We start from the raw sequence: 57,671 nt of genomic DNA on the forward strand, positions 1-57,671 counted from the left end.
AGCTAGGCGGCCTGGTGCGCCAAAAGGGCGTGTATGTGGACGAAATTACCTGCATTGGCTGCAAAAACTGCGCCCACGTAGCCCGCAACACCTTTTACATTGAGCTGGAATATGGCCGGGCCCGAGCCATTCGCCAAGACGGTGACCCTGAGGAATTGATCCAAGAGGCGATCGACACCTGCCCGGTGAACTGCATCCATTGGGTTCCCTTTGCGGAGCTGAAGCGACTCGAAGAAGAACGGCGCTATCAAGAAATTCCCACGGCGGGCTTCCCGATCGATAAATCCGTGATTGCGGCTAATTTGCGTCGTCGCAAGGAAGCGGCCAGAAAACGGCGATCGGAACAGGGTTAAACAACGATTGCAACTCACCATTACAACCAACGATTACAACCCACCATCACAAGCCTGAGTCCACGATTTAATGGTCGATCGCCCCTGACCCACGGGCTGACCCCGTTTCCCGAAGCTCTTGTTTCCCAAAGCTATGGTTCCTGAACCGCGAGTGAATGAACCCAGGGCCGATCGATCGCAGGTGGATCCTCCCAGGGCGAATGACGATCGCCCTGAGTCGATCGTCATTCGCCCTGGCTTGCCCAGCGACGCAGCGGCAATTGCCCGACTTTTTCACGATACTGTGCGAGAAATTAACAGCCGCGACTACAGCCTCTCGCAGGTGAAAGCTTGGGCCCCGGATGATTTGTCGTTTCGTAACTGGGCTGAACGCAGCCAAACCCGCTGGACAATCGTGGCTGAAGATCGGTCAGTACCCGATCGCTACCTGATCGCGGGTTTCTGTGAATTGGAACCCGATGGGCATATTGATTGCTTCTACTGCCACAAAAACTATCAACGCTGTGGTTTGGGTCGGCAGCTTTACCAGACCCTAGAAACCGAAGCACTCGATCGTTCCCTTCAACAATTGCAAGTTGAATCCAGCATCACAGCGCGCCCTTTTTTTGAAGCGATGGGCTTTCTTATGCTCTCTCCCCAGACCGTAAGTGTTCGAGGCGAAAGTTTTGTGAATTACAAGATGGTTAAAGCGCTCAGCCCAACTCCCAAAGGCAGCATAACCTAAGATTTAAACAAGCGAAATCTGCATCTCTGCCATGCGATCTTTTGATGAAAATTCGAGAATTAATCACTAATGACTTTGTGATTGAAAAATGAAAAAATTAGTTGATTTAATTGAAATTAATCAACTAATTTTTGATCTGAGAATCATAGAGCAAATACTGATTGTTGATTCCTGAATTGGGAACTTAATTATAAATTTTGTCAACTGCTGGGATCGGATTCTAGCAATGGAGAAACGGGCGTGCTACCTTGAAAGTCCGGAAAAACTCGTAAATTAGTTCGAGCATTTCGAAGCATTACCCCTGCCCATTACCTGTCTCTGTCACGATCTTGCCCCCTTGATCCCGATACGTTGGTATCAATTTAAACCAGAAAATCTGTATTGATCAATCCTGGTTGTTCCGGCATTGCTTGTAAAGCGGCCTGTGAAAGCTAAATCCTGAGACTATGAATCAGAGAAAAAATAAAATAATCCTAAAAAAGTTGAATTGCCATCTGTTGTTGTGGTTCGGTCTGAATGACCGATCGGCCCTCGGCTCAGAGTGAGCCTGCCACTCACTGCTCCTATCCTCTTCATTGCTAAAACTGATGGCTCCAAAATGATGGTTCCCCAAAAATTTCGACCCAAACGGTTCCCACAATTTCTGTTGGTTTGTGCATTCGTTCTGAGCCTGGTGATTCATGGCTGCTTGGCCGGTGGAAATCGCGAGCTGCCAACCTTGCGAGTAGGGATGAATAATTGGCCCGGCTACATGATTGCCCTCTACGCCAAAGAAGCGGGCCTCTTCCAAAAGCGCGGTCTCCAGGTGGAGTTAGTGCGCTTCACCAATCAGCAAGATAATATTCGGGCTACCATTCGCGGCTCGTTGGATGCCAGTTTTGTGCCCCTGTGGGAGGCAATGCAGGTAGACCCGGGGAACGATCGCCCGGCTTATGTGATGGTGGCGGACATTTCCCATGGTTCCGATGGGATTGTGGCGCGATCGTCCGTGCCCTCGGTGAAAGATTTGCGGGGCAAAACCGTGGCCGCCAAGTTGGGAACCGTCAGCCATCTGATCTTGCTAGAGGCTTTGCAGTCTCAGCAACTGAAGCCAACGGACGTGAAAATTAAAGACGTTTCCAACGATATTGCCGTGCAGTTGTTGTCCAAAGGCGAAGTGGATGCGGCGGTGGTTTGGGAACCATTGCTGAGTGAAACGGCGGCCAAAATTAAAGGCAAAGTGATTTTTACCACCAAAGATGTGGATAGTTTGGTGATTGATGGATTGGCCACGCGGGCTAGCTTTGCGGCGAATCATCAAGCGGAATTAACCCAACTCATGTTGGCTTGGTTGGATGCGATTCATGCGGTGGATACCCAGCCCGATCGCGTGTTTGCCAGCATTGCGCGTCAGTTGGGCCAAACGCCAGAATCCGTTGCTAAGGACTACTCCGGCCTGTTGAAGGGTGGAGTTGAATTGAATCGCCGGATGTTTGAGGGTCGTCTTGAAGCCGCTAAAAATGAAATTGTGCAGTTGCTGAAGTTAGACCCGCGCCATCGCCAGGTTATTCGTGAAGATATTGAGTTTGATCGTGGGCCGATGATGACTGCAATTGAACAATGGAAACCCTAATTTCAAGCCAAAACCCAGACCAAAAGTCCGGGACAATCATCATTACCCCATCGCCCAAATCTCCCAAAGCGGTTGCCCCTGCCCGCAGCCTGGCTCGGCAGCTCCTCAGCAAGCTAGGAATTTCCCTGATGGCGATCGGGGTGTCCATTTTGGGCGTGAACTATCACCTGATTTCGGCCCAATTGCAAAACCAGATGGGCAAGCGGGCCTTTGCCATTACCCAAGGTTTGCAGTTTGCGACGGAAGGACTGCTGGAAATTAGCCAAGAGAGCATTTTGCGGCGAGTGGTGCAAAATTATGCCACCCTGCCAACGGTGTTGGAAATTGCCATTTTGCGACCCGATGGCACGGTTTTAACCCATAGTTCCGGCTTCCTAGAAAACCAATCCTATGCTGCAAAATATCCTGGACTGGCGGAACCGATTCAAGGGGCAGCCGCTTCGGGGGTCGAAGCCAGTTACCCCATGCAATTGCAGGGGCGATCGGTGTTGGTGAGCCTGATGCCCTTTAGCAGCACGCTTTTTCAGGTGCAAGGGAAACGAGGGTTGGCCGTGGTAATGCTGGATCAAGAGCAAACGGCCTTGGAAATTCGCCAGAGTTTTTTGACTTCCATGGTGACTTGGGGGGCTGGCATCATTGGCATTTTGGGTTTGGGAACTCTGCTGTTGCAGCGCCTGGTGTTGCGGCCTTTGAATCAGCTTCAGCAGGCGATCGGGGTTAGCCAAGCAGGCATGACTTTCACCTTGCCTCCGCAAATGCCTGACCATGAAATCGGCTTTTTGGCAAAAACATTTGAGCAGATTTTTACCCAAAATATTGCCTTGCTAAATCAAGCCCAACAGCAAACGGTGGCCCTGGCCAAAGCCAAAGAGGCGGCGGATGTGGCTAACACGGCCAAGAGTGAATTTTTGGCCAATATGAGCCATGAATTGCGAACACCGCTGAATGGCATTTTAGGCTATGCCCAAATCCTCCTGCGATCGCGCACCATGACCGAAAAGGAGAAGCATGGGTTAACGGTGATTTACCAATGTGGCTCCCATCTGTTGAATTTGATTAATGACATTTTAGATCTGTCTAAAATCGAAGCGCGAAAGCTAGAAATTTTGCCCGCTCCGGTGAATTTTCCAGCATTTTTGCAAAGTGTGATCGAAATTTGCAAAATCCGTGCCGAACAGAAAGAACTGAATTTTATCTATGAAGCCGATCGCCCTTTGCCGGAGGGGTTGTTGTTGGATGAAAAACGCCTGCGTCAGGTGCTAATTAATTTGTTGGGCAATGCCATTAAGTTCACCGATGTGGGATCGGTGACGTTGCAGGTGCAATGGGTTGATCGCCCCGTGGAAACCGCCGCAAAATCCCACCAACCAGCACAACCTTGCTTGCGGTTCGTGGTGAAAGACACGGGCATTGGCATGAGTGTCGATCAGTTGGGGCGTTTGTTCACGGCCTTTGAGCAGGTGGGCGATCGCCGCAGAAATGCCGAAGGAACTGGTTTGGGTTTGGCCATCAGCCAGCAAATGGTGCAGTTGATGGGCGGAACCATTCAAGTACAAAGTACCTTGGGCGTGGGGAGTGTTTTTTCGTTCCAGTTGTCATTCCCAGAAACTGATCGCTGGCAAGTGCCGTTGCTGGAGTCCCACAGTCAATTGGTGGTGGGCTATGAGGGGGCGAAGCGCAATTTGCTGATTGTGGACGATCGCCCCGAGAATCGATCGGTGCTGGTGGCATTTCTAGAGCCGCTGGGATTTGGTTTGGTCGAAGCGGAAAATGGGCAAGTGGCCTTGAACTATTTGCGATCGCAGATTCCCAATCAACTCCCAGATTTGGTGATTACGGATTTAGCCATGCCTGTGATGGATGGCTTTGAAATGCTGGAAAAAGTCCGCAATGATCCGCTGCTCTGTCACTTAAAAATCTTGGTTTCTTCTGCTTCTGTGACGCAACTTGATCGCCAAACTAGCATCGAAGCGGGTGGTGATGATTTTCTGGCCAAGCCAGTGTCAATGGCAAGTTTGCTGGACAGTTTGCAGCGCTATTTGGGCGTGGTTTGGCGCTATGAATCGGAGGATGTTGCTGCGGGTTCTCAATCCACAGCAGCCCATTTAACAGATGAATTCACTGAACAAAAAGCCATTCATTTACCCGATCGGGCAACCCTGGAAAATCTGCTAGATCTGGCCCAGCGGGGACGCTTAAAACAACTCTTGGCAGTCATTGACCCCCTGCAAACCCAAGATCCGCAACTGCAATCCTTCTGGAAGGAATTGCGATCTTTGGCGAAAACCTTCCAAGCGGAACGGATTGAAACCCTGCTGCAAACGGCCCTGGCCAGTCAAGATCAATCGCTGCCCAGCGAAGATCACACTGAGCCGGCCATTGTTGGGTCAGCCATTACCAGTCAGCCATCAACCTTTGGAGAGTTCTCATGACCAATATGCTATCGGGTTTGATTTTGATTGTGGATGATACGCCCACGAATTTGGATGTGGTTTGTGAAGCGTTGAGCGATGCGGGACTTGAGGTGGCCATTGCCACCAGTGGTGAACGGGCGCTGCAGCAGGTGCAGCGAGAACTGCCGGATTTGATTCTCTTGGATGTGATGATGCCGGGAATTGACGGGTTTGAAACTTGCCAGCGCTTGAAGGCCGACCCCTTGACTCGATCGGTGCCAATTATTTTTATGACCGCGCTGTCGGATACGGATAGCAAAATTAGGGCCTTAGACTTAGGAGCCGCTGATTACATCACGAAGCCCTTCCAAGAACAAGAAGTGCTCGCAAGGGTCAAAACCCATTTGCAAATTCGATCGCTGACCAAAGAATTAGAACAGGATTTGGATCAAAAAAATGCGGCTCTGCAAGCTTCCCAATTGCACCTAATTCAAAGTGAAAAAATGTCTGCCCTGGGAAACCTGGTGGCAGGGATTGCCCATGAAATTAATAACCCGATCGGGTTCTTACGGGGCAGCATTGAGCACATTCAAGACTATTTGGAAGATTTGATGGAGCATTTGGACTGTTATCAACAGACCTACTCGGAAGCGAGTGCCCAAATTTTGGATCATGCGGAAGATATTGAGCTGGACTTAATTCGCGAAGACTTGCCCAAAATTCTCGATTCCATGAAGGCCGCTAGCCATCGCATCGCAGAAATTAGCACCAGTTTGCGAACTTTTTCGCGATCGGATAGTGATAATGAAGATGCTCAGGTGTTGGCAGATATCCATGAGGGCTTGGATAGTACCTTGTTGATTTTGAAATATCGCCTGAAAGCGAGCGATCGCCGCCCAGAAATTTTGGTTCAAAAACTGTATGGGAACTTGCCGGAAGTGCCTTGCTTTCCGGGACAGCTCAACCAGGTTTTTATGAATTTGTTGGCTAACGCGATCGATGCCTTCGATGAAGCCACCCATCAACAATCCTTTATGGAATTGGCAACTCGGCAGCCAACCATCACGATCGAAACCCTCCTAGCACCCGATCAACAATCGGTGGAAATTTGGATTCGTGATAATGCCTTTGGAATGAGTGAAGCGGTGCAGCAGCGCATTTTTGATTGGGCTTTCACGACCAAAGGCGTGGGGCGTGGCACGGGGTTGGGTTTGGCGATCGCCCGCCAAATTGTGGTCGATCGACATCAGGGCGAGCTGACAGTGAACTCAACCTTGGGAGAAGGCAGCAGTTTCTGCTTGCGGTTACCGCTGCCCTCAATGTTTTCTGATCTGACTTGGGACAGTGGCGCGATGATGGGAGGGGTATCGCCCAGTTCCCTGGTGGAGTCCCATTGTTTTTGAGGGCCACCGCTCTTGCTCAATTAACCGGAAATCGTCCCTGTGGATCTGGCTCCGATCATTCAACGGGAATTGCCCAACCTTCCTAGGTCTTCAGGGATTCCAGCACCCAGGGAGATTGTTTCGGGGGTTCCATCTTCGGATAGAGCGTTAGCACCTGTTCCAAACCCAGGCGCGATTGGGCGGCGGTGCTGAGGGGCGATTGTCGCTCCCGATCGAAATGTTCACCGGCCGCACAGGCAATCATGGCCGCATTGTCGGTGCAGAACTTCATGGGCGGGAACAAAACCCGTAGCCCTAAGGGTTCCGCCGCCGCCGCCAGGGTTGCCCGCAAGCCACGATTGGCCGCCACCCCACCCCCGATCGCGATCGTCGAAAGGCCCAGATCCTGTGCCGCCGCGATCGTCCGCTTGGTGAGGGCATTCACCACCGCCGCTTGGAAGCTGGCGGCCAAATCCGCCAAAGGCAGCTCAGGGGATTCCGCTTGCAGTTTTTGCACCAATCGCAACATGGCCGTTTTCAGGCCGCTGAAGCTGCAATCGTAGGGATGAAAGCCCCCTTCCGGCAACGAAACGCGCCCTTCCGGCAACTTGAAAGCCTTGGGATTGCCCTCGGCCGCCAGGCGATCGATCACGGGCCCGCCCGGATAGCCCAAGCCCATCAACCGCGCCACCTTGTCAAAGGCCTCCCCCGCCGCGTCATCCCGGGTTTGACCCACCGTTTCATAAACACCCGAGTCGCGCACCGCAATCAAGCTGGTGTGGCCCCCAGAAACCAACAAACACAGGAACGGCGGCTGCAACGTTGGCTCCATTAAATAGGAGGCGCAGATATGGCCTTCCAGGTGATGCACCGCCAAAAAGGGTTTTTGGTGCAGCATGGCCAGGGTTTTGCCCGCCGTCAGCCCCACCAATAGGGCCCCAACCAAACCGGGCGCACTGGTGGCGGCCACCGCGTCGATCGCCCCCCAATCGAGACCCGATTCCTGGAGCGCTTGGGCGATCGTCCAATTAATCGTTTCCACGTGGCCCCGGGAAGCCACCTCCGGCACAATGCCGCCGTAGGGCTGGTGGAGGGCAATTTGCGACGAGACCACATTGGCCAGCACTTGACGATTCTTTACGATCGCCACCGCCGTCTCATCACAACTTGTTTCAATTGCTAAAGCAGTCGCCATCGTTGGGAATTTGGCTGATATGGTGAGGGGCAGTATTGGCCATTTGTTGAAGTCTAACTGGTTTCGGCCGAAGACTTCAAACGCGCCCTCTGCCTAGCCTTGCGCGGTCTGGTGTTCCTCCTTAAAGGGATCCAAACCCACGGGGCGATTGGGCAAAGTTCTCGCGACAAATTGCCGTGATTTGTAACAGAAACGTATTGTTTCATAAAGAAAGGAAACAATCTATGCGTCAGTTGTTTGCAATTGCGCTAGCGGTTTGCCTCTGGTTTGGGTTTGCTGCCCCGGCTAAGGCAGATTACTACGCTAACCTGACCCCCTGCGGCCAGAACGCTGCCTTCGTCCAACGCGCCAAAGCAGCCACCACGCCCCAGGCGAAAGCTCGTTTTGAAAAGTATTCCACGCTGCTGTGCGGTGAAGAGGGTCTGCCTCACTTGATCACCGATGGCAACCTGTCTCACCTGGCAGAATTCACGATCCCGAGCTTGGCTTTCCTGTACATCGCTGGCTGGATTGGCTGGGCTGGTCGTTCGTACCTGCAAGCCGTCAAGAAGGGTGACAGCCCCGAAGAAAGCGAAATCATCATCAACGTGCCTTTGGCTGTGAAGTGCTCCTTGGGTGGTGCGGCTTGGCCCGCAGCGGCCTTGGCTGAATTCAGCAGCGGTAAGTTGTTGGCCAAAGACAGCGAAATTACGGTTTCGCCTCGCTAAACCCGGTTGGTTTACCGGGGTGCGGTAAGGGCACAGGTTTATGGTGACAAATCGGATGACGACCTCGATCGGTCAGCCTCCGTTGCTGGCAAACAACTGATTCTGTGAGCGATCGCCTGGGGCTGGGAGGCACAACCAACCGACCCGGTGATCGCTTCCCTGTTATCAGCGATCGCCCCGTTTCCGTTCCCGCCTGGGCCATGGCCGATCGACCCCCACTCCCCTGTTTTTAGAGATCTGGATTCGGAGACCATCCATGAAAGACTTGCAGCGCTATTTGTCCTCGGCTCCCGTGTTGGCAGCCGCTTGGGTTACCTTCACCGCTGGCCTGTTGATTGAATTCAACCGGTTCCATCCGGATTACTTGGTGCCGCCCTTCTAAATAAAGGGCGATCGCAGTTTGGGCGTTGGGTTGGGTCTGCCAAAGGGCAGCCAGAACACCGGCCCACGATCCAAACAACCAGTTTTGAAAACGCTTTGTCCCGCTGATTGCACGCTTAACCTCTAGAGGGAAAACTATGGCTTTGGACGTGGTTTCTCATAACGGCGATCCCCAGGTCGGCGATCTGGTGACTCCGATCTCCGGTTCTGGTTTTACGAAGGCTTTGATTCAAAATCTGCCGGCCTACCGCAAGGGGCTGTCGCCGATTCGTCGTGGTTTGGAAGTGGGCATGGCCCATGGTTATTTGCTGTTTGGGCCCTTTGCCTTCACGAGCCAATTCCGCAACACCAGCTACGGCACTTTGGTGGGCTTGATTGAAGCAATTATTTTGGTGACGATTCTGTCGCTGTGCCTGTCGGTCTATGGCAACGTGACGACCAAGGCTCCTTTGGCCTCCGTGGCCGTGTCCGAAGTGCCCGCTGAGTTGGGCACGAAGGAAGGCTGGAGTGAGTTCGCTGGCGGCTTCACGATCGGTGGCATCGGCGGCGCGGCCTTCGCTTACGCGGTTTATTCCGTGGTGCAGTCGGGCGTGTTCCAAACCTTTGCGAACGGTCTGTAATTGACCCGGCCCTTGGTTTTCAACCTGAACTTTTAAGCCCAAAAAGGCGGTGGTCTCAATGGCCATCGCCTTTTGGTTTTGGGCGGCTCATGAATTTTGGGCCGCTGGTTTGGGCACTGATTTCTGGGTGCTGGTTTCTTGATTTTCTGGATCTTGATTTCCTGGATCTTTTAGGAGTCGATCGCGGCGGGTAAATCCGCCAGCCAACTGGCCGCCCGTTGCCCATTGCCGGGGCCGCTGGCCAAACCCCAAGACCCGGTTCCCGTAATCACGAACCCATTGGGGCCACAGGGAGCCACCGTTGATTGGCCATCCGCATGGACTGGCCGCGCCCCCACCCAGGGTTGCAGAGCCGCCAACACCGCCCCATCCGGGGATTCGGACTCCAAATTGGGGGAGCCATGGAGCGCCCACAGCTCCGGAAAGAACTGCGCCGCCGCCCTCAGTTGCGATTGCAGGGCCCACCGTGCGCCGGGGTGTTGTAAATCGAGGGGCCGATCGACCCCGGGATAGAACTTGCAGCCGCCGATCCGAATTTCCCAATTTCCGGCGTTGGCTCCCAGGGCTTCCGGCTGGAATCGATCGAGCCGACGCGGATCCAAAACATCCAGGGGAATGAGCCGATCGCCCCAGGCCGCGGCCCAGGTGCGATCGATCCAATCAGTGGCCTCCCCGCTCATATCCAGCGCCAGGCGATCGAGCGCCCGCTGCTGATCCAACCAATCGAGAAAAGCCGCCGCCGGAATCAGGGTGGGGCTGATCACCAACGGCCCGGCGCTGCCGTCCTGTTTCCAGGCCCGGCGGGGAAAGGTCAGACCCTGGGCGATCGCCGATCGGGAAATGGAGAACGTGATCGATGTGCCCGCGATCGGGAAGAGCGGTTGGCTGACCGCGCCGCTTTGTTCCAGCAGCGGATCAAATCCTGTGGCAAAGATGAACCGATCGGTGGCGCGACCGAGGGTGATCGCCTTGCCCCCTTGGTGGGCCCGCAATTGCTGGATTTGACCGCTGGCATCCCGATCGATTCCGGCAATTTCCGTGTTCAGTTGCCACTGAATTCGCCCCATTTGGTTCAACCGATCGGTCAATTCCGCCACCAATCGGCCCGCATGGATTGCGCCCCCCGGTTGGCGGGTGATTTGGCCCGCAAAGGCCGCCGCTCCCAAAAAAGGAGCCAAACCGGGATTCAAGGCCAAGGCCTCCGCCACCGACACTAGGGCCGCCACGGAGCGATCGCCTGCGGCCCGATGCAGCCGCGCCACCTCTTGGTTGGCCTTGGTTTCAGCCTGGGGCCCCTGATAAACCCGCAGTTTCGCCCCCAATTGCAAACCGGTGCGGGCCGCCAGGTGCGGATCTTGAGCAGCCAGCTCGCGCCAAAGGTGCAAATTGCGGAACCCCAATTGCAGCATGGCCCGCTCCCGATCGGCCGCCGTGGCTTCCTGAACCCGCGCCCGCTCCAAAAATGCCCCGATCGCGGCTCGATCGGCCCCCTGAGCCACAAACCCCGGATAGGCATAGCCCCCCTGATCCACAGGCGTTTCAAAGGCCTGGGCCAATTGCGCGGCCGTGAGACCGCCGGCCACCAGCCCTTCGGTGGCCGTCAAGCTGCGCCCATTGCCTGCCGTCAGGCCCGCCCCCGGCGTGGCAGCGCGATCGACCATCACCAAGGGCAGTTCCGTTTGGCCCGTTTGGCGAATGGCCCAAGCGGTCAACAAGCCCGCCACGCCCGCACCGACGATGTAGACACGACAGGCGCGGGGCCCGGTGGTGCGATCGACAGGATTCAACAGAACAGAGGACATGGCAGCAACTTGGGGTCTAGGGGATGGGAGCAGGCGGGTCGATCGGGTGGGCGATCGGGGATAATAAATTCAGGATAACTATTCAACGATGAATCGATGAAAGCTTCAAGGGCTAAACAGCGGTCACCATGACCGTTGGCAACGGCCGCCGTAGCCCAAAGCTCATTTTAAAAACGATCGCCCCAACGATCGCCCATTCACGCCGCTGCCCAATCGGCCTAAGGTTCCGGTTCCGTTGCCGGAGCGATCACCGCAAACAGCGCCGAATAGTCCGTGTTGCCCAATCCCAGGGCGATCGCCCGTTCCACCACCGCCCGCACCGCCTGAACCGGAGCCGTCTCGATTCCTTGGGCCCCCGCCGCCTGGCTGAACAAGTCCAGATCCTTCAGCAGATGCTTCGTGGGGAAATTGGGGCGATCGAAGTCCCGATCGAGCATCCGTTGTAATTTCTTGTCAAAGGTCGGCGCGTAGAGGGCGCTGGGTCGCAAAATCTGCAAAAAGGTCTCAACGGCAATCCCTTCCCGCTGCACCAGAGCCAAACTGGCCGCAAAAGCCGTGGTGAGCGACCCAATCAACTGATTCATGGCCAGTTTCAGGGCCGCCGCTGACCCCACGGGCCCCACCAACAGCGGCTCAGGGCCAAAGGTTTGCAACCAAGCCCGATCGCGCTCAAACTGCTGCGGCGTGGCCCCCACCATCAACAGCAACTTACCCGCGCTCAGTTCGGGGATGCTGCCCAGAACGGGCGCTTCGTAATAGTCACAGCCCAAAGCGGTCAACTCCGCGCCGATCGCCCGGCTTTCCTCCGGGGCGATCGTCCCCATTTGCACCACGGTTTTGTCCGCCAACAGCGCCCCGATCGCCCTATCCAGCAGCACCGATCGAATCGCGGCCCCATCCGCCAGCCACAACACCACCCGATCGGCCGGGGCGATCGCCGCTGCCAAGTCCGTCGTGGTGTTCAGGCGATCGATCCCTTGCAACGATTCCAGAGCCTCGGGCGATCGGTTCCAAGCCAGCACCTCCTGCCCCGTTGCTGCCAGCCGCCCGGCCGCGGCCCGACCCATTAACCCCATGCCCAACACGGCTACTACAGTCATTGCGCTTACTTTTGTTCTGAGTGATTAGTTTGCGTGATCCTTAAGATCGCATCAAACTGCTGAGAAAATATGAATCCTTAAATGTCAATGATCAACTGAATCGATCATCCCGTCGGTTGGATGGAAGTAAGGCTAAATTGTGATGAAATGGTTGATTTTTCTCCCATATACCGAAAATTCTGACCACTCAACCGATCGACCCGGTTGGAGGGCGTACCGCTGTACGCCCCTACCCGATCGGGCCTTGTTGAATGGAGCGATCGATGCGGAAAAAATCGATCAATTCCCGTAGGGGCGCATCGCCATGCGCCCTCCGATACGCGAAATCTCGAATTGTCAATTCATGGCAACCGATCGACCCGGTTGGAGGGCGTACAGCGGTACGCCCCTACCCGATCGGGCCTCGTTAAATGGAGCGATCGATGCGGAAAAATCCGATCCGCAAAATCTCTACGGCTTCCTGAAATGTGATACAAAAAAATAGGATCTTTGCGGGTGGGATGTCCGCATTTTGGCTGGGAGATTGGGATATGTCGCGCCTGCTAATCAATGAGTACTACAAGCGGTTAGAGCGTTTGCGCGGGGCCAGTACTAATGAAGGTGTAACCAGCGGTGCATTTTTATTGCTTTTGTCGTCCTATTGTGATCGACGAAGCTATCAACTAGTTACTCAGCTCAGTCGCCATACTTCTAGAGGCAATCTGATCAGATTTGATGGTGTAGTACAGAACTACCTGCACTTTGATTTGGGCTATTGGGAAGCAAAAGATGAAAAGGATGATCTAGATCAGGAAATCGAAGCAAAATTCGACAAGGGTTATCCAAACGATAACATCCTGTTTGAAAATACAAGAGAAGCAATCTTATATCAAAATGGCTCTGAAGTTTCTAGGATTGACCTAGCCAAACCTGACGAACTCGATAATTGTCTCAATCAGTTTTTAGATTATGAGCGGCCGGAGGTGAAGGGATTCCGGCAGGCGATCGAGAAGTTTCGGGAGGATTTGCCGCAAATTGTGGAGGTCTTGCGGGAAACGATTGCCCAGGAAGAAACCAGCAACCAGCGTTTTTTGGAGTTGCGCGATCGGTTTTGGGAAACTTGCAAAACGTCGATCAATCCGCAAATTACGCTGTTTGATGTGCAGGAAATTTTGATTCAGCATATTTTGTCTGAGGATATTTTCCTGAATGTGTTTAATGACGCGCAATTTCACCGGGACAACAACATTGCGCGGCAAGTGCAATCGGTGGTGGATACGTTTTTTACGGGTGGGTTGCGGCGAAATGTGCTGAAGTCGATCGACCACTATTACGGGGTGATTCGGCAGCAGTCGGCGGCGATCGCGGATCATCGCGAGAAGCAAGAGTTTCTGAAGTCGGTTTACGAAAATTTCTACAAGGCTTATAACCCGAAGGCGGCCGATCGGCTGGGGATTGTCTACACGCCGTCGGAAATTGTCAAGTTCATGATCCAGGGGACAAATTACCTGCTGGAGAAACATTTCGATCGGCTGTTGTCTGATGCAGGGGTGAAGATTCTTGATCCGGCGACGGGCACGGGGACGTTTATCACGGAGTTGATTGAATATTTGCCGGTGCGATCGCTGGAGCAAAAATATCGGGAGGATTTGTTTTGCAATGAGGTGGCGATTTTGCCGTACTACATTGCGAATTTGAATATTGAATATTGCTATCAGCAGAAAACTGGAACGTATGAGGAGTTCAACAATATTTGCTTTTTGGATACGTTGGATCATGCGGGGTTGAAGGAGGAGCAAAAGGATCTGTTTTCGATTTCGGTGGAAAATACGGAACGGATTCGGCGGCAAAATGCGGAAGATTTGACGGTGATTATTGGCAATCCGCCCTATAACGCTTGGCAGGAAAATTTTAATCTCCGCAATCCAAATCGTCCTTACAAGGAAATTGATCAACGGGTTAAAGAAACCTATATCAAAAAAGGAACAGCCCAGAATCAGATCGCTGTTTACGATATGTATGTGCGGTTTTATCGTTGGGCAGCCGATCGGTTGCGTGGTCAGGGAATCATTTCGTTTATTACGAATCGATCATTCATTAACTCTCGGGCTTTTGATGGCGTTCGGAAGTGCTTTTTTGAGGAATTTGACTATATTTACTTGCTGGATTTAGGGGGTGATGTGCGCGAAAATCCGAAGCTTTCGGGTACAACGCACAATGTGTTTGGAATTCAAGCGGGCGTGGCGATCGCCTTTTGTGTGAAGTTGCCAGTTGAACCGGGCGAAAAGCGCAATTGCCGAATTTTCTACATCGATCAGCCAGAAATGGCGACGGCGAAGGAAAAGCTGCGATTTTTGGCTGAAAGCTCACTGGAATTGTTGGCAAAGTCCGAGATGGTGCGGATTAGACCCGATGCGAAACAAAACTGGATTAATCAGACGGACAACGATTTTGATCAGTTGTTGCCGCTGGTTGATAAGGAAGTGAAGGCAGGCCGGGGCGATCGATGTGTCTTTCGTCTATTTTCACGCGGCGTTGCAACAGGACGTGATGAGTGGGTTTATGATTTCTCTCTCGATTCATTGAACGAAAAAATTGAATACATTATCGACGACTATAAAAATTGCCTGCAAAGCTCTCGTCAAGAAATTTCAAGAATCAAATGGGATGAGAAGCTATCCAGAACATTCCAAAACATGATTCCTGTTCTTTTAGATAGGAAAAATTTCAAAAGAGCTTGGTATCGACCTTTTCAGACAATAAATCTCTATTTCGATGAAGTTTTAAATTCTAGAACTGGCGAATTTTCAAAGATTTTTGTTTCTGAGTCTAGCAATCTTGCAATTTCTCTGACTGCTCCTGGATCGCAAAAGTCTTTTGTGAGCCTGATAGTTGATTCGATTGCAGATTGGCATTTTGTTGGAGCAGCAGCAGGCACTCAATGCTTGCCAGTTTATACCTACGATCGCGATGGCAATCGCAGCGAAAACATCACCGACTGGGCGCTGCAACAATTCCGCGACAACTATCAGGATTCACAGATTCAACGGCTCGATATTTTTCATTACACCTACGCCGTTTTGCACCATCCCGCCTATCGGCAAAAATACGAAATCAACCTCAAACGCGACTTTCCCCGACTGCCCCTCTATGCAGACTTTTGGCAATGGGCAAATTGGGGCCGCGACCTGATGGATTGGCATATCAATTACGAAGTGATCGAACCCTATCCCCTCGATCGCACCGACCTGCCCCCCGACGAAAAAGCCAACCCACCCAAACTGAAAGCCGACAAAACCAAAGGAACCATTCAAATCGATCGGCTCACCACCCTCAGCGGCATTCCCCCGATCGCTTGGAACTACAAACTTGGCAACCGCAGCGCGATCGAATGGGTCTTAGATCAACACAAAGAAAAGACCCCCAAAGACCCAACGATTCGCGAACTGTTTAATACTTATCGCTTTGCCGACTACAAAGAACGGGCGATCGATTTGATTCAGCGCGTCTGTACCGTTAGCATCAAAACTATGGAAATCGTGCAACAAATGCCCGCTGAATCGGTGCATCAGCCGCGAGTTTTCTGAGGCTCCAGCCAAACCGCATGGGCATAATGGGAGCCATGGCCCAAACCGCAACCGCAACACCCGCGAGGCCCACCCCATGATTGCTCAACTCGATCCGCAAACTCCTCCAGCGGTGATTTATCCCGACAGCGACGGCCAACCGATGGCAGACAACACCCAACAATTCCGCTGGATTACAGTCATTCAAGGCAATCTGGATTGGATTTTTGCCCAGAATGATCAAGTGTTTGTGGCCGGCGACCTGCTTTGGTATCCCGTGGAAGGCGACAACAAAACCCGCCAAGCGCCCGATGTGATGGTGGTGTTTGGGGTGGCTAAGGGCGATCGGGGTTCCTATATGCAATGGCGCGAAGGAAACATCGCCCCCCAGGTGGTTTTTGAGATTTTGTCGCCCGGCAATCGATTAGCAGAAATGCTGAAAAAACAGACGTTTTACGATCGCCACGGAGTCGAGGAATATTACATCTATGACCCCGATCGCCATGAACTCAGCGGATTTTTGCGCGGGGCAGCACCGACACCCTGGCTGACCCCGATCGAGTCCATGGAAAATTGGGTGAGTCCGCGCTTGGGCATCCGCTTTGAATTCACCGAAACTGGCCTGAATCTGTTTCAGCCGAACGGTCAGCCCTTTTTGACCTACGCGGAATTGGGCGAGCAACTGGTGAACGAGCGATCGCGCGCCGAAGCCGCCACCCAACGGGCCGAGGAGGAGCGCCAACGGGCAGAACAGGAGCGCCAACGGGCCGATCGCCTGGCGGAACAGTTACGCGCCCTGGGCATCGATCCCGATTGGCCAGCGGACGGGTAAGGCACTTCAGAACAGAATCGGGCCATTTTGGGGGGTGAATGGGCCTCTGCCTATACCATTTGGTTGAAAGAATCGCGGATTCGATCGCGATCGCCCTTGCTCCTGTCTCGTCCTATGTCTGAGTTTGTTGCCGTCGATGCCCCCGCTGCCACCGAGTTCGATCGGGCAATGATGCGCCGTTGTCTAGCGTTGGCGCGTCAGGCCCTGGGGCGCACGGCCCCAAACCCAATGGTGGGTAGCGTGATTGTGCAGGGTACGGAAGTGGTGGGAGAAGGGTTCCATCCCGGCGCGGGCCAGCCCCATGCGGAGGTGTTTGCCTTGCGGGCCGCGGGCGATCGGGCGCGGGGAGCCACCGTGTATGTCAGCCTTGAACCCTGCAATCACTACGGCCGCACGCCGCCCTGTTCCAAGGCGCTGGTGGCAGCGGGCGTGGCCAAGGTGGTGATTGGGACGGTGGATCCGAACCCACAGGTGGCGGGCCAAGGGATTGCCACCTTGAATGCGGCGGGCATTGAAACCTTGGTGGGGGTGGAACGGGCCGCGTGCGATCGGCTGAATGAGCCGTTTTTTTATCGAATTCAGCAGGGTCGGCCCCTGGGCATTTTGAAATATGCCATGACCCTGGATGGCAAAATTGCCACCACCCACGGCCACAGCGCTTGGGTGACCGATGAGCGGGCCCGGGCGGAGGTGCATCACCTGCGGGCCGGTTGCGATGCGGTAATTGTGGGGGGGAACACGGTGCGGCGCGATAACCCCAAGCTCACCAGCCACGGCCTGGAAAGTCACGATCCGCTGCGGGTGGTGATGACCCGGCGACTGGAGTTGCCCCAAACCACGGCGGATGGTCGAATTTTGCACCTGTGGGAGCCGTCGGAAGCGCCAACTTTGGTGTTGACTTTGCCGGGGGCAAATCCGGAAATGCAAGCTTGGCTGCGCGATCGGGGTGTTGAGGTGCAGGAAGTGCCCGACCTGTCGCCGGCCCGGGCGATCAAGGTGTTGAATCAGCGGCAATTTCTATCGGTGTTGTGGGAATGTGGCGGGGCCCTGTCGGCCCAGGCGATCGCCGATGGATCGGTGCAAAAAATCCTGGCGTTTATTGCGCCCAAAATTGTCGGCGGCGTGGCAGCTCCGTCCCCGGTGGGCGATTTGGGGCTGACGCAAATGGGCGACGCGATTGCCCTGGAGCGGGTCACCTGGCGATCGGTGGGCCAAGACTTCGCGATCGAGGGCTACTTGCGTCCCCTCAAAAAAACCGATTAGGGGTGCATCCCTTCCGCCGCCGCCCAACCCAGCAACTCCGCCTCATCCTCGATCGCCACTTCCACGTAGGCCTTGAGTTGCCCCAGGTTGCCACCCGCCAGGGTCAGCGCCGCCATCAACACTTGCTCCGTGTGGGCTGTGGCGGCCGGGTCTTGGGGATAGTTCACCAAAATTCCCAGCACGGTTTCTTGCTGTTCGATCGGGAACTGGGCTTTGACGTAATCTCGAATCGCTTGGGGCAACAACATCGCAATCCTCCCGATCACCGAAAGCGACTGATTAGATGTTACTAACCAGCCGCTCTCAGGGTTTTTGGGATTTTAAAAAGCGGGTGACGCGATTCGAACGCGCGACATTCACCTTGGCAAGGTGACGCTCTACCACTGAGCTACACCCGCTTGCGTTTGACGCTTTAGTAGAATGCCAAGAGTTTTTTGATTTGTCAAGGGTTTCAGAAAAATTTTTCCTACCCAGCAAGGGCCCCAACCAGGGCAGCCAAGGGAACTGGGGCCAAGAGGCCAGGTGATGTTGCCCAAAGCCAACGCTTCCGGCCACGAGGCTGCTAACGATGGTCCATTCCAGCCAAAGGGGCAGAGGGCGAGGCCGGGGGTCAGGGAGTTGCATAGGGAGGTGGAGAGGGGATGAGCCGATCGCGTGGGAGCACCACCTCAAAGCAGGCCCATGGCCCGTTGGGTGGTTAGGTCAGCAATGCCGGTGGGGCTGAGTCGTCGCGATCGCTGGAAGTTGATGACGGCCTGGGCGGTGAGGTTGTCATAGACTCCGTTTACCCGATCGAACCCCAGGAGACCAAGGGCAGCCAGGCGCTGTTGCAGGGCCGTGACGCGCACCCCTCGATCGCCCGGCATTAGCCACCGATCATCGCTGCGGGCACTGGGCGATCTCTGGGCCAGGGGGCTGGTGTTGGGAATGGCTCGCGGGGCGGCGGCGGGCCGAGGCGATTGGAAGGCAGGGACGGCGCGGGCTGGTGTTGCCGAGTTGGGGGCAGGGCTGGCTTGGCTACCGCTGGAGACCCCAAACAGGGCCCGGAGGGTGGCGGGGCTGGCTTGGCCCGTGGCGGGGAGTTGGCGCGATCGCTGGAAGGCGGTGACGGCTGCTTGGGTGATGTCGCCATAGAATCCGGTGCTGCGGGCTTTGAGGAATCCCAAGGCTCGCAACTGATCTTGCAGGGCCTTGACCCGATCGCCGCTGTCTCCGGGTTTCAAGGCCTGGTAATCGGGATTGAGGGGCCGCATGGACGGGTGATCGGGTGGGTTGACCGGGGTGGCCGGTTGGGCTGGTGTTGGCTGGGTCGATCGCTGGCTGACTGCTTGGCGATCGGCGGGTTGCCCATTGGTCGATCGGGCATTGGTCGATCGGGGATTCGCCGGTTGGGCCGCCAGACGGGTTTCGATCGCCCGCAGGGTTTCCGGTGTGGCCCGGCCCGTGGCGGTCAACCCCGCCGCCTGTTGGAAAGCTCGCACCGCCCGGCTGGTGATTGGCCCATAGAACCCCGTGGGCGTGGTTGTGAAAAAGCCCAACTGGCGCAAGCGGGTTTGCAGTTGCCGAACGGCGGCGCTCCGTTGGCCGGGCCCCAGTCCATTGCTGGCTGTGGCCGGTTGGCTGGAAATCGGGCGGTTGGGCTGGGTTGGCGTGCCTTGGCCGCTGTCGGTTCCGGCTCGATCGCGCAGGGCCTGCATGGTGGCCAAGTCCACATGACCCGTGGTTGAGAGGTTCAGGGATTGCTGAAACCGTTCCAGGGCTTGGCGAGTGGGGCTGTCGAAATTGCCAGTGGGTTCGGCGGCCAAAAAGCCCAACCGATTCAGGAGCCGTTGCAATTCCCTGGTGCTGGGGCCCCGATCGCCCGGTTGCAAATTCGCCACCAAGGTTAAATCAGCCCCCGTGGCTTCCAGGAGCGATCGCTTCGTCACAATATCCACCGCCCCCTTGGTATAGAGACCCCGCGATCGCTGAAAGGCTTCTAGGGCAGCGGCCGTGGCGTTATCAAACTGGCCATTAAGGGGGCCGCCGTAATTACCCAGGGTTTTCAGTTGTCGTTGCAAGCGCACCACGCTGGGGCCCGCATCACCCGATCGCTGGCTGGCCGACAGGGCCCAAGCGGGCGCACCGCCCAAGACCACAACCCCGATCGCTGTTGCCACACAACTTCGCTCGATCGCCCGGCCCATGGTGGTGTCCTCCTGCTTGCTGATGCTGATGGTTAGGGGCTGGCTGTTGTTTGAACCGTGACTTGGAGCCGTTCCTGTGCATGGCTGCTTTTGAAGGCTACTTTGGATCGTTGCCTCATCCCGAAGGCTGAGTCCAAGGACTGGTTCAACGGAGCCAAGCTTGTCCTGGCCATGCTAGCTCAGGCGATCGACCGGTTTGCAGGGTCGGTTGCAACGGTTGCGCTGGGCGGGCGGAAGCCCCCACGACCAACCGTTGCCCGATACTATGAAAGACTCCGAAAGACTCCTTTGGCCATATGAGTGCCTCTGCCACGCCGCGTGAGATTCCTAACGCTGACTATCGGCTGCTGAACCGCGATCAGCTCACGCCGATGATGCAGCACTATGTCTCGGTCAAAGAACAACATCCCCAAGCCCTGTTGCTCTATCGAGTGGGTGACTTTTTCGAGACTTTTTTCCAGGATGCTTGCACGATCGCGGAAGTGCTGGAGTTGGTGCTGACTTCCAAGGAGGGCGGCAAAGATATTGGGCGCGTACCCATGGCCGGTGTGCCGCACCACGCGATCGAGCGCTATGCGGCGCAACTGGTGGAAAAGGGCTATGCGGTGGCCCTCTGTGACCAAACCCAGGATGCCGCCGAAGCTCAGGGGTTGGTGCGGCGGGAGGTGACCCGAATTCTCACGCCGGGGACGGTGCTCGAAGAGGGCATGTTGGCGGCCCGCAAAAATAACTTTTTGGCGGCGATCGTGCTGGAGCGTCGCCATTGGGGCTTGGCCTATGCGGACATTTCCACCGGGGAGTTTTGGGCCACCCAAGGGGAAGAGCCAGAACCCTTGGTGCAAGAGCTGTTGCGCCTGAGTCCGTCGGAAGTGTTAGTGCCGGTGAATGCACTGGATTTGGTGGGACTGTTGCGGCCGGGCGAGAGTCGATCGCACCTGAAGGGGCGGGACTTTCCCGATTGGTTACCCGGCCAGTTTTGCTATGCCCTGCGGCCCCAATCGCGGTTTGGGCTGGCGGAAGCAAGGCAACGATTGCTCGATCGCTTCCGGCTGCGATCGCTCGAAGGGGTGGGCTGCGATCGCCGGCCCTTGGCGGCCCGGGCGGCGGGCGGGCTGTTGACCTATCTCACGGAAACCCATCCCAGCTCCGAAGACCAAACCCGCGAAATTCCGCTGCAACTGCTCAAAACCTACGAAATTACAGACTATTTAATTCTGGATTACCAAACCCGCCGGAATTTGGAAATTGTCCAAACCGTGCGCGATGGAACCCTGACCGGATCGCTACTGTGGGCGCTCGATCGCACCGTAACGGCCATGGGCGGTCGGGCCCTGCGTCGTTGGTTGCTGCAACCCCTGCTGGATTTGGATGGAATTCGGGCCCGCCAAGGGGCGATCGGGGAACTGATTGACCAGCCCGACTTGCGCCAGGATCTGCAGCGGCTGTTGCGGGAAATGTATGACCTGGAGCGGTTGGCGGGGCGGGCCGGGGCGGGCACGGCCAACGCCCGGGATTTGGTGGCTTTGGCGGATTCCTTGGGTCGGTTGCCGGAGCTGGCCCAAGTGGTGGGCGGAGGCCGATCGCCCTATTTCCGCGTGTTGCAACAAGTGCCGCCGGCCCTGGAGCAATTGGGCGATCGCCTACGCAGCCACCTGGTTGATGAGCCGCCCCTGTCGGTCACCGAAGGCGGCCTGGTTCGGGATGGTGTGAACCATGCCTTGGACACCATGCGCCAGCAATCGGCGGGCGATCGGGACTGGCTGGCCAACTTGGAGGCGATCGAGCGGCAACGCACCGGCATCAACACCCTAAAAGTGGGCTACAACAAAACCTTTGGCTACTTCATTGGCGTGTCCCGGGCCAAGGCGGATCTCGTGCCCGAGGACTATATCCGCAAGCAAACCCTCGTGAACGAAGAGCGCTACATCACCCCGGAGCTGAAGGAGCGGGAAGCGCGAATTTTGTCGGCCCGCGAAGACCTGAACCGGTTGGAATACGAGATTTTCTGTGAGTTGCGATCAGCTACGGGGGAGCTGGCGAATCAAATTCGCAAGGTGGCCCTGGCGGTAGCGGCGATCGATGTGTTGACCAACTTTGCCGAACTGGCGATCGCCCGGGGCTATTGCCGACCCGTGATTGATCGAGGCCGCACGATCGAGATTCGGCAGGGTCGCCACCCGGTGGTTGAACAATCCCTACCGGAAGGGTTCTTTGTGCCCAACTCGACCCAGTTGGGGTATGAACGATCGGGCGATCGGGCGGGGAGCCAGTCTGGTGCGCTGGTGGCTGCTTCCTTGGGTGCATCGATTGATTTATCAATCGATGTATCAATTAATACTCGACTTGATTCGGGCGATCGTGACTTTGATCAACACTTTGATCAACTGTCCGATCGCCCAAAAAATCCACCCCTTAGGTCAGACCTTAATCCAGCCCTTGACTCGGCTGGCCATGCCACTTTTGATCCATCCCTTGCGCCCTCGCCTGGGTCATCGACCAATCAGCCTCAGGCCGATTTACCCGACGGGCCCCATTTGCCCGATTTAGTGGTGCTCACGGGGCCCAACGCCAGCGGCAAGAGTTGCTATTTGCGGCAAGTGGGCCTCATTCAGCTCATGGCCCAGGTGGGATCCTACGTGCCAGCCCAGGCGGCCCATTTGGGAATCTGTGATCGAATCTTTACCCGGGTGGGGGCGGTGGATGACTTGGCCACCGGGCAATCGACCTTCATGGTGGAAATGAACGAAACGGCTAATATTCTCAACCACGCCACCGATCGATCCCTGGTCTTGCTCGATGAAATTGGGCGCGGAACGGCCACCTTTGATGGACTGGCGATCGCCTGGTCGGTGGCGGAATATTTGGCCAGTGAACTGCGCGCGCGATCGATCTTTGCCACCCACTACCACGAGCTAAACGAACTGGCCACCCTGTTGGACAACGTGGCTAACTACCAAGTGGCCGTCAAAGAATTGCCCGATCGCATTGTGTTTTTGCATCAGGTGCAACCGGGCGGAGCCGATCGCTCCTACGGCATCGAAGCGGCCCGCCTGGCTGGGTTGCCCCCCAGCACGATCGCCCGGGCCCGCGAAATCATGGCCCAAATTGAAAAACACTCAAAAATCGCCGTAGGCCTGCGCAAAACCGCCCAAACGGGGCCTCGGACTCACTCAAAAACTGCTAATGAGCTAAACAGCGCCTCAGAGCCGCCCATCGCCCAATTAGACATTTTTGGAAATGGGAGTTAGGCGTGAGGTTAGTTGACCAGTGTGATGGCTGGGTTAATCACCAGGTTGATTGCTGAGTTGAATTTGGGGCTTTATTTGGAGATCAATTTGAGATTGAAGATTGGGCTGGGTTTTGAGTTAAACGTTGGGCTTGACTGGCTACTCGCTTTTGGGGGCTAACGGCTGGTGGCTGATTTTCTGGACTGAACCTGGCGCGATCGCGATCCGGTTTCTCCAAGACTTCAGCGTGATCTCAGGATAGTTCCCCTCAATTCAGACGAATTCTGTCACCGCAATCCTGAAAAATTTCGCCAAATCCAGCGCACCCAATCAATACCGAATTAGCATCGATCGGGACTAATGCGGAGATCGATCGCCTTGACCGACCCAGGAGATAGTTTTGGCTTCTGCTCAGGCATTGACCCACCTCAGATCAATCCTTATGCTCAAAAAGATCACAAGAAATTTGGCAGCCGATCACACAGCGACAGCAGCTCCCTTGACAGGATAGAGGGGAACCCCCGTTCATCCTCAAAAGCAATCGACAAATGGCAGATCGATCGGCTAAAGATAAAACAGCAACGCGCCAAGGCTGAAGCCGTTGCCAGCAAAGCGAACCGGTTCTACGGTTGCCCATCTACCCTTGCTGAAAGTGTATCTATTTCCTTGGGATCTCATCGGAATGCCTCGCTCCGTGAAGTTTCGGACGCGCCCTCGCGGTTGATCGCTGTTGATTTCGGCAGTTTTCCCAAGATTTCTTGGGTTATCTCCGTACTTTTCCGTACTTTGTCGAATCGGTTGGCTAGGATTTGGACAGGTCTAAACCCCCTGACCCAAAATTGGCTGTGGAATCTGGATCTGCGGCCCACCCACAAAGGGCGGATAGCCTGCTGTTTGGTGTGGGGATAGGGATTAGACTCAATCGCCCCGCTACCGGTCTTGAAGGTGATCAGGGTCTCTAGGTTGGTCTACGTCTCCTAGCTCACTATCTTTGCGGATCCATGACGGAAGCGTTTAATCCCCTTCGCACTAGTTCAATCTTGACTCCGCCACCCCTGCAACTACTGGATCAACTGACTTCGCCCATTTGGGTGATTGATCTGTTCGCCATGCGGCTCCACTGGGCCAATCGATCGGGGAGCGAACTCTGGAGCCGGTCGAGCCTGCGGGCCTGGGTGAAACATGCCCAGCATGGCCGCCACGAGCAAGTGCGGATGCGCCTAGAGCGAATTCAGCAAGCCCTCAGCAAGCGGCAGACCTGGACAGAACATTGGACGTTTTATCGCCAAGGGGAGCTGGTGTCGCTGCCCTGTCTTTGTTCGCGGTTGACTTTGCCGGATCACGGGGAACCCCTGCTGCTGATTGAGGGGCTAGACGAGCGGTTGGAACCCACCTTAGCCAAGGCCTTGCGCCTGGCGGAACAGGACTTGGAACAGCGGGATGCGACGGCGCTGGCGGTGGGGGAAGCCATGCGCTGTTTGATGCTGTTGCCCGATGGCGATCGCGCCATTACCCAAACCCTACAGATGCTGGGCAGCATGACCCAGGCCGATCGAGCCTATGTGTTTCGGAACCATCCCCACCCGGTCACGGGCGAGCTGCTCACCAGCCAGCGTTGGGAATGGACTCGCGCCGGCCTGACGCTGCAAATGGAGCATTTGGAGCTGCAAAACATTGCCTACAAAGATTTAGACCCCAGTTGGCATGAATACCTCAGCACCGATCGGGTGTTGAATTTCCGGCTGCAAGATTTGCCCGCCAACTATGCCTATCGCAGCTTTTGGCATGGGCAGACGGTTCATGGGGTTTTGATGTTGCCCATGATTTTGCAAGGGGAATTTTGGGGGTTCTTGGGGTTCGATCGCTGCCGAACCGATCGGCTCTGGACGGATGCGGAATGCAACCTGCTGCGGTTGGCGGCCGCGGGCATTGGCTGCACCATCTTGCGCCACCAAAGCGATGTGAAGCTGGCCAGCTTCAACATGCAAATTGAGAGCCTGGTGGAACAGCGCACCCTGAAGCTGCGGGCGGCGGTGCAACAACTGCAACAGGAAATTCAGGAGCGGGAACGGGCCGAATCGCAATTGCGCTACAACGCCCTGCACGATCGGCTCACCGGGTTGCCCAACCGCACCTTTTTGATGGAAGAGTTGGCCAAAACCATCCGCCTGATGCAAGTGACGGAACAGGGGGGTTTTGCGATCCTGTTTGTGGATATCGATCGCTTCAAGGTGATTAACGACAGCCTGGGCCATCAAGCGGGGGATGAACTCTTGGTGGCGATCGCCCACCGATTGCGGCGCTGCTTGCGGCCCACCGACTCGATCGCCCGGTTGGATGGCGATGAATTTGCCATTTTGCTGCAAGACGTGACCACCCGGGCCCAGGCGGAACAGGTGGCCGAATCGATCCATCGCTCCTTGGCGCGGCCGGTGACCTTGGGCAGCCAAGAAATTTTCACCAGTGTCAGCATTGGCATTGCCCTGGGATCTCGGGAATATGACTGTGCGGAGCTGCTGTTGCGGGATGCGGATATTTTCATGCGCCGGGCCAAGGCCATGCGATCGCGCCATGAGGTGTTCGATCGGGCCGTTCACCAACAGGTGCTCACCACCCTGCGCCTAGAACATGACCTGCGCCGGGCGATCGCTCAAATTGAGGACATGGGCATTGATCGAGCCGGTCACCCGGAAGTGCCCATGCCCTTCAGCTTGCGCTATCAACCGATCGCCGAGGCCCGCACGGGCGAAATTCAGTGTTTTGAAGCCCTGTTGCGCTGGCATCACCCGGAATTGGGGCCCATTTCCCCCGATCGGTTCATTGCGATCGCCGAAGAAACGGGCCTGATCATTACCCTCGGCCTGTGGACGCTCTATCGCGCCTGCTATCAGCTTCGGGAGTGGCAACAACTTTTCCCGCAACTGGGCCATTTGCAAATTGCCGTTAATCTTTCCGCCAAGCAATTTTCCCGCCTTGACCTGATGGAGCAAATTGATCAGGTTTTGCATCGCACCGGCATCAATCCCGGAACCCTGAAGCTGGAGCTGACGGAAACCACCATCGCCGACAATTCCGATCTGGCAGCCGCCACCATGTATGAGCTGCGATCGCGCCAGATCGTCCTTTGTCTCGATGACTTTGGCACGGGCTACTCTTCCCTCAGCTATCTGCATCGGTTCCCGTTGGATGTGCTGAAAATCGATCAGTCTTTCATTTCCCAACTGGGCGGGCGCGACAACACCCAAGCGATCGTCCGCGCCATCATCACCCTGGCGGAACAGTTGGGCATGGCCACGATCGCTGAGGGGGTGGAAACCGCTGAGCAATTGGTGTGGCTGGCCAACCTGGGTTGCACCTACATCCAAGGCTATTGGCTGGCCCAGCCGCTCCAGGCCAGCGCCGCTACTCAACTGCTGGAGCAGCACGATCCTCGCCTAATTGCGGATTTGGAATCTAACCTGCAAGAGAGCGATCGCCCGTTGGATCTGTTGGCCCGCTCCTAGCACGGTCGATCGAGCAGCGCGAAGAATTTTGAGCCTGTGGGGTGGGCATTGCCCACCTGTAACCCGTTGCTCAACTGATCCTGATTCTCCCACTGCTAAGTGGATTGCCCTTCTTGCTTCAGGGGCATCACGATCGTAAACGTCGATCCTGCACCCGGCACAGAGCTAAACCGAAGCTGGCCCTGGTGTTGCTCCGTCACAATTTGATAGCTAATCGACATTCCCAGCCCCGTGCCTTTGCCAATCGGCTTCGTCGTGAAAAAGGGATTAAAAATTTGTGATTGGATGCTGTCCGGCATCCCCACCCCATTATCGGTAATTTGAATTTGCACCCGATCGCCCCGCAAAAGGCGTGTTTGAATTTCAATACAGCCCTTAAATTGCCCCCTAGCTGATGAATCAGGGTTCGTAGCCCCCAACGAATCCGTTTGATATTTTTCAGTAATTGCCTCGATCGCATTGGCAATCAAATTCATAAAGACCTGATTTAAATTGCTGGCATAGCATTCCACCGCCGGTAAATCGCCATAGTCACATTTCACCTGAATTTCCGGGTGGTCGGGTGCAGCCTTCATCCGATGTTGCAAAATTGCCAAGGTGCTGTCAATGCCTTCATGGATGTTGACCGGTTTGTAGCAAGCCTCATCCATCCGCGAAAAATTGCGCAAGGACAGAATAATTTGGCGAATTCGCTCGGTTCCTAAATTCATGGAAGATAGGATTTTGGGTAAATCTTCCTGAATAAATTCAAAATCCGATTCTTCATCTAAATCAGCAATCATCCGCACCAATTCAGGATGCTTGGCACAAGAACTGGACTGGGCCCAGTTCCGGAGTTTTTCTGTCCAACCTAACAGCAACTCCACATGACTTTGCACATGTTTGAGGTTGCCATGAATAAAATTCACCGGATTATTAATTTCATGGGCCATGCCGGCCACTAACTGGCCCAAGGAAGACATTTTCTCGCTTTGTACCATCCAGAGCTGGGCTTTTTTCAGCTCATCCAAGGTGGCTTCCAGTTCGATCGTCCGTTGGCGCAATTGATCTTCGGCGCGTTCCCGTTCCTGCATTTCCCGCTGCAAACGGGTCACAACCAATTGCAAATCTTGAGTGCGTTTGGTGACCTGTCGTTCCAAGTCTTCATTTGCCGCTTGCAGGGCCTTTTCGGTTTGGTGTCGTTCGATCACCACACGGGCCAAATAGGTGGCCTTAATCAGCAATTTGCGATCGTGGGGATGGGGGCGATGGGGAAAGGGGTTATACATGGCAAAGGTTCCCAACACCTGACCTTCACAGGACAAAATGGGCGTGGACCAACAAGCCCGCAGGCCAAAGCCGATCGCCAAATCCCGAAATTCAGCCCACAACGGATCGATCGCAATATCTTCAACAATTACGGAAGCTTTGTGATAGGCAGCCGTGCCGCAGGATCCCACCGCAGGCCCGATCGGGATGCCATCAATGCATTGGTTATAGTCGGGTGGCAGGCTGGGTGCTGCCCCATGGCGTAATCGTTGGGTTTCTGCTTCTAGTAATAAGAAAGCGCAAAAAGTTTGACAGGACGTGTGGGCTTCAATGAGTAAAGCTAATTCCGTGAGCACGGTTTCTAAGGGTTGGCCTTGGGCAATTAGCTCCAAAATATGATTTTGACCATCTGCCAGGGCCACCAAATTTTGGTGATAGATCAGGGGAATCGTTTTACCCTGCACCGAGTTGCTGACCGGGTATAAGTCCGCCACTTGAAGAGGAGAAAATTGCATAGTAATCACAATTAATATTGACTAGGTGTTTTAGGTGTTTAGGGTTGGTCATCAAAGCACTTGAAACCCTGATGCTGCTGTTAGCAAATCCTTAGGCAGTCAGGAACTTCAGACCCTTGTTGCAACGATTGGTATCGACGACTGTTACGACGATCACAGAGCAATTCTGGAGGTAAAGAGCTTGCGAATTTTGTCTGCGATGGTTTGAACTAGAAAATTAGCGATTAGTTTGCCCACAAGAGGCAAGGCGCACCCAATGATCGATAGCTCAACAATGGCTCAACAGAGTCGCCAGTGAGAAAACCGACGAGTTTAGATATAGCGGTCAGGGGTGAAAATCTGGTGAAAGCCGATTTTGGTTTGATGGCAAATCCGCCCCGAGTGGGTAGCGCAGGAGTCGCGTTAGAGACCTAGACACGACAAGATGGCGCTGATCCTAAACGCGAGTTTCAGCCACCAACGGTAGATTCTGATTTCTCTCTAGTTTTGACCAAAATTCCGCTGTTTTAGAGAAATTTTGGCTTTTCTGCTGAATCAGCGCACAAAAGTGCCACCTAAGCGGCAGCGGATACCGAAGGGGGCAAGCGATCGGGGCGGAATCCCAGGGCGGCCAATTGCTGTTGGGCCGTGTGGGCGGCTCGTTCCCAAGTCCAGAGGCTGGCGGCTTCGTCTCGGGCGATCGCCCCGCGTTGTTGGGCCGCTTCCCGATCGTGATAAACCTGCCGCATCAAGGCCACCAGAGCATCCAAGTCCGGCTCGGCCCAGTGGCCCCAGTCCAAGGCGGGGTCAAAAAACTGCGGATCATTGACGGGAATTAGGTTTTTGACCGGAATCAGGTAAGCATTGCCCGGGTGAGCATAGGCCCGCAGGCCGCTCCAGTCCGTGACAATGCAGGGCAGTCCACAGGCCATGGCTTCCAAAATGGGCAATCCCCAAGCCTCGCCCCGGGTGGGCAACACAAAGGCATCGGCTTTTTGCAGAACTTGCACTAGGCCTGATCGTCCGGCTGGATGGCTGGGCAAAATGCGATAGGCCTCGGCCCCCAGCAGCCGCGCGGCATAGTCGATCGATTCCTGGAGGTCAAAGTGGGGAATGTAGCCGTTGTGGGCGTGCAACACCAGTTCCACGGGATCTTGGGGTTCAAAGGCTTTGGCAAAGGCTTGGATCAGCAGATCGATCCCCTTGCGTCGTTCCCATTTGCCCACACAAAGGAACCGGAAGGGCCGCTGCCGCAAGTCGCGATTCAGGGCTGAGGGGCGGTGGGGATGGGGCTGAAAGACTTGGGGGTCAACCCCTTCCGGCACAACGGCTAGGCGCTGGGGGTCAAGCCCGGACTCGATCGCCACCTGGCGCTGCCAAAGGGACGGAACCCAAAGGTAATCGAACCGATCGAGCAATTGCTGAAATTTTTGATGAATGTGGGTGGTTTCCCACACAAACAGCCCAATTTGGCAGCAACCGGGAAAGGGCGGCATCGGCAACCCGGACACAATGACCAGGGTGGGGGCATTGGCCGCCGGTTTCAGGCCGGCCGCTAACAGTTCCGGCACGCCCCGTTCCCAGTCGGCCAGGGGCTGGGGAGGCTGCCAATCACAAAGGGCGATCGGCTCGATGGGGTGCAGTGCTCCCGCGAGCGATCGGGCATGGGTTCCCCAGCCACCGGGGGCAAAAAAATAGCTCGCAAAATTCAACACAAGCGATCGCAGCAATGGTTGAGGACAAAAGACGCAGCTTGCTGTCTCGATCGGTTGGAATCAACTGGAATTAACAAACCTCAGAGGATGGCTGAAGCGACTGGGGGCAATGGTCAAGCCCTAACGGTCTTGGGATCAAGGGACTTGATCAGCTTTGCTTTGTCGGTGCATGAGACCCACAAGCAAGGTAGCCATTGCGGCTTTTCAGACATCCTCTCAGGCTATTTCAAGTGCATTCGCACGATCGCCTCAATCCTATGGGGGTTCTCAATTGAAATCCATCAATTCTGTGCCAATCTGTAACTGTCTATGCCAACTTTAATTGACTAGAATTTAATTGACTGAAAGTGGGGCTGACTCTAACAATTGGTCGCAACAAAGTTGTGGACTTAAAAAGAAAACATTTCTAAGCGTGATAGAAGTCAACGGGTTTAAGTAGGGTTAAATTCACCCCTAATTGCATCACTCATTCCCGATCGGCTATTTCGCTTCCATCCAGTTTTGACCCGCATGAACTTCCACCGCCAGGGGCACACTCAAGGTGACCGCTGATTCCATGGTTTCCTGAATGATTGGGCGTACAAAGTCCCACTCTTCCGGAGGCACTTCAAAGATCAATTCATCATGCACTTGCAACAGTAAAGTTGCCTGGGTGGATTGCAACCGTTGATGAAGTTGAATCATGGCAATTTTGATGATGTCGGCGCTGGAACCCTGAATGGGAGCGTTGGCCGCCGCCCGCAGCAATTGGGCATCATTTTGACCATTGACCCGCAACCGATCGAGGTCAATCGCCTGGGGATCGGAGCCGCGCAATTGATTCAACGAAGGACTCATGAATTGAAAATAGCGCCGTCGGCCCAGGAGTGTATGCACATAGCCCAGGGCGATCGCCTCGCGCTGCATTTGTTGCAAATACTCAAACACTTGGGGATAGCGCTGGTTAAAGCGATCGATAAATTCCTTGGCTTCCATGCGCGACACGCCCGCTTCCCGAGCAAACCGTTGCGCCCCCATGCCGTAAATCACCCCAAAATTGATGATTTTTCCCAGTCGTCGTTCTTCGGGGGTAATGTCAGGGCGATCGAGCAATAATTGCGCGGTCAAAGCATGGACATCTCGCCCCGTTTGATAGGCCTCAATTAAGACCGGTTCCTGACTCAAATGGGCCAAGATTCGTAGCTCAATTTGGGAATAGTCTGCTGCGGCCAACAGCCAGCCCGCTTTGGGTAAAAAAGCCCGCCGAATTTGCCGACTAAAGGCCGTCCGAATTGGGATATTTTGCAAGTTGGGATTGGATGAAGAGAGGCGACCCGTGGCCGTCACCGTTTGATTAAAGTCCGTATGGACGCGATCGGTTTGGGGCGAAACCAACTGCGGCAGCGCATCCACATAGGTAGACTTCAGTTTGGCTAAGGTGCGATGCTCCACGATCGCTTCCACAACGGGATGATCATCCTTTAACTTTTCCAAGGTGGCGGCATCCGTGGAATAGCCGGTTTTGGTTTTGCGAGACTTTTTGGGATCAAGACCCAATTTGCCAAACAATAATTCACTGAGTTGCTTGGGCGAACCTAAATTAAAAGTCTCCCCAGCCGCTGCGTAGGCCCGCTGTTCGATCGCCAATAAATCTGTTTCTAATTGCTTAGAAAATTCCGCCAAATAGGCCGTGTCAATCCGAATGCCTCGCCCTTCCATGGCTGACAAAACCGGCTCAAGGGGCAGTTCCACCTGCTCAAACAGTGGCAACAAATCCTGCTCGCTAGACAGTTGCGATCGCAGGATACTGACCAAATGAAATGCACTATAAACATCCGTGCCGCAATAGTTGGCAACGGCAGCAATGCTCACCGCTGCAATGGTTTGTCCCTTCGGCACCAGATCTTGGTAGCTGGTGGCGCTGATTCCTAAATAGCGCAATCCCAAATCTGTTAGGTTATGGCTGGCTTCTGGATTCAGCACATAACTGGCAAGCATTGGGTCAAAAATTACCCCGGCCAGTTGAATTCCTTGGTTGCGCAAAATTGCCCGATCGAACTTGGCATTTTGCAGCACCTTGGGATGGTTTTCACTTTCCAAAATTGGTTTCAGCGCTTGCAACACCAGCGATCGATCGAGCTGTTTTCCCGTACTGTGTCCCACGGGAATATAAGCCACCGTGAATTGTTCCGCATTGCCATAGCAAACCCCAATTCCCACCAAGGCCGCTTTTCGGGGATCTAGGTCAGTGGTTTCTGTGTCCCAAGCGGTGGGATAGTCACGGTTTTGGCAGTGCAACAGTGCGGCAACCAGCGCCTCCAATTGATCGGGTGTAGTAATAATTTCTGGGGTGAATTCGGCCGGTAGTGGCGGATTTTCCTTGAGCAAATCGGTCTCTTCGGCACTGAAAAACCAAGTATCTTCTGCTTCTAAGGTCGAAGCTGGGGAACTGCCCGCTAATTGGGGCGATCGGCCCGCAGAACTCGTTTCATGGCCTGTCCCTTGCTCCGCTCCCAAGGTTAACTGACCATTACCAAATCGAGCCTCCAAACGTTCAATTTGCTTCAGAAACTGATTCAGTTCTAGTTTTTCCAGCAGGGGAGTGAGGGCAGCGCGATCGAATCCGCTTAATTCACAGTCGGCCAAGGCCAAATCTAAGGGCACATCACATTTAATTTGCGCCAAAAACTGAGAATGGTAAGCAGCGTCTCGATCGGCTTCCAATTTGCTCTTGACGGATTTTTTCAGAGAGTCTAGTGCCTGATAAATCCCATCCAAGGACTCATGCTCTTGCAGAAGCTGGGCGGCGGTTTTTTCGCCAATGCCTTTCACCCCCGGAATATTATCGGATTTATCGCCGCAAAGGGCTTTGAAATCCACCACCTGATCCGGACGAACGCCCCATTTTTCCACCACTTGGGCTGCACGATATTCGCTGTAGCGGGAAGACTTCACATCACGCCCACCCAAGTGCAAAACGCTGATGCCTTGTTGGTCATTAATGAGTTGAAATAAGTCCCGATCGCCGCTCAAGATTTTGACCCGATAGCCCGCCGCGATGCCCTGTTGGGTCATTGTCCCGATCGCGTCATCTGCTTCAAAACCTGGCGTTTTAACAATGGTTAAATTCAGCGCCACCAACAGGGTTTCGAGATGCTGAATATCTTCAATAAACTCCACGGGAGTTTCCGGCCGCCCATCCTTGTAGGTCGCATCGGCTTCGTGGCGAAAGGTGGGCTGACGAGTATCAAAAGCCAGGGCGATCGCTTGGGGTTTTTCAAGGGCGATCGTGTCCAATAGGGCCTTAATAAATCCGTAGCAAATGCTGGTGGGAATGCCTGTGGAAGTACGTAGTCCACCATCTCGTCCATTCACGAAGGCATAGAATGCTCGGAAAGCCAAGGAATGGCCATCTACCAAAAGCAAGGTCTTTGCGGAGTCGGTCATGGGGCGATTGCAGAATGCTCGCCCTCAGCATAGCAGCCCCTTTGCGCACCGGGCGATCGGGCAGCTCGCCCACTGCTTGGCCCCATTGGCGATAATAGAACTAATCAACCGTTTCAGGAGTTGTGAGCAATGATTGCGATCGCCCCGCTGGCTCCCACCCAACTCATCGGCGAAAAACGTGTGACGCTGCGTGGCCTAACTTGGCAAACTTACCAACAGGTTCTCCATGCCCTGCCGTTCCGTCGTTCTGCTCGCTTGACCTATGATCATGGAGTTTTAGAAATCACTATGCCCTTGGAAGATCATGAATTTTCGATTCGTCTCATTGAGCGCTTTATCATCATCATGATCTTTGAGATGGGTCTGAAAATTAAAACAATGGGATCTACTCGGATTGAGCGTGAAGAGCTTGATCGCAGCTCAGAACCTGATTGTGCTTACTACATTCAAAATCACGCACGGGTTGCGGGTCGAAGAGTTGATTTTGCGACTGATCCTCCGCCAGATCTGGTGGTTGAAGTGGATATCACCCACACGGATATTGACAAAAATCGGCTCTATGCCGCGATGGGTGTTCCAGAATTGTGGCGATATAACGGCCGTGATTGGCGCATTTTTATTTTAGAAAATGGGGATTATCAAGAATCGGAATTCAGCCCCATTTTTCCTTGGGTGCAAAAAGCGTATTTATATCAATTTTTGGCAGAGGCTCAGCAAGATGAAATTGCTGCTGAACAAGCATTGCGCCAGTTGGTGCGTGATCACTTAGCCCAGTAAGTAATTTGGGCTGGGATTCCTTGGACAACTCTGGAAACTTCATTCCTGAGGAATCAGGATCCGTGAGTCGCTGCCCCTGAGAAAAAGCGGTACGATCGAACCGGGGGCTTCTGGCGAAGTTAACCGGATTGGGTTCCCGATTCGCAGAACAATACCCTAGAGATTTGCGTCCACATCCCTAGCTCGCTTCGATGATGAAGCTGGATTGCACTGGGATCATTCCATCGACGACGGGGCTGCATCTCTGAAGTCAGCAACTGGGCTGGCAATTCCCCCAACGTCAATTTTGGGAGGTCAGAATCATGACTCAGCGAACTTTCCCTGACCGATTTCATTCTTGGGACGATGCGATCGACCTGAGGAAAATTGTGGTTGATAAGCGATCGCGGAAACGCTCGAATGCTGCTAAATCCCGCCGCCGCAATCGGCGATCGGAAAATGGATTATTGAGCAGCCAATTGCGCCACAGTTGGGAATCCATGGCCGACTGGGTGTAGGGTCAATTCAATGCAATTGCTCAAGAATTGTTCACAACAATTGCTCAAAATTGTCACTGACCAGTTCCATCGGTCAATTTTGTGGGGGCGTATGGCCGTACGCCCCCACTTGGACTGCTTGAGTTGGACTGTTTCTGTTGAGGTTGATCAACAGTAATTAATTTACTAACGTTCGCTAACGTATGCCAATATTTAGATATGGCATACATTCCTCTCAGAAAAGCGGTCGAATTTCTGGGATTGCATCCAAATACGCTAAGGAAGTACGCAGATGAAGGGAAGATCGAAACCATCCGAAACGAGGCGGGCCAGCGGCTCTACAACGTCGAGTCATATGGACGCAACGCAACTCGATCTACCGTTGTTTGCTACTGCCGCGTCAGTTCTGCCAAGCAACGAGACGATCTCGCTAGACAAGTCCAGTTCATGCGAGACCGCTACCCCGATGCCGAAATCATCCAAGACATCGGATCAGGTCTTAACTTCAAGCGAAAAGGATTGCAATCCCTACTGGTCAGACTCATGCGCGGCGATCAGCTCCAAATTGTGGTTGCCTGTCGAGACCGATTGTGTCGATTCGGATTCGAGTTGTTCGAGTTCATGGTTCAACAAAACGGTGGCGAACTCATGGTTCTTGACCCATCTGTTCACTGCCCAGAATCCGAACTCACAGCGGATCTGCTCGCCATCCTTCACCTCTTCTCTCGTCGAATGCCCGGACTCAGAAGTTACCGGAAAGCGATCCAGGAAGATCCGAATCTTCCTAAACCCTGATCAAAAAGCACTCCTGAAGCAATGGTTTGGTGTTTCTAGATACGTCTACAACGCCACGATCAAACATCTTCAGGAACCGGGAACCAAAGCCAATTGGATGGCAGTTGCGCCCATCATCTTGGGTGCGCTTCCTGAATGGGCCAAGCCAGTTCCCTACCAGATCAAAAAGATTGCGGTCAAAGATGCTTGCACTGCCGTTCGAGAAGCAAAGAAAGGTTTCAAAAAAGACGGGCAAATTCGCAAGTGCCGTTTCCGCAGTCGCAAAGATCGACAACAAACGATCTACATCCCCAAATCAGCCATCAGTGAAAACGGTGTCTATTACACCATTCTGGGAAAAGCAGCCCTGAAAGAATCAATTCCTGATGGCTTTAGTGATGGTCGGTTAACACTTGCCTATGGTGAGTATTACCTGATCACCTCAACAGAAGTGCAACCCATTCAGTCCGAAAACCAAGGGCGAGTGGTTGCCTTAGATCCCGGTGTCCGCACATTCATGACCTTCTTTGCTGAATCCTCCTATGGATGGATTGGCAATGACTCGAACTTGCTGATTCAAAAGCTGTGCTTCAAGCTGGATCGCCTGATTTCCAAAATTACCAAGGCTAAATCAGCTCAAAAGCGTCGCCTTAAGAAAGCCGCTGATCGCCTGCGTTCCAAGGTGCAACACCTGGTGAAAGAACTTCACCACAAAACCGCACGGTTTCTGACTGAAAACTTTGATGTGATCTTGCTACCCAGTTTTGAGTCCTCTCAAATGGTGAGCAAATCACGTCGAAAAATTAAGTCGAAAACCGTGCGGCAAATGTTGACCCTATCGCATTACCAGTTCAAGAGACATTTAGAATGGAAAGCTTGGGAGTTGGGCAAGATTGCTTTGACCAATATCAACGAAGCCTACACCTCTAAAACCGTTTCGTGGACAGGTGAGATCGTCAAGATTGGCGGCTCTCGGGTCATCAAGTCGAAGGTTGATGGGCGGTCAATGAATCGGGATCTAAATGGTGCTCGTGGGATTTTTCTACGGGCATTGGTTGATACGCCTTGGTTGAGAGACCACCTCAACTTATGCATTTGTTAGCATCCGTTAGCAAAAAAGTATCGGGAATGGAACTTGCCTCAACAGAATTAGTCCAGTTGATTGATCTTTAGTTTGTTGATCCAGTCCGTTGTTGATCTAGCTCGTTGATCTTTAGTTCGTTGATCGTTACTGATCAAGGGCGGCTCGCAAATCCCGGCAGAATGCTTCAACGGCGGCTAGACCCGCTTCCGGCGTGCCGTCGGCCAGTCGCTTCACAAAGGCACTGCCCACGATCGCCGCATCAGCCCCCCAAGCACGCACCTGCACCGCTTGCTCCGGCGAGGAAATGCCAAAGCCTACCCCGATCGGTTTATCGGTAACCTGGCGCATGGCGGCCAAAATTTCGGACACGCGCCCGTGCATTTCGCTGCGCATCCCCGTTACCCCGGTCACACTGACCAGATAGATAAATCCTTGGGACTGCTGGGCAATGGCTTCAATCCGATCCTTGGAACTCGTCGGAGCCACCAACAGCGTGACTTCCAAACCCGCTGCTGCCGCTGGCTTCAGCAGGCCGTCTGCTTCTTCGAGGGGCAAGTCTGGCACGACCAGGCCCGCCGCCCCGGCCGCTTTCACATCTTGAATGAATTGCTCAATTCCTCGATTCAGAATTGGGTTGTAGTAGGTGAACAGGACGATCGGGGCGGACAGTTCCGGCGACACCCGCTGCACCAGTGCCAACACATCATCAAGGCGAGTGCCGTTTGCCAAGGCCCGAGTGGCGGCCGCTTGGATGGTGGGGCCGTCCGCTAGGGGGTCGGAGTAGGGCACGCCCAGTTCAATCAGGTCGGCTCCTGCCCGATCGAGTCGCCGCAGGGCCTCCTCCGTTGTTGCCAAATTCGGATCCCCGGCGGTGATGAAAGGGATCAGGGCACAGCGTTCTGCTTGGCGCAGGGTGGCAAAACGTTCAGAAACAGAGACGGTCATGGTGGCAGGCGATCGATCAACTCGGTGGTCAGGACATCAAAAACGGCCAGCAACTTCACCCACAGGCTGGATTCAGGGTGAACCCTTGTTGGGGGCTGAGGATGCTGGCTTTGAATTGGGGGGAACGGGCGGCGCGTTGGTGGCGAAGAATGCGGATTAGGGTGACGGATGGGTCGGGTTCGATCGATCCGTTTCCGCCGCTTCCGCTTCCAAGCGAGCTTCCAAGGCGGCCAACTCCTCTGGTGACAGTGCTTCCAACTGCTTCTGCAAAACCGCGTCTTTGTAGTCTTGCAATTGCTGGGAGTAGGTCATCTTTTGGGTCAGGGCCCGCACCAGATAGGTCAGCAACCAGCCCATCAATCCTACTACCAACGCGGCCTGAGTCCAGATGCCCGCATTGGTGGCATCAATGCCCACCAGTTGCAGGAGACCATAGACCAGCCCCCCACCCAAAAAGACACCTAACCCAATCAGAATCGCGTCAATTCGCCGCATGTTTGCTCGATCGCCCCTGTCAATTGCTCACGATTGCTCACCATCATCCAACCCATCACCCTGGCTCGATCGCCCAAGCGGGACAATCGAGGCATCCTAGGCATTAAGTGGCCAGACGTTAAATGGCCCGACGTTGGGGACGCAGATTCAAAAACGGCGACAACAACAGCAGCCCGGGGAAGAACAAAAACACCGCAAAGTAGGCCAAGAGCCGCTCGATCGAGCTAGCCACATACCACCGTTTTTGGAGATAAACGTAGAGGCCCAGCGGCAACACCACCAGGTAAGCCCCCGCCAGCGCCACATACAGAATCAGCGCGATCGGCAAATCCGTCAAAGCCATAAACCAGACCCTCGCCTGAACGTCATCCTGACAGCCCGCACGGACAACCGCAGCCCCTTGCAACCCATTAGCAGCCAGCGATCGGCCCCTAATTTCCGGTTGCGATCCTCAGCGCTGCGCCCTTGTCCGTAACCAGACCACAACCAGACCATATTTTATCGTTCCCCTTCCCCTTCCAAGGGCGATCGGCCCCTCAAAAAATACAATTGCAACCATTAGTCGATCGCCATTCAAGAGTGGGGACAAGGGGCTTAAGCCCCTTGTCTGTGCGGATTGCGGGGGCGCACAGAGCAGTCATTGCGACTTTTCAAAGATCTAGCCAAGAGATCCCGTCAAGACTGAGGAGTTGCTCAACTCTTGCCTCTCTTCCCCCTTTGCGAGGTATGATGGGACGGCTCAACGTTACCCGTTAACTTGAGTTGTCCTTAGGGGCGAGTCAGCTTAATTGATTCGGTCTAATCGATCGGTCTAATTAATCAATTGGCTCCACTAAGGGGGCATGGCGGAATGGTAGACGCTACGGACTTAAGACAATTGAGCCTCGGTTGAGAAATTGATCGAGTGGCAGCTCTCAAACTCAGGGAAACCTAAGGCACGGAACCAATTCTGGGACGTTGTTCGCAGATCACCCCGATCGCTACGGCAATCCTGAGCCAAGCCGAAGGCACAAAAAGCTTACGGGCTTTTTCTTCGGAAGGTGCAGAGACTCGACGGGAGCTACCCTAACGTAACCAGCCGAGGGTAAAGGGAGAGTCCAATCTTCAACGCCAAACGGTCGATCGAGCAGTTTTGCTGACTCACGAGCCGAATTGTGCAGGGGCGAAAGCCACAGGAAGATGAAAATCCGTTGACCCTAAACGGTCGTGAGGGTTCGAGCCCCTCTGCCCCCATCCTTAAACCCATTTATCATCCAAAGCTCCGGCCAGTGCTTCTGGTCGGAGCTGCGCGTGGTTAACCGGCAATTTAACTAGAGGCGCTGGTGTAGAACCGGAGGGCAAACCGCCAAAATTGATTGGACAAATACAACAGCCCGATCGCCAGCAACCCTGAAACTCCTACCAAAACCCAAGCATCGCGGCCCAAGGCAATTTCCGCCGGCACAGTAGTCATAAACAACACCGGCACAATGAAGGTGAAGAAGAAGCGAAATGCCGCCGGATAGGCCGTGAGGGGATAGCGCCCAGCTTCCAACAGCCCCCGCAATACTTCCGTGATGTTATAGATTTTGGTAAACCAAATGCTGGTGGCTCCTAACACAAACCAGAGACTATATAAAATGAGCAATCCAAAGCTGAGGGGCAACATTGCCCAGCCATATTGCCACCAGGGAAGTTGTAGATTGATCCCCGCATAGGAAATCAACCCCAAACCGAGGGCAATGTCAGGAAAGCCCCAAAGGGAAACGGCGCGGGTGGATAGCCAAAATTGGCTGCTGATGGGTTTCAGCAACACAAAATCCAGGGTTCCTAGCTCCACCTGGCGCACGATGCTGTTGAGGTTGGGAGCTAAAAAGGTGTTGGAAAAGCCTTGTAAAAACAGAAAAAGACCTAACACCAAAAGTGCTTCATGCCAGTTCCAGTTTTGGAAGGTGTAGCCCGTTCGATAAAACAAAAAAAGCCCAAAGCCGCTGGCAATTCCCCCGCCAATGGAGGAAATGCTGGCTAAGAGAAAGTTGCCGCGATATTCCATTTCGGCCGCGATCGCGGTGGTGACAAACAACCGCAGAAGTTTCCAGTGATGGAGCAGCATGGGTGCGAGGGTGGTAAGGGCCGATTTCATCCGGGGCGATCGGGTTGGGCGATCGCCCTCAGGATGGGCGGTTGAAGCGGGTGGGCGGGAATGGCTAACCCATTACCCCACCGGCTCCAGGGACTCATCGATCGCCTGTTCAGCGCGATCGCGGGCCGATTGTTCCGCCATTTCGATCAGGAACTGGAAGGCCTTCACCATAAAGGTGGCGCAATTGTAGGGCGACGTTTCATAGAACTGTTGCCAGGCCTGACCCTTACGCTCGTTGTAAATGGGTTCATCCTGGGGATGGCGATCGAGCCAGGCCAACCGCACCGCGTGGCCCACCAACACATCCAACACCAGGTAATCATCAATTTGCAGCTCGGGGTTGCGATCGGTCAGGGCTGCCAGCTCCGCCAACGCCTCCATGCAAACCTGTCGGTAAAGCGGCGCACCAATCTTGTTCAGCAGGTGTTCCACTTGCAGGGCGAAGTTCTTTTCGCCGGGGGTCATTTCCGCCAACACCAAGGCACTGTCGAGCCGGTTGCGACGTTCCAGCTTGTCCCCAATCACCAGGCCCTTGCAGTGGCCCAACAGGTTCCAAACCTGGGGATAGAAATCCTTAGGCACGCGGTTCAATGCGCCGTCCAATTCCCGCTGGCGGGCCCAACTCCCAGCGGGGGGCAAACCCTCTTCCCGCTGCGGCACAATTGTCCATTCGATCGCCCGGCCCGTGGCCCGCAGGTGCAACGATTCCTGCTGTTGCAAGGCCAAGGTTGCGCCCTGATAGCCTTCCAGCACGTGGCGCAACCGCAATTGCACCTCGTAGGGACTGAGTTCCATCAGTTGCTCGTAGGCCTCATCGGGCGTGACGAGCATTTCGCGACCCAATTCACTCACCAACAGCAGCAGAAAATAGCTGGTGCGGAGGGTCAAAAAGCCTTTGAACAGGGCTGGATTGGACTTAATGAGCACGCCCAAGGCCACCAAAATTTCCTGGCTCAAGACCCGATCGCGGATGTCTTCTCCACAAAACTCATCAATCTTGGCCATGATCTCGTCGTGGGGCATGGGGCGATCGATCAAGGATCCCTCGCTGTAGGCGCGGCCCACGGCGATGAACTTTTGCCGCACCAGCAAATCCGTCACCGCATCCGAAAGGTTAATATCCGCCTTGTTCAGCAGGCCCGCCGCCCGCCGCACAATTGCCCAATAGGGCCGACGGCGAGCAATCCCGTCAGATTCCACGACGCTGTAGCCCTGAAGGGCCCGGTTATAGATTTCCTCCACCAGCAGATTGAGCGGCACGGCGCGATCGTCCCCGGCAAAGCCCGTCTCAAAATCCGGGCCCACCAATCGCCACAGGTCTTGAATTAGCTCAATTTGCTCATACAGGTTCACCGTGGCCCGCAACCGGGTGAGCAAGCTCTTGGGATTGGTTTCCGACTCCAGTTGAAATTCCTGGCGGCTGCTGAGGGGTTTGGTGTCCGCTGCCGAAAAAGCCAGGTATTGGGACAGGGGCAAGGGTGCGCCATTGGCCACGGATTGCTCGAATTCGTAGCCGTGGAGAAAGTCAATCCGCTCGCTCCCGGCGGTGAGCACAAAGGACTGCAGCCGTCCCAGGCGAATCGGCACATTGTTGCATTTGCCAGCTTTGAAGTCCGCAATCAGGGAGAGCAGGGGCGATCGGGTGTCGAGGTCGGCTTCTGTGGATCCCAACATTTCCCGAGTCAGCAACAGGGTCATGGTCGGTCGCCCCAACTGTCGCCACTGGCGGGCAATGTAAGCCAGTTCGCTGCGAATTTGGGAGGTCAAAAACTCCGGATCTGCGCCCGAATAGAACTGCTCTTGATCCAGGAAGGAGGGCAGAAAGACCATGGTTTTGCCGCAAATTGAAAAAATCCGCGACGTGGTGAGGGTGCGCAGCCGCCGCAGGGGCCGCCCCGTGAGGCCCAGGGCTTCGTTGCGGCCGATTTGGGCATAGGCCGCCGAAAGATCCCGCGCGGGCCGCACCTCGATCGGGGCCACTTGATCCGGCGTTTGGGTTTCAATCCCGTAAATTGCCAGTTGATGCTGCAAGGCCGCATCTTCCGATAGCAACACCATTTGCACCAACGGTTCCCGCACGGCTCCCGGGCGTGATCGCCGGCCAAGGGGATCCAAATCCGCCACATCGATCAGCTCTTCCAACACCAACTGACCCAGCAGCCACAGGGATTGGGCCCAAACCAGGGGTACGTTGTCGTTGGGCAAGCGGGTTTGGGAACCGGGGTTGGCCTGTTCGGCGGCGATCGCCTCCTCTGGCACGTAATAGACCTCCGGCAAGAGGGCGAATCCCTCCCGCTCCACGGCTACCCCTTGCAATCGGTGGTGATAGTCCAAGGCCCTGTCCCGATCGCCCCGAAACAGGGCATCCAGCAACAGATAGGTCCAAAACAGCGGCCACTCACACTCAATATGCTCAAAGCGCTTGAGTTCGTAGGGTTCGTAATGCAGGCGGCTGGTGTCTTCAAGGACGGTTTGGTGACCATCCCGCAGGAACCGCTTGCAGCCGTAGTGCCCCTCTAGTTTTTCGACAATTTGCCGCCGTGTGCGATCGACCAAGTTCGCATCATCTACCGCAAACGCCGGGAAACCAATGATGCTCAACAGGGCCCCATCCACCTCCTTAGAGGCCGACTCGCGCGGCAACAGGGATTCCAGCGTGGCCCGCGATCGGGCAATTTCATCCTCCAGCACATGCAGCACGGATGATTGCGATCCCCTTGCCCCAAACAGATCAAAGCCATTCAGCGCTTCCAATGCCGCCTTCGCCATCCCGATCGAGCTGGCGTTTAGCTCTGGGTTGCCGTGATTAATCTTGTTGCCCCGTTCCCAAATGCCGTAATCGGCCGTGCGGTAGGCGCGTCCAATGTAATAGACCAGATTTTGGACAAAATTCACCTCGTCGGTGGTGTAAATCACCTCCAAGCCCGAGGCCGTCATTTGCGCCAAGATCAACAAAAACACCGAGGTGGCATCAATCTGTAGATGGCCCCAGCCGTCATCGGCCACCACCGTGTTGCCTGTGCTCGTGTCGTACTTGGCATGGAGCGCATCCAATGGATCTTGGGTGTGCTTAAAGCGCTCCACCTTGGGGGCTTGTCGCATCATCGATGACAACAGCCCCCGCATCAGCTTCACCACGCTCTGCTGAATTTCGTAGCCGCGTCCCGCTTCGAGTCCCGCCTTGCGATAGGCCAGCGCCAGCCCCCAGGCCGCCAAGATGCTGTAAACGTTATCGCGTACCCAAGCATCGGTGTAGTCCCCATGGATATTAACGGCGGTGCTGGCAGGCATCAGGCCGCTGATGGGGTGTTGGCGGTTCAAAATGACCTGGGAAATCAGCCGATCGAAATACTCCAGGCGATCGCGACGGGACTGAGAGGCGGTCATAGGCTACAGCAGGGACTTAAAGACACTATAGACGGTTTATTTTCCTGGATCGCGGCAACGCTGCAGCCGTTGATGAACCCTTGAGGGAGACCCAGGGGCCACCAGCTGTGCCGGGGCGATCGGGAATATCGGTCAAAGGAGTGGGGGCAATTGTGATCGGAATCTCCCTGGCTAGCCAGGCGATCGCCGTAAAATTGGCTCAAGGGGATTGCAACGGTTGTCAATTTCTTGTCAGCCCTTGGTCAGCAATATTGCAGCCACCAACGGTCAGCCGCTCCTAGCCCTGCCTCCAATAGCCCCCCAAAACGGGCCCAAGCTTCCCTATCCAGCGCGCTAAATTTCGACTAAATGAATGGGCCTTGCTTGTTCACGAAGTTCGAGGAGGGGAATTGAGATCTAACTCGAAATTCTACGGAGTCTTGCTCTGGGAACCGTTAGAATCGATTTTTAGATCTCAATGATGGGTCTCACCCCCCATAGGGGTTGATCGGGGGAGTCCGCACCGGGGACAACGGGGAGCCTATTCAACTTCAATGGGATGGGGGCTGGTCGAAAGTGATGCAACAAAACCGTTTGGGAGGCAAATCGGTTCGGGGAATTCGGCAAAATCGGGGTCGAATAGAGCGATCATTGCTGTTGGGGGCCGCAGAGTCCACAATCCCGCAAGAGTCTACGGCTGGGTTAAACCTTGGGGTTGCTTGTCTGATGTTGGGGGTAAAGGCGCAAGTTGATGCAAGGCTGCAACAATCTACGCGGCTCGCTATGCGGCTCTCTATGCGGCTCTGTGCGAATCGATTGAGGCATTATCCCGACCATTGCCTCGCTGCTGTGGCAATTGAGGAGTAGCAACGCAAACACCTGCCTGAGTAATTCTTGTTGGACGAGTGAATGGTTAGTAATTGCTCGCGACTAGGGCAATTTGAAGCTAGGGGTTTCACCCCTCCTATGCTTGAGTTAGAACCCTACGGGATCACACTAGGGTTAAGTTGGGCGTGGGAGTGCGCTCCGAACCATTGTCGCGAATTGATTGGTCGCCAATTAAGTCTCCAATTGATCGATCGCGAATTTATTCAGGTGCATTTGCCGTTGCTGTTGCAAATCGTTGTGCAGTCGCCATGGCAGCTTCCAAGTCAGGTTCGACCGAAACCACCGGCCGAGACCCAGGGGTCTCCAGCCGATCGGGGGCAGTGGATCGATCAACCCTGTGGTCAACCATGGGTCAGGTCAGGTCAGCGATGTTGGCCCGAATCCATTGGCCAAGGGCTGATGTGGCGGAACTATCAGGGGGCCAGGAGGGTGATCGCGTGAACTTACGCCGAAAAACCTTGGCGATTGTGGGGATGGCGGCGGTGGTGTCGATCGTGACGCTCTGCATTGCGCTGTCGGTGTTGGTCTCTGGGGACTTTCGGGCCCTGGAGGTGCAATATGCGCGCCAAGATGCTCAACGGGCCATGGATGCCCTCTCGGCGGATTTCGACAGTCTGGCGGTGGCGGCTCAGGAATATGCGGAGTGGGACGATACCTATGAATTCATTGAAACGCGCAACCCTGCTTATATCCAGTCCAATCTGATTGATCGCACGTTTACGGCTTTGCGGCTGAATGCGATCGCGATTGTGAATCGCCAGAAGCAAGTGCTTTACAGCCAAGGATTTGATGCGACGCGGGGCCGGTTGCAACCGGCCGATCGCTCCCTGTTGGACTATTTGGCTGGGCCGGGACAAACGACGCTTTTACAACAGGATCAGCCCGATCGCGTAATTTCAGGGTTGGTGTCCCTGCCGGAAGGGGTGTTGATGGTGGCGGCCCGCCCGATCGTCACCAGTCAAGGAGCCGGCCCCATTCGTGGCGCGCTGGTGGTGGGCCGCTGGTTGGATCAGGCGGAAATTGATCGCCTGGCGGAGGGGGTGGAATTACAGCTTTCCCTGCGGCCGGCGGTCAGCCTAGAACAATTTCAGACCGCGGACTCTGGAACCCTCGGTCAGCCCATGACCCTGGAGGTGAGCCGGCCCGGTTTGGCCCGCAGCCCAATCTCCATCACGGCCCTGGAATCCTTGGATCTGTTGCGGGCGGAAATTCTGCTGCGGAACTTGGAAGGGGAACCGGCCCTGATTTTGGAGGTGACGCTGCCTCGGGAGATTGATCACCGTAGCCAACAGGCTATCCGCTACTTGGGAGCCGCCACGGTGTTTTGTGGGGTGCTCTTTGGGGGCGTGGCCCTGCTGTCGATCGAGAAATTGGTGCTTGCCCGCTTAACCCGCCTCAGCACTGCGGTGGCCACCATTGGCCAGAGCGGCAACCTGGCCACTCGCCTAGAAATGCCTGGTAGCGACGAGCTGGGTCTCCTGGCCAACAATATCGATGAGATGCTGGAGGCGCTCGATCGATTCCAACGGGAGCGATCGAGTGTCGAAGAGCGCTACCGGATCATGGCGGAGAACTCCACCGACCTGATCTCCCGGCAAACGGCCGACAATGTTTATATCTATGCCTCCCCCGCCTGCATGGCCCTGTTGGGCTATCACCCGGAAGAAATGGTGGGGCAACAACGTTGGGACTTCATCCATCCGGCCGATCGCGCTCGCCTCATTGAAGAAGACCAGCACGCCCGCGATCGCAAAGCCACCTACACCACCCAATATCGAATTCGCCGCCACGATGGGTTCTACATCTGGTTTGAAACCACCAGCCGCGCCATCTACGACTCCCACAACGGCGAATTTCAGGGCACGTTGTCCGTTTCGCGGGACATCACCCCCCGCAAACAGGTGGAGCAAGATCTGCGTGACAGCGAAAGTTCCATCCGTCGCCTCTATCAAATTGCCGCCGCCCGACAACTGACCTTTGACGATCGATTGCAACGGTTGCTGCAAATGGGTTGCGAGCAATTTGGCTTGGAACTGGGGCTGCTGGTGGAAATTGACGATCGATTTGCCACCCTCCCGGATCCAGACCCTGCGGACTACAACGGCGGCATGGCCGCCGTGGGCGATCTGCAATGTCGCGTTGTGGGCATCTTTCACACGGGCGATCGCGCCCAAATGCCCAGCACCTGGGACTGGCAAGCGGGCGATCGGTTCCCCCTGCGCAACACCATCTTTCAAATTGCCGTTGCCCGCGAAGAGCCGCTGTATTTCGAGTCCAAATCCCTGGCCCAGCTCGGCCCCACCGCCGTCGATGCGGCCCTGGAAATCGAAGCCTACCTCGGCACACCCATCACCGTCGGCCGTCGGGGCTACGGCACCCTCTGTTTTTGGAGCAATCAAACCCGTAACCAGCCCTTCAAAGCCGTTGATATTGGTCTGTTGGAGCTGATGGGGCAATGGATCGGCGGCGAACTGGAACGCAAACAAGCCGCCGACGACCTGGCCCGGGCCCGCGACCAAGCCCTAGAGGCCACCCGAGCCAAGAGCGAATTTTTGGCCACCATGAGCCACGAAATCCGCACTCCCATGAACGCCGTCATTGGGATGACCGGATTGCTGTTGGATACGGAACTGACCAGTCAGCAGCGGGACTTTGTGGAAACCGTTCGCAGTAGCGGCGATGCCCTGTTGGCCATCATCAACGACATCCTGGACTTTTCCAAAATCGAATCCGGCAAGTTGGATTTGGAGTCGCAACCCTTCGATCTGCGCAGTTGTATTGAAGAGTCCCTGGATTTGTTAGCCGCCAAAGCCAGCGACAAGGGCTTGGACTTGGCCTACTGGATGGGATCCGCCGTTCCCAACCTAATCGTGGGGGACATCACGCGCCTGCGCCAAATTTTCGTGAACTTGGTGGGCAATGCGGTCAAGTTCACGGCCCGGGGGGAAGTGGTGATTCAGGTGGAAGCCAAGCCCCACACCACCAGCGACGAATCGAATGCCTTGCTGCAAAGCGATAGCACCCTTCCGCCAACCCGTTCCCACGACTACAACGCACCGCTGTACGACATTCACTTTGCGGTGCGAGACACAGGCATCGGTATTCCGAGCGATCGCATGAACCGCCTGTTCAAATCCTTCAGCCAAGTGGACTCTTCCACCACTCGCCAATACGGCGGCACAGGGTTGGGGCTAGCCATCAGCAAGCGGCTCTCGGAAATGATGGGCGGGCGCATGTGGGTGGAAAGCGAACTGGGCAAAGGTTCCGTTTTTCACTTCACGATCGTGGCGGCGGCGGCTCCCTATGCATCCCTGGTGGATTTCTACGAAGTCCAGCCCTATCTGCAAGGGAAGCGGGTGTTGATTGTGGACGACAACGCTACCCATCGGGATATTTTGGTGCGGCAGGTGGAGGCCTGGGGCACGGTGACCCAAAGCACCGCTTCACCCCAGGAGGCGATCGCCTGGATGATGCAAGGACAATCCTTTGATTTGGCGCTGCTGGATTTGCAAATGCCGCAGATGGACGGCTTGCAGTTGGCCCAACGGTTGCAGGATTTGGCGCTGCCCAAAACAACGCCGTTGCGGATGATTGCCATGGCTCCGATGGGCTACCAGGAGCGCAGTGCCTCACCGGTTTTTGCGGCAGTGGTGAACAAACCCATCAAGCAATCTCAGCTTTACAACGCGATCGTGACGGTGTTGGGTGGGCGCACGGCGGAAACGGTGGCCGCTCGATCGGTCATGGCCGATGTGGATTCCCATATGGCCGAGTTCCACCCGCTGCGGATTTTGCTGGCGGAAGACCATGCGGTGAACCAAAAGGTGGCGTTGCAGATTTTGCAGCGCATGGGATATCGGGCTGATGTGGCGGGTAATGGGATTGAGGTGCTAGAGGCCCTGCGTCGTCAACCCTATGATGTGGTGTTGATGGATATGCAGATGCCGGAGATGGACGGGCTGGAAGCCACGGAGCGGATCCGACAGGAATGGGTGACGGAGCAAGGGCCCTACATCATTGCCATGACCGCTAACGCGATGCAGGGCGATCGGGAGGCTTGTATTCGAGCAGGGATGGATGATTACATCAGCAAGCCGATCCGGATTCAGAAGCTGGCAGAGGCTTTGGGGCGCTGTCCTTCCCGGGGGTTTGTTCAGGGGGGAACCGGCGAAACTGCGCCGGAACCGCCAACCTTGTCCGATGCGGTGTTGCCTGCGGTGGCGGAGAACGGTGCGGGAGCCGTGGCGATCGCCCTGCCGCAGTTGGTGACGGCCCTGGTGAGTGGTGACTCGGAACCGGTTGCCCCTGAGGCGCTAACCCATACCAGCCATGGGGAGCGAAATGGGGTTGGGTCGGAGGTTGACCTGGCGGTTAACCGAACAGCCCCGGAGCCGGCCGGGTTGCCCTTGCCTTCGGGGTGGGCGGCCAATCAGGAACCCATTTTGGATGAGCAAATCCTGAGCAGTTTGCGGGAAGTGGAGGTGCTAGATGAGGCGATCGAACTCTATTTGCGCGATTCCCCCATGCTGCTGGAAAAGGTGCGATCAGCCCTGAGCAACGGCAACACAGCCCATCTGAAGGATGCGGCCCATTCCCTCAAGTCCACCAGCGGAACCATGGGGGCCCTGTTGGTGTATCAAACCAGCCAGCAAATTGAAACCGCTGCAAAACAAGGAGACCTTGCCCTCGCCCAGCGATGGTTACCCGCCGTGGAGCAAGAACACCAACGGGCTGTGGCCCGGCTCCAAAGTTTGGGTTTGGTGTTCCAGTCTTTGGAAGCGGAGGCTTGAGCAGCGCAGAAGTCAAGCCATTGCCATTGCCATTGCCATTGCATCGTGGCCTTGGACTGCTTGTCGGGATCGCTTGGATGGCTGGCATCACTCGCACTGCTGAATTGCCCCGCCTTGGACTGCTTGTCGGGATCGCTTGGATGGCTGGCATCACTCGCACTGCTGAATTGCCCCTTGGTTGAGCGGGTTGGTTCAGATCTGCCTCTGAATTAAGGCCGAGGGGCGTTGGGGGCTGCGATCGGGTGTTTTGCGATACTTGACCAGTGAAATGAAATCCATCAACGGGATCAGCGACTGGGGCCGAAGTCTGATGGATCGGTGATCCCGGGCAGAATGCCTAGAAAACCACAATGCGGTTTTGCTGTGCTATGAATCACAGCGATCGGGTAGTAATGGCCATACACTAAGAAACAGGGTGTCAGACCCCCTAAAGTCAACGCACTACCCTGCTAGTAACCATGGCTGCTCGTCCTGCTTGTATTGCGCCCAACGACCTGCGCGCCCGCAGTTTGGAGTTGCTGAACGCCTATCGGGCCTGTCCCTCAACGGAACTGCGCAATCGCTTGGTTGAGCTAAACTTTGGCCTGGTGAAGAAAGAAGCGGCCCACTGGGTTGCCCAATGCCAGGAAAGCTACGAAGATCTGCTCCAAATTGGCAGCATTGGCCTAATTCGGGCGATCGAGCGGTTTGATGCTAGCAAGGGCAACGCCTTTAGCTCCTTCGCCCTTCCCTACATTCGGGGCGAAATTCAGCACTACCTCCGTGATCGCAGTAGTTCAATTCGGATTCCTCGCCGCTGGTTGGAACTCCAGCAGCAATCCGCCACCATCACCCGCAACTTACGGGATTCACTCGGCCGCCAGCCCAATGATTGGGAAATTGCGGAAGCTCTCGGGATTGAGCTGAGTGAGTGGCAGCATGTGGAGCTGGCTCGTCAAAATCGATCGCCCCTTAGCCTGGATGCGCCGGTACGCAGCGACGAAGAGGAACCGTCATCCTTGGGGGACACGCTCCCCGATCGTAAATATCGCAGCTTCCAACTGGCCGAAGAAGACCGCCTGCGTTTGAACCAAGCCTTGGTCAAGCTAGAAGAGCGCACTCGCCAGATTCTAGAATTTGTTTTTCTCCATGACTTGACCCAAAAAGAAGTGGCCGATCGAATGGGGATTAGCGCTGTGACCGTTTCCCGTCGGGTGCGCAAGGGTCTCGAGTCCTTGAAGGACATGATGGAACCCGTTGACGATTAGTTAATGATTAAGCGTTGACGATTAACCGTTGATGACTAACCCTTGACCACTCAGCGGCTCAGGTTGAACCTTTGGGTAATCACCTAGCCCCGTTCTGATCGCTTAGGAGTTGATCTCATCAAGCTCCAGAGGCCAGTTCTCAACCCGATTGAGGTCGCTTTCAAAGCAGCATTGCCAAACCCGAGGCCAATCGGAGATCAGGACTCAGAAAACGAGACGATCGCCTAGCCATTGGTTACAATGCTGGGCAGCTCAGTCCCTTGGACTCAACCATCCCGCGGACTCAACCATCGGAGAATTCACCTATGCCCAGCCTGGTACGGTTTGGGGCAGCCGTAGCCCTGCTGGTGGCAGCCACCAGTTGTGGTGGCCCCACAGACACTGCAACCACTGACGAGGCCAGCCCAACTGCGTCCCCCGCCAGCGGCACGGATGCGCCCACTGCCACCGTGCCCAAGGCTGACTTCAAATCACCCATGGTTGCCGGTCGCCCCAAGACGGCCGTACCCACCATCCAGCGGTTTATTCAGCCCACCAACATTGACGCAAGGGCCAAGCAAACCCAAACCGAAATTCAGCAAAATAGCAAGAACAGTCGGCGCGATCCCTTTGCGATTCCGCTGCAAGTGCAGCCCCTGGCCAAGTTGCCGGATGGCAGCCCTGTGGGCCCCAGCGTGACCCAATCTCCCCGACCGATTGCCATTCCCTCCCCCACTCGGCAAGAACCAGAAACCGATGTGGAAGGCCGCGATTTCCGAGGCTATCCACCGCCAACGCTGGTTGATCCGCCCAAGCCGCGGCCGGCAGTGCGTCGTCCCACGCCTGCCCGCTCTCCGGTGGCTGCGCGGCCGCAAGTGCCGCCTGTGACGGTTCCCAGCCAGCCGCCTGCGCCTCCTTCGCCCACGGATGCCCTCAGTTTGCGGGTGACTGGTGTGGTGCAAGTGGGCGATCGATTCCAAATCATTGTGCAAATTCCCGGTGAGAACTCCGAGCGCTACGTGAATGTGGGCGATCGAATTGCCAATGGCCAGGTGTTGGTGAAGCGGGTAGAACTGAGCAAGACTCTGGATCCGGTGGTGATTTTTGAGCAATACGGCCAAGAAGTGGCGAAAAATGTGGGCGACAGTGCCCAACCGATCGCCATGCGTTAGGGATTGCTTCAGCAAGATCGCTCAAGCAATTGCCGAACCCAATTGGCCTAGCCAAATTTCCCTAACCCGATTTGCTCAGCCAGAATTGCCCAACCAGAATTGCCCAACCAGAATTATTCAGCCAAAATTGCTTAATCAAGTTTGCTGAACCAAGTTTGCTGAACCAAATTTGCCTGACGGTCTGTTATCAAATTTCTAAAACCCTGATGTTGTTGTTTGGGTGACTGGTGGCTGCTGATGGTTTTGGGTATCCGCAGTTCCCGACTCTTCATGGTTAAAGGCTGTGGAGAGAGTCCTCGGGTGCTCAAGGTTTAGAACGGTTCAGCGATGGTTGAGCCACGCATCCGAGCGAGGAAGAAGTGAACCAGAAAGGAGTGAGGACATGGCTGGTTTAACGCGAACAACGTGGATTCGGGCCGTTTTGGCCACAACTTGCATGGCGGCCACCGCTGCGGTGGTCATGGTTGGTAACTCGTTACCGAGCAACGCCCAGCAAAGTTGGCCGCCGGGCTTTTATCGGCGAATGAGCGATTCCACTATCCGTTGGGTTGCGGGTGATGGTCGCATGTGCCGTGTGATGAATCGCGATCAGTTGACGGCTTTTGGGGGCGATGGTGTGGTGCGAGTGGTGGGCGATCGCTCCACGTTCGATCGGGGCCGGACGGATACAGGGATTTGCCCTTGGCCCGATGGCATCTATCGCGAAACCAACTGGCGTAACATCTGGCAGTTTCTCTACACCGTGGGTAGCCGTCGGTATTACTGCAACATCACCACTCAGCAACACCTCCAGGCTTACAACCTGGTCGATGAGCAAACAAACCCTGTGATTTTGACGGTTCCCAATCGATCGCGCCTGGGCTTCAAGCGGGAATGGGCGGGAGATTGTGTTTGGCCCAACGTTGGCAACAACTAGACGGGTAAGGATTCCGATCCAGGGTTCTCAGGTCAGTTCTCAGATCAATAGCCCGATCGACCATGGCTTGATCAACGGCCAAATCAATGCCCTGGTTGGCTGTCCTCGGTTTAGCGAGTAATAAAACTTAAAACCTCACCCCTTTAGTCGTTGGCTGGGCGATAGTAGCCTAGAGAGCAGCCACTTCACCCTAAACGGGACTCAACAGGACTGGCCTTCTGGGCTGTCCTTCCGATGTGGGTGCGATCGTCACGGGCAGTCAGTCCGAGACTCAACATCGACGCGCCGATCGGGTTCATCCAGATTTCTGGGGGCGATCAAGGCAGCGTCAACCCATGGATGAATTAAACAGTTTCGGCTGTTTAATTTAGGGCCAAAGTCCCTGAGTCTTAGACCTGGGGATAGGGTCAAAAGAGAGAAAAATAAACCAAAGGAAGATAAACCTATGGCGGTTCAACGCGGTGCTAAGGTGCGGGTTCTGCGCCCCGAGTCGTACTGGTATCGGGATGTGGGCACGGTTGCTTCGGTCGACCAAAGCGGCATCAAATACCCGGTAATTGTCCGTTTTGAGAAGGTCAATTACTCGGGCATTAACACCAACAACTTTGCGCCCGAAGAGCTGGAAGTGGTGGAAGCACCGAAAGCTGCTCCGAAAAAATAGGCGAATCACCGCTGCGATCGCCCGTTGGGGATGGTGGCAGCGTTGCGCAAACCAGGGCGCTGGCCTTGGTCTGATTCGTGGGTTGGTTCTTTGCAAGGCTGGGGGATGTTGTGCCAGAGCTGCCAGAGGTAGAAACCGTCCGGCGGGGGTTGGCCACAGCAACTCCCGGCTGGCTGATTGTGGGGGGTGAAGTGCTGCTCGATCGAGCGGTGGCGGCTCCGGAACCCGAGGCGTTTTTAGCGGGCTTGCAAGGCTGTTGCTTGGTGAGCTGGAAACGACGGGGCAAGTATTTGCTGGGCGAGTTGCAGCGAGAGCAACGGCCGGCCGGCTGGTTGGGGGCCCATTTGCGAATGACGGGCCAGTTTTTGTGGGTGGATCCGGCGACTCCGGTACATCAGCACACGCGGATTCGGTTGCGACTGCGCTCCAACGCGATCGAGCGAGAATTGCGGTTTGTGGATCAGCGCACGTTTGGGCATTTGTGGTGGGTGTCACCCGATCGCCCGATCGAACAAGTGATCACCGGTTTGGCGAAGTTGGGCCCAGAACCCTTTGACCCGGCTTTTTCGATCGATTACTTTGCGGAGCGGCTGCGAAAACGCCACAAAACCATCAAAGCCACCCTGCTAGATCAAGACCTGGTGGCCGGTTTGGGCAATATCTACGCCGATGAATCCCTTTTTTTGGCAGGCATTTGGCCAGAAACAAGGGCCGCAGACCTGAGCATGGAACAGGTTGGCAAGCTCCATCAGCAAATTCGGCAAGTGCTGGAAGCCAGCTTGGCGGCGGGCGGCACAACCTTTAGCGATTTTGTGAACCTGGAAGGGGTAAACGGTAACTACGGCGGGGAAGCTTGGGTGTATAACCGCAAGGGGCAACCCTGCCGCGTTTGTGGCACGGCGATCGAGCGGTTGCGGATTGCGGGGCGATCGAGCCATGTTTGCCCTCAATGTCAGCCCCGATCGCCCCAAGCCTGAACCTGGAACTATGGGAGCGAACCAATCGCTACGGTTCCAGGATGGCCTGGGCCCGATCAGCCGCTGACTTCACCAACGCGGGCAGGCTAAGGCTGCTGTAGTTGGTGGGCATCGAAGATGGTGCAGCCGTGAACCCGTTGTCCTGGGTGGCTCCCGATTGGGTAGGGGCCGTAAAGGGCAGTTGAGGGCTGGTGGTCGATCGCCCGGTGGCTGGCTCTGAGCTGGTGGCCTCTGGGCCAATTTCAAAGGAAATCGATCGGCGCGGGCCGCTGCCCATGGGGCTAGGTGTTGCTGATGGGTTTCCTGCCGGAGCCGTGATGGCCGCCACGGAACGGTTGCTAGACCCCAACGCTTCATCCGTGGGGGCTTCTGCATTGCGCACCAGTTCGCTCAGTTCCACGGCGGTCATCAATTGCGCCAGTCGATCGCGTGCCGATTGGCCAGTGGCTTGGATTCGCTGGCCGATCGCGCTGCCGTCAGAAGAACTGATGGGGTTAGCCCCCGCTTGAGAGGGGCGCTGAGGAGCGATCGGGGCACTGGCCACGGCGGGCGAGCTGCTAGGCATCGGAGCCGCTGCGGGGCTGGGCAAGGGGGCGACCACGATCGGCGATTGCCCGTTGGTGGTTGCGGCCGATCGGGTAAAGCTCGGCAGTTGGGGTTGGGGGCGATCTCCGGTGGCTGTCAGTGGAGCCGTTGGGGCGATCGTCATTGGGAGGGCACTGGAGCTAGGATTACCAGAACCGGGATTACCAGAATCGGGATTGCCAGAATCGGGATTGCTTGAAACGAAATCACCCGAGCCAGAATTGGGAGTCAGATTGGGAGCCGATCGCGCCGTCAACACCATGGATTGGGTCAGGGGTTGGTCAAACCGGCGGGAAATGTAGGTTAGCTCCTGCAAAATCTCCTTCGCCCGATCGCCCTTAGCCACCCGGGGTTGGTAGTTTTGCACCCGCACCGGCACAAAGTCCACCTTCATTTGGCGATCTCGCAGGGCCACCTTCAGCACCGCCGTATCGTAGGTGCTGCGCGAGTGGCCACCAAAAATGAAGTTACCTAGGGAATAGACGATCGCCCGATCCTTGTAAACCTCAGCGCCTTGCAGCACATGGGGATGGTGACCCACCACCAAATCCGCCCCCGCATCAATAGCTCGCCGGGCGATCGACCGTTGGTAGGGAGCGGGATAGCGTGCCAATTCTTCGCCCCAGTGGAAATTCACCACCACCCAATCCACCTGATCGCGCACGGCTTGGATATCTGCCGCCAAGGCCTCATTTTCGCGTGGGTTAGTGCCCGCGCTGGTTTCCGTGGCCGCGTGCCAATGGGCGTTGTAATAGCCAAAGTAGGCAATCCGTTGACCCTTCACGTCCAAGATTTTGGGGCGACGGGCTTCGGTGATGTTTTCCCCGGCCCCGATCGCGTGGATGTCGCTTTGATCTAAGGCTGCCAAGGTGTCCAACAAACCCGGCCGGTTATAGTCCATCGTGTGGTTGTTGGCCAGCGTCACCAGGTCAATGCCCCCCGCCTCCAGGGCGGCCACCGATTCCGGTTCCGCACGGAAATTGAAACGCTTGCCCGATCGCTTACGGTCAGCATCCGTAATTGGGTTTTCCAAATTCACCATGGCCACATCGACCGATCGGGACTCGGGAAACTGGGCCAACGCCGCCGACCAATCTCCCCCTAACCGCCGCTTCACCCGATCGCTCAGGGTCACATCTCCCCCAAACATCAAGGTCACCGCCGGATCGGTGGGATTGGCGGGTGGGTGATTCACCACCGGCAACAGTTCCAAAGCGCCCTGAACCACGGGCGGCCGAACCTGCCGCACCCGATTGGCCACGGGGGCGATCGCCGGGCGCAGGGGCAAGACCTGTTCCGTGGAATTGCCGCTGCGAGGGCTGGCCAAGGGTTGTTGGGGGCGCGATCGGGTGGCATCGGGTGACGAACTAGCCAGCCACAGGGCCAACACAAAGGGCACGATCGTCGCCCCGCCCAACAGCACCGATCGCCAAATGGGTTCCAGGGCCGGATCCGTAGCCCATTGGGTTAATCCCGCTAGCCCTAACTCCCGCCGGCCCGCCGGAGCCGCAATCCGAATCGTTTGTTGCCAGAGGGGATCCACCTGCCCTGACACCGTGGCCCGAATCCGCACGCCGCTGACTTGGCCTTGTTCTGAGGCGTTGAATTGCCACAGTCGTCGGCAAATGGTTTGCACGATGTGGGGTTGGCTCAGGGATTCTGAGGTACTGCCTGAAGCGCTGTCTGAGGTGCTGTCTGAAGGGCTGCCTGAAGTGTTTGAGGTCGCCAGACTTTCCCCATCACTGGAGATGACTTCGGCGGCCGTTGCTGCCATCGCGGCCTCTGGCGGTAACTGCACTTCCACCACCAAGCAGCGACCATTGAGCCGATCGACCGTTAGCCCAGCCCCCAAGCTTTGCCCCACCGGCTGCAACCATTGGGAAATAGTGCCCAGATCCATGCCAACGGGCGATCGCCAGCGATCGCGCGTGGCCGTCGCCAGCGCTGACCAACCATCTCGCGCCACCAGCCAGCTATGGGCCAAGCGTTGCATCACCTGCTGCTCGGGCGATCGGGGCAACACCTGCTGATAATAGGCCGTGGAACTGAGGCCCGGCCGCTGCTCCAACTGCACCGACTGCTGCCACAGCAATTCCGGCTGACCCACGCGCCGGGCCATGATCCGCACCCCTTCCACCGCCGCCAAATTCAAGCCATGGAGTCGGTGGCAAATGAACCGCACCAACCGATCGCGCTCCGGTTCTTGCTGGCACTCCACCCACACATCAATCTGGCCGGTCATTTGCGCCGAAACCTTGGTGCGGATGCCATGGGGAGCCAGGTAGCGATCGAACCAACTCGCCAACGTGCCCGCATCCCACGTCAACCCGATGCTTCCCGAACCACTAACCCCAGCCGCATAAACCATTGTGTTCTAACTCCTCAACATCACGCGATCGGGCCCTGGGCGATCGGGGAATCGATCGACCGGGGTGAGCGCTGGCGATGAACCCACTCAGTTGCTTGCACTGTTTGAATTGCTTGGATTGCCGGAACTGCTGAAATTTTGGGAGTTGCGGGAACTGTTTGCCCAGCACCGCTATCCAGCCGCGATTTAAAACCTGCCCACACCAAGCTCCTATGGGCAAGCTTGTTTGAGCAGTCTCTCAACAGTATTTCAGCAGGATCGCAATCTCAATCTCAATCGGTTTTAAACGATATATGCGCCGGTTGCATATTTTTGGGGCCGTCCCCTTGGGCGATTGCGAG

At 55.6% G+C, this 57,671-nt stretch carries 40 protein-coding genes, 1 tRNA gene and 2 pseudogenes (1 of these 43 running past the window's edge); 28 read left to right on the plus strand and 15 right to left on the minus strand.

The features are described 5' to 3' along the window. The 6 genes and pseudogenes from H6G53_RS03115 to H6G53_RS03135 all read left to right on the plus strand — a co-directional run. Window positions 1-353, plus strand: the 3' portion of a protein-coding gene (locus H6G53_RS03115; RefSeq protein WP_370567200.1) for a 4Fe-4S domain-containing protein. Its footprint begins 118 nt before the window's first position; the window shows 353 of its 471 coding nt (coding positions 119-471); its start codon lies beyond the left edge, outside the window; the stop codon is at window positions 351-353. Window positions 354-486: 133 nt separating this feature from the next. Further along, window positions 487-1,077: a GNAT family N-acetyltransferase gene (locus H6G53_RS03120; RefSeq protein WP_190530888.1), complete on the plus strand. Its 591-nt coding sequence runs from the start codon at window positions 487-489 to the stop codon at window positions 1,075-1,077. Window positions 1,078-1,678: 601 nt separating this feature from the next. Continuing rightward, complete coding sequence (locus H6G53_RS03125) at window positions 1,679-2,689, plus strand: ABC transporter substrate-binding protein (protein WP_255512331.1); 1,011 nt, start codon at window positions 1,679-1,681, stop codon at window positions 2,687-2,689. After that, window positions 2,677-5,121: an ATP-binding protein gene (locus H6G53_RS03130; protein ID WP_190530890.1), complete on the plus strand. Its 2,445-nt coding sequence runs from the start codon at window positions 2,677-2,679 to the stop codon at window positions 5,119-5,121. Before H6G53_RS03125 ends, H6G53_RS03130 begins: the two co-directional genes overlap by 13 nt. A 5-nt stretch (window positions 5,122-5,126) precedes the next feature. Next, a pseudogene (locus H6G53_RS19130) lies at window positions 5,127-5,492 on the plus strand (response regulator); the annotation flags it as partial. A gap of 69 nt (window positions 5,493-5,561) precedes the next feature. Further along, window positions 5,562-6,485 carry a sensor histidine kinase gene (locus H6G53_RS03135; RefSeq protein WP_370567777.1) on the plus strand — a complete coding sequence of 308 codons (924 nt, stop codon included), beginning with the start codon at window positions 5,562-5,564 and terminating at the stop codon, window positions 6,483-6,485. Window positions 6,486-6,567: 82 nt separating this feature from the next. Here the strand turns inward: H6G53_RS03135 and tsaD are convergent, their stop codons facing one another. Next, window positions 6,568-7,659: a tRNA (adenosine(37)-N6)-threonylcarbamoyltransferase complex transferase subunit TsaD gene (tsaD, locus tag H6G53_RS03140; protein WP_190530892.1), complete on the minus strand. Its 1,092-nt coding sequence runs from the start codon at window positions 7,657-7,659 to the stop codon at window positions 6,568-6,570. A 224-nt stretch (window positions 7,660-7,883) separates the two neighbouring features. Here tsaD and H6G53_RS03145 point away from each other — a divergent pair, with 224 nt between their 5' ends. The 4 genes from H6G53_RS03145 to H6G53_RS03155 all read left to right on the plus strand — a co-directional run bounded on the left by H6G53_RS03145 (window position 7,884) and on the right by H6G53_RS03155 (window position 9,367). After that, on the plus strand, window positions 7,884-8,366 hold the full coding sequence (locus H6G53_RS03145) for a Photosystem I reaction center subunit III (protein ID WP_099532392.1): 483 nt from the start codon (window positions 7,884-7,886) through the stop codon (window positions 8,364-8,366). A gap of 104 nt (window positions 8,367-8,470) precedes the next feature. Beyond that, window positions 8,471-8,599 carry a hypothetical protein gene (locus H6G53_RS18890; RefSeq protein ID WP_255508539.1) on the plus strand — a complete coding sequence of 43 codons (129 nt, stop codon included), beginning with the start codon at window positions 8,471-8,473 and terminating at the stop codon, window positions 8,597-8,599. Window positions 8,600-8,622: 23 nt separating this feature from the next. Further along, a complete protein-coding gene (gene psaJ, locus H6G53_RS03150) occupies window positions 8,623-8,748 on the plus strand; it encodes a photosystem I reaction center subunit IX (protein WP_099532391.1) in 126 nt (41 codons plus the stop codon). 136 nt (window positions 8,749-8,884) lie between these two features. Further along, window positions 8,885-9,367: a photosystem I reaction center subunit XI gene (locus H6G53_RS03155; protein ID WP_099532390.1), complete on the plus strand. Its 483-nt coding sequence runs from the start codon at window positions 8,885-8,887 to the stop codon at window positions 9,365-9,367. Between the two features lie 170 nt (window positions 9,368-9,537). Here the strand turns inward: H6G53_RS03155 and H6G53_RS03160 are convergent, their stop codons facing one another. Continuing rightward, window positions 9,538-11,169 (minus strand): FAD-dependent oxidoreductase, encoded by a 1,632-nt coding sequence (locus tag H6G53_RS03160; RefSeq protein WP_190530893.1) that lies wholly within the window; start codon window positions 11,167-11,169, stop codon window positions 9,538-9,540. A 218-nt stretch (window positions 11,170-11,387) separates the two neighbouring features. Beyond that, window positions 11,388-12,269, minus strand: a complete 882-nt coding sequence (locus tag H6G53_RS03165) for an NAD(P)-dependent oxidoreductase (RefSeq protein ID WP_190530894.1) — start codon at window positions 12,267-12,269, stop codon at window positions 11,388-11,390. Window positions 12,270-12,769: 500 nt separating this feature from the next. On the opposite strand from H6G53_RS03165, the gene H6G53_RS03170 reads away from it, so the two are divergent. The 3 genes from H6G53_RS03170 to ribD all read left to right on the plus strand — a co-directional run bounded on the left by H6G53_RS03170 (window position 12,770) and on the right by ribD (window position 17,909). Then, entirely contained in the window at window positions 12,770-15,835 is a 3,066-nt protein-coding gene (locus H6G53_RS03170; RefSeq protein WP_242030685.1) for a type ISP restriction/modification enzyme, read from the plus strand. 76 nt (window positions 15,836-15,911) lie between these two features. Then, a complete protein-coding gene (locus H6G53_RS03175) occupies window positions 15,912-16,646 on the plus strand; it encodes a Uma2 family endonuclease (RefSeq protein WP_190530895.1) in 735 nt (244 codons plus the stop codon). A 114-nt stretch (window positions 16,647-16,760) separates the two neighbouring features. Then, window positions 16,761-17,909 (plus strand): bifunctional diaminohydroxyphosphoribosylaminopyrimidine deaminase/5-amino-6-(5-phosphoribosylamino)uracil reductase RibD, encoded by a 1,149-nt coding sequence (gene ribD / locus H6G53_RS03180; RefSeq protein WP_190530896.1) that lies wholly within the window; start codon window positions 16,761-16,763, stop codon window positions 17,907-17,909. Here the strand turns inward: ribD and H6G53_RS03185 are convergent. From H6G53_RS03185 to H6G53_RS03195, 3 genes are all read right to left on the minus strand, one after another. Next, window positions 17,906-18,157 (minus strand): hypothetical protein, encoded by a 252-nt coding sequence (locus tag H6G53_RS03185; protein ID WP_190529330.1) that lies wholly within the window; start codon window positions 18,155-18,157, stop codon window positions 17,906-17,908. The two genes, ribD and H6G53_RS03185, sit on opposite strands and share 4 nt — an antisense overlap. A gap of 78 nt (window positions 18,158-18,235) precedes the next feature. Continuing rightward, a tRNA-Gly gene (locus H6G53_RS03190) sits at window positions 18,236-18,307 on the minus strand. Between the two features lie 270 nt (window positions 18,308-18,577). Next, entirely contained in the window at window positions 18,578-20,095 is a 1,518-nt protein-coding gene (locus tag H6G53_RS03195) for a peptidoglycan-binding protein (protein WP_190530897.1), read from the minus strand. Window positions 20,096-20,391: 296 nt separating this feature from the next. Here H6G53_RS03195 and mutS point away from each other — a divergent pair. The 3 genes and pseudogenes from mutS to H6G53_RS03210 all read left to right on the plus strand — a co-directional run. Continuing rightward, window positions 20,392-23,238: pseudogene (mutS, locus tag H6G53_RS03200) on the plus strand (DNA mismatch repair protein MutS); the annotation flags it as partial. A gap of 462 nt (window positions 23,239-23,700) precedes the next feature. After that, a complete protein-coding gene (locus tag H6G53_RS03205) occupies window positions 23,701-24,231 on the plus strand; it encodes a hypothetical protein (RefSeq protein WP_190530899.1) in 531 nt (176 codons plus the stop codon). Between the two features lie 131 nt (window positions 24,232-24,362). Beyond that, window positions 24,363-26,825, plus strand: coding sequence for a bifunctional diguanylate cyclase/phosphodiesterase (locus tag H6G53_RS03210; RefSeq protein WP_190530900.1), 2,463 nt, complete (start codon window positions 24,363-24,365; stop codon window positions 26,823-26,825). A gap of 95 nt (window positions 26,826-26,920) precedes the next feature. Here H6G53_RS03210 and H6G53_RS03215 read toward each other — a convergent pair whose 3' ends face one another. The 3 genes from H6G53_RS03215 to polA form a co-directional block, all read right to left on the minus strand. Beyond that, a complete protein-coding gene (locus H6G53_RS03215; protein ID WP_190530901.1) occupies window positions 26,921-28,588 on the minus strand; it encodes an ATP-binding protein in 1,668 nt (555 codons plus the stop codon). A gap of 554 nt (window positions 28,589-29,142) precedes the next feature. Beyond that, window positions 29,143-30,297 carry a glycosyltransferase family 4 protein gene (locus tag H6G53_RS03220; protein WP_190530902.1) on the minus strand — a complete coding sequence of 385 codons (1,155 nt, stop codon included), beginning with the start codon at window positions 30,295-30,297 and terminating at the stop codon, window positions 29,143-29,145. Window positions 30,298-30,762: 465 nt separating this feature from the next. Continuing rightward, the gene (polA, locus tag H6G53_RS03225) at window positions 30,763-33,708 is read right to left on the minus strand and encodes a DNA polymerase I (protein WP_190530903.1); all 2,946 of its coding nucleotides are present in this window, start codon (window positions 33,706-33,708) and stop codon (window positions 30,763-30,765) included. Window positions 33,709-33,837: 129 nt separating this feature from the next. Here polA and H6G53_RS03230 point away from each other — a divergent pair, with 129 nt between their 5' ends. The 4 genes from H6G53_RS03230 to H6G53_RS03245 all read left to right on the plus strand — a co-directional run bounded on the left by H6G53_RS03230 (window position 33,838) and on the right by H6G53_RS03245 (window position 36,837). Next, the gene (locus H6G53_RS03230; RefSeq protein WP_190530904.1) at window positions 33,838-34,485 is read left to right on the plus strand and encodes a Uma2 family endonuclease; all 648 of its coding nucleotides are present in this window, start codon (window positions 33,838-33,840) and stop codon (window positions 34,483-34,485) included. A gap of 302 nt (window positions 34,486-34,787) precedes the next feature. After that, window positions 34,788-34,982 (plus strand): hypothetical protein, encoded by a 195-nt coding sequence (locus tag H6G53_RS03235; protein WP_099535395.1) that lies wholly within the window; start codon window positions 34,788-34,790, stop codon window positions 34,980-34,982. A gap of 198 nt (window positions 34,983-35,180) precedes the next feature. Further along, window positions 35,181-35,756, plus strand: coding sequence for an IS607 family transposase (locus H6G53_RS19135; RefSeq protein ID WP_190530905.1), 576 nt, complete (start codon window positions 35,181-35,183; stop codon window positions 35,754-35,756). Continuing rightward, window positions 35,659-36,837 (plus strand): RNA-guided endonuclease TnpB family protein, encoded by a 1,179-nt coding sequence (locus H6G53_RS03245; protein WP_190530961.1) that lies wholly within the window; start codon window positions 35,659-35,661, stop codon window positions 36,835-36,837. The genes H6G53_RS19135 and H6G53_RS03245 overlap by 98 nt, the downstream gene beginning before the upstream one ends. 126 nt (window positions 36,838-36,963) lie before the next feature. On the opposite strand, the gene trpA is transcribed toward H6G53_RS03245, so the two are convergent. Continuing rightward, the gene (gene trpA / locus H6G53_RS03250; protein WP_190529359.1) at window positions 36,964-37,764 is read right to left on the minus strand and encodes a tryptophan synthase subunit alpha; all 801 of its coding nucleotides are present in this window, start codon (window positions 37,762-37,764) and stop codon (window positions 36,964-36,966) included. Here trpA and H6G53_RS03255 point away from each other — a divergent pair. Continuing rightward, on the plus strand, window positions 37,763-37,924 hold the full coding sequence (locus tag H6G53_RS03255) for a hypothetical protein (RefSeq protein ID WP_158234548.1): 162 nt from the start codon (window positions 37,763-37,765) through the stop codon (window positions 37,922-37,924). The two genes, trpA and H6G53_RS03255, sit on opposite strands and share 2 nt — an antisense overlap. Here H6G53_RS03255 and H6G53_RS03260 read toward each other — a convergent pair. From H6G53_RS03260 to H6G53_RS03275, 4 genes are all read right to left on the minus strand, one after another. Beyond that, on the minus strand, window positions 37,921-38,259 hold the full coding sequence (locus H6G53_RS03260; RefSeq protein ID WP_099535389.1) for a DUF3007 family protein: 339 nt from the start codon (window positions 38,257-38,259) through the stop codon (window positions 37,921-37,923). The genes H6G53_RS03255 and H6G53_RS03260 overlap by 4 nt on opposite strands. Before the next feature lie 118 nt (window positions 38,260-38,377). Next, entirely contained in the window at window positions 38,378-38,602 is a 225-nt protein-coding gene (ndhL, locus tag H6G53_RS03265; protein WP_190354306.1) for an NAD(P)H-quinone oxidoreductase subunit L, read from the minus strand. Window positions 38,603-39,565: 963 nt separating this feature from the next. Continuing rightward, on the minus strand, window positions 39,566-40,348 hold the full coding sequence (locus H6G53_RS03270) for an ABC-2 family transporter protein (protein ID WP_190530962.1): 783 nt from the start codon (window positions 40,346-40,348) through the stop codon (window positions 39,566-39,568). Window positions 40,349-40,453: 105 nt separating this feature from the next. After that, window positions 40,454-43,768: a glycoside hydrolase family 15 protein gene (locus H6G53_RS03275; RefSeq protein ID WP_190530906.1), complete on the minus strand. Its 3,315-nt coding sequence runs from the start codon at window positions 43,766-43,768 to the stop codon at window positions 40,454-40,456. A gap of 1,115 nt (window positions 43,769-44,883) precedes the next feature. Between H6G53_RS03275 and H6G53_RS03280 the strand changes: the two genes are divergently transcribed. The 6 genes from H6G53_RS03280 (at window position 44,884) to H6G53_RS03305 (ending at window position 54,377) form a co-directional block, all read left to right on the plus strand. Continuing rightward, entirely contained in the window at window positions 44,884-49,425 is a 4,542-nt protein-coding gene (locus tag H6G53_RS03280; protein WP_190530907.1) for a response regulator, read from the plus strand. A 458-nt stretch (window positions 49,426-49,883) separates the two neighbouring features. Further along, complete coding sequence (locus H6G53_RS03285) at window positions 49,884-50,672, plus strand: RNA polymerase sigma factor SigF (RefSeq protein WP_190354312.1); 789 nt, start codon at window positions 49,884-49,886, stop codon at window positions 50,670-50,672. 305 nt (window positions 50,673-50,977) lie between these two features. After that, complete coding sequence (locus H6G53_RS03290) at window positions 50,978-51,823, plus strand: hypothetical protein (protein WP_190530908.1); 846 nt, start codon at window positions 50,978-50,980, stop codon at window positions 51,821-51,823. Window positions 51,824-52,205: 382 nt separating this feature from the next. Continuing rightward, entirely contained in the window at window positions 52,206-52,739 is a 534-nt protein-coding gene (locus tag H6G53_RS03295) for a hypothetical protein (protein ID WP_099535374.1), read from the plus strand. A gap of 445 nt (window positions 52,740-53,184) precedes the next feature. Next, window positions 53,185-53,400 (plus strand): photosystem I reaction center subunit IV, encoded by a 216-nt coding sequence (locus H6G53_RS03300; protein WP_190354314.1) that lies wholly within the window; start codon window positions 53,185-53,187, stop codon window positions 53,398-53,400. 110 nt (window positions 53,401-53,510) lie between these two features. Next, complete coding sequence (locus tag H6G53_RS03305; RefSeq protein WP_190530963.1) at window positions 53,511-54,377, plus strand: DNA-formamidopyrimidine glycosylase; 867 nt, start codon at window positions 53,511-53,513, stop codon at window positions 54,375-54,377. 28 nt (window positions 54,378-54,405) lie between these two features. Here the strand turns inward: H6G53_RS03305 and H6G53_RS03310 are convergent, their stop codons facing one another. Next, entirely contained in the window at window positions 54,406-57,330 is a 2,925-nt protein-coding gene (locus H6G53_RS03310; protein WP_190530909.1) for a CapA family protein, read from the minus strand. Window positions 57,331-57,394: 64 nt separating this feature from the next. Here H6G53_RS03310 and H6G53_RS18895 point away from each other — a divergent pair, with 64 nt between their 5' ends. After that, complete coding sequence (locus H6G53_RS18895) at window positions 57,395-57,520, plus strand: hypothetical protein (RefSeq protein WP_255407566.1); 126 nt, start codon at window positions 57,395-57,397, stop codon at window positions 57,518-57,520. Window positions 57,521-57,671: the final 151 nt, after the last annotated feature.

The organism is Limnothrix sp. FACHB-406, assembly GCF_014698235.1.
In the GTDB taxonomy this organism is placed as follows: Bacteria; Cyanobacteriota; Cyanobacteriia; order CACIAM-69d; family CACIAM-69d; genus CACIAM-69d.

Coding starts and splice junctions, on each gene's coding strand:
- H6G53_RS03120 (WP_190530888.1), top strand. CDS start 487: ATGGTTCCTGAACCGCGAGTGAATGAACCCAGGGCCGATCGATCGCAG.
- H6G53_RS03125 (WP_255512331.1), top strand. CDS start 1,679: ATGGTTCCCCAAAAATTTCGACCCAAACGGTTCCCACAATTTCTGTTG.
- H6G53_RS03130 (WP_190530890.1), top strand. CDS start 2,677: ATGGAAACCCTAATTTCAAGCCAAAACCCAGACCAAAAGTCCGGGACA.
- tsaD (WP_190530892.1), bottom strand. CDS start 7,659: ATGGCGACTGCTTTAGCAATTGAAACAAGTTGTGATGAGACGGCGGTG.
- H6G53_RS03145 (WP_099532392.1), top strand. CDS start 7,884: ATGCGTCAGTTGTTTGCAATTGCGCTAGCGGTTTGCCTCTGGTTTGGG.
- psaJ (WP_099532391.1), top strand. CDS start 8,623: ATGAAAGACTTGCAGCGCTATTTGTCCTCGGCTCCCGTGTTGGCAGCC.
- H6G53_RS03155 (WP_099532390.1), top strand. CDS start 8,885: ATGGCTTTGGACGTGGTTTCTCATAACGGCGATCCCCAGGTCGGCGAT.
- H6G53_RS03160 (WP_190530893.1), bottom strand. CDS start 11,169: ATGTCCTCTGTTCTGTTGAATCCTGTCGATCGCACCACCGGGCCCCGC.
- H6G53_RS03165 (WP_190530894.1), bottom strand. CDS start 12,269: ATGACTGTAGTAGCCGTGTTGGGCATGGGGTTAATGGGTCGGGCCGCG.
- H6G53_RS03170 (WP_242030685.1), top strand. CDS start 12,770: ATGTCCGCATTTTGGCTGGGAGATTGGGATATGTCGCGCCTGCTAATC.
- H6G53_RS03175 (WP_190530895.1), top strand. CDS start 15,912: ATGATTGCTCAACTCGATCCGCAAACTCCTCCAGCGGTGATTTATCCC.
- ribD (WP_190530896.1), top strand. CDS start 16,761: ATGTCTGAGTTTGTTGCCGTCGATGCCCCCGCTGCCACCGAGTTCGAT.
- H6G53_RS03185 (WP_190529330.1), bottom strand. CDS start 18,157: ATGTTGTTGCCCCAAGCGATTCGAGATTACGTCAAAGCCCAGTTCCCG.
- H6G53_RS03195 (WP_190530897.1), bottom strand. CDS start 20,095: ATGGGCCGGGCGATCGAGCGAAGTTGTGTGGCAACAGCGATCGGGGTT.
- H6G53_RS03215 (WP_190530901.1), bottom strand. CDS start 28,588: ATGCAATTTTCTCCTCTTCAAGTGGCGGACTTATACCCGGTCAGCAAC.
- polA (WP_190530903.1), bottom strand. CDS start 33,708: ATGACCGACTCCGCAAAGACCTTGCTTTTGGTAGATGGCCATTCCTTG.
- H6G53_RS03230 (WP_190530904.1), top strand. CDS start 33,838: ATGATTGCGATCGCCCCGCTGGCTCCCACCCAACTCATCGGCGAAAAA.
- H6G53_RS03235 (WP_099535395.1), top strand. CDS start 34,788: ATGACTCAGCGAACTTTCCCTGACCGATTTCATTCTTGGGACGATGCG.
- H6G53_RS19135 (WP_190530905.1), top strand. CDS start 35,181: ATGGCATACATTCCTCTCAGAAAAGCGGTCGAATTTCTGGGATTGCAT.
- H6G53_RS03255 (WP_158234548.1), top strand. CDS start 37,763: ATGGTGGCAGGCGATCGATCAACTCGGTGGTCAGGACATCAAAAACGG.
- trpA (WP_190529359.1), bottom strand. CDS start 37,764: ATGACCGTCTCTGTTTCTGAACGTTTTGCCACCCTGCGCCAAGCAGAA.
- H6G53_RS03260 (WP_099535389.1), bottom strand. CDS start 38,259: ATGCGGCGAATTGACGCGATTCTGATTGGGTTAGGTGTCTTTTTGGGT.
- ndhL (WP_190354306.1), bottom strand. CDS start 38,602: ATGGCTTTGACGGATTTGCCGATCGCGCTGATTCTGTATGTGGCGCTG.
- H6G53_RS03275 (WP_190530906.1), bottom strand. CDS start 43,768: ATGACCGCCTCTCAGTCCCGTCGCGATCGCCTGGAGTATTTCGATCGG.
- H6G53_RS03280 (WP_190530907.1), top strand. CDS start 44,884: ATGGCAGCTTCCAAGTCAGGTTCGACCGAAACCACCGGCCGAGACCCA.
- H6G53_RS03285 (WP_190354312.1), top strand. CDS start 49,884: ATGGCTGCTCGTCCTGCTTGTATTGCGCCCAACGACCTGCGCGCCCGC.
- H6G53_RS03290 (WP_190530908.1), top strand. CDS start 50,978: ATGCCCAGCCTGGTACGGTTTGGGGCAGCCGTAGCCCTGCTGGTGGCA.
- H6G53_RS03295 (WP_099535374.1), top strand. CDS start 52,206: ATGGCTGGTTTAACGCGAACAACGTGGATTCGGGCCGTTTTGGCCACA.
- H6G53_RS03300 (WP_190354314.1), top strand. CDS start 53,185: ATGGCGGTTCAACGCGGTGCTAAGGTGCGGGTTCTGCGCCCCGAGTCG.
- H6G53_RS03310 (WP_190530909.1), bottom strand. CDS start 57,330: ATGGTTTATGCGGCTGGGGTTAGTGGTTCGGGAAGCATCGGGTTGACG.